The following is a 51,939-nucleotide window of genomic DNA, read 5'->3' as shown; positions in this document are numbered from 1 at the left end:
CGTCGATCTCGGCCTCGTCTGCTTCGGCGACGGGTCCAAGACCGGGCTCGCGAGCGGGACCACCTGGACGTGGAACCGGGACCGCGATCGCTATGAATATGGCACCTACAACACGACCCGGACCGAAGTGTTCGACGCGTCGCTGATGGTTCAGACCTGGGGCGGTGGCGGGCGCATCCGCCTGCCGCGGTCGCTGATTCCACCGATCAACTCGCGCGGCAACAACGGCTGGTGGGATCTCTACGACGTGTCGATCGGTCCCGACGTCATCCGTGGCACCTACCGCCTCAACGGCCTTAACAAGCCGCGCGTCATGATCGATCGGCGGAGCGGTCGAATTACCGTGCAGGGCACCGCCGACTACGGGTTCCGCGGCACCTGCGACATGATCGGTCACGAACCGCGCAGGTTCTAGGCGCGTCTCCTAAACGGAACGAGGGTCGCATCCTGGATGCGACCCTTCGACCTGCCGGGCTCGCGCTCCCGCGCCACGCGGCGGTCGCCCCGGAAACCTATGGCGCTGGCGGGAGCAGGCGCCTTAGCCCGGCTCTCCGACCACGGTCTTCACTTCCATGAAGTCTGCCAGCCCGAACTTCCCGTTCTCGCGGCCATTGCCCGATTGCTTGTAGCCGCCGAACGGCGCGTTGCCGTCGGGGCTCCACGAATTGATCGTCACCAGTCCGGCGCGCAGCCGCGGTGCGACCTTGGCGGCGGCGGCGGGGTCGCCCGAGATCGTCGCGGACAGGCCGTAGGGCGTCCCGTTGGCGATCTTCACCGCCTCGTCCTCGGTCTCGTACCGCGTGATCGTCGCCACGGGGCCGAACACTTCCTCCTGCGCGATCCGCATGTCGGGGGTCACGTCGGCGAACAGCGTCGGTTTGATGAAATAGCCGACGTTGCGGCCATCGGGACGTCCCGTGCCGCCGGTGACGAGCGTCGCGCCTTCGTCGATCGCGGACTGGATCAGCCCCTGGATCTTGTCGAACTGCGCCTTGTTGACGACCGGGCCGATGTGCGCACCCATCTGCGTCGGGTCGCCGACCTCGGTGCCTTCCATCATCGCCTTGACGATCGCGGAGGCCTCCTCGACCTGGCTGGCGTGGACCAGCAAGCGGGTCGGCGCGATGCAGCTTTGCCCCGAATTGGCGAGCACGCCCTGCACCGTCGGCGGCAGGACCGCACCCAGATCCGCGCCCTTCAGCACGAGGTTCGCGGCCTTTCCGCCGAGTTCCTGATGCACCCGTTTGACCGTCGCGGCGGCGGCCTGTGCGACCGCTATGCCTGCGCGAGTCGATCCGGTGAAGCTCACCATGTCGACGTCCTTATGGCTCGACAGCGCGTTGCCGACCCCCGCACCGTCGCCGTTGACGAGGTTGAACACGCCCTTCGGCACGTCTGCCGCGTCCAGGATCTCGGCGAGGATCATCGCGCAACCGGGCGATTCCTCGCTGGGTTTCAGGATCATCGTATCACCCGCCGCGAGCGCGGGGGCGACCTTGGCGGTGACCTGGTTGAGCGGCCAGTTCCACGGCGTGATCATCGCGACGACGCCGAGCGGTTCGTGAACGACCTTCGATCGGCCAAGCCGTTCCTCAAATTGAAAGGCGTTGAGCGCCTTCAACGTCGAGAGGAAATGCCCAAGCCCAGCGGGGACTTGCGCCGCCATCGCAAAGCCGATCGGCGCGCCCATCTCGCGGCTGACCGCCTGCGCGAGATCGGGGATGCGCTTCTTATATTCCTCGATGATCCGCTCGAGCAGCGCGGCGCGCTCGGCGACCGAGGTCTGCGAGAAGGTCTCGAACGCGGTGCGTGCGGCGGCGACCGCGGCGTCGACATCGGCGGGGGTGCCAAGCGTGATCTCGGTGCACGGCTGTTCGGTCGCCGGGTCGATCACGTCGTGGCGGTGGCCACCGATGCTGTCGACCCATGCGCCGTCGATATAGTGCTTGAGATAGCTTTGCATGTCAGCCTCCACCGCTTTTGAATATGGGGTACGTCGGCGCACTCTTGGCGCGGGCGAAGACGCGTTGCAACCTGAAACCCGTTCGGTACGTTGGCGCGACGACACAAGAAGGTACCAAGGCATGACACGCACCGCACGGATCGAACGCACCGGGGGACCGGAGGTGATCGAATGGATCGACGTCGACGTGCCCGCGCCCGGCCCCGGCGAGATCCGGATGCGCAATACCGTGGTCGGCCTCAACTTCATCGACCTCTATTTCCGCAGCGGAGTCTATCCGGCGAAGCTGCCGACCGGGCTCGGGTCCGAAGCGGTGGGCGTGGTCGAGGCGGTGGGGGAGGGCGTCACCGGCTTGTCGGTCGGCGACCGCGTCGGCACGTTCGGCCCGACCCCGGGTGCGTATGCGCAGGCCCGCAACCTGCCAGCCGCGACCGTGTTCAAGCTGCCCGACGACATTGACGACTGCACTGCGGCGGCGATCCTGCTCAAGGGTTGCACCACCGAGTTTCTCGTCGAACGGTGCGCCAAGGTGCAGGCGGGGCAGACCGTGCTGGTCCATGCCGCGGCGGGCGGGGTCGGGCATCTGCTGGTCGGGTGGCTCAAGGCGATCGGCGCGACCGTGATCGGCACGGTCGGGACCGCGGACAAGGCCGCACAGGCGCGCGCGGCGGGGGCGGATCACGTGATCGTCCACAAGCAGGAGGACGTGGTCGCGCAGGTCCGCGAGATTACCGGCGGCGCGCTGGTGCCGATCGTGCTCGACGGGGTCGGGATGGCGACGTGGGAAACGTCGCTGGCGTGCACCGCGCGGCGCGGGCTGATCGTGAGTTACGGCAATGCCGGGGGGAAGGTGACGGGAGTGGACCTCGGCACGCTCTCGACGCGCGGATCGCTGTTCGTCACGCGGCCGACGCTGTTCAGCTATTACGTCACGCCGGAGGAGCGCGCAGCCGGGATCGAGCGGCTGTACGCAATGTTGCGCTCGGGCGCGATCGCGCCCGTGATCGGGCAGACCTTCGCGCTGGAAGACGCGGTCGACGCGCATCGCGCGCTCGCGGCTGGCGAGACCACGGGGGCGACGCTGCTGACGGTGTGAACCCCGGAAAGGACCGAAGCGGGGCGAACGGAACGCGGGCAAGGCGAGGGCGTTTTTTCCGTCTCCCGAGCAAGGGAGGCGTTGATGCGTATTTCGAGAGGTGCTTCATGAAAAAGCTTCTTGCCGCCGTGTTCGCCGCCGGCATCGCCTTGACCGCGGTCGGTCCTGCCGAAGCGGCAGGCGGATGCGGTCGCGGGTTCCATCCTGGCCCGCGCGGGATCTGCCGCCCGAATGGGCCACCCGTCTATGCGCATCGTGGTCCGCCGCGGGTGGGCTATTATTACCGCGGTCGCGGCTATTGGAACCAGGGGCGCTATTGGCAGCACCGCTATCGGTATCGCAACGGCTGGCGTTATCACTGATCCTTTCAAGCCCCTCCCCTTCAGGGGAGGGGTTGGGGGTGGGGCAGTGCCTCGCAGAGAGTTCGGTTCTGCTGGACGTCCCCACCCCAACCCCTCCCCTGAAGGGGAGGGGCTAGCTCGGTCATCCGGGCTTTGCCGCCGCCGCATTTCCCGCTATCCGCGCGGACATGATCAAACGCGCACTCCCCGTCACCCGCGAGGCCGATTTCTCCGCCTGGTACCAGTCCGTCATCACCGAGGCCGACCTCGCCGAGGAGTCCGGCGTCCGCGGCTGCATGGTCATCCGGCCATGGGGCTATGGCATCTGGGAGCGGATCCAGCGTCTGCTCGACGACCGAATCAAGGCGACGGGGCATGAGAATTGCTATTTCCCGCTGTTCATCCCGCTATCCTATTTCGAAAAAGAAGCCGAGCATGTCGAAGGCTTCGCCAAGGAAATGGCGGTCGTCACGCATCACCGGCTCAAGGCGGATGGCCTCGGCAAGCTGATCCCCGATCCCGAAGCGAAGCTCGAGGAACCGCTCGTCGTGCGGCCCACGTCCGAAATGGTGATCGGCGCGGCGTTCGCGCGCTGGGTCCAGTCGTGGCGCGACTTGCCCGTCCTCATCAACCAGTGGGCGAACGTCGTCCGCTGGGAAATGCGCACCCGGATGTTCCTGCGCACCAGCGAGTTCCTGTGGCAGGAAGGCCATACCGCGCACGCCTCGGCCGACGAAGCGCGTGAGGAGACGCTCAAGATGCTCGAGGTCTACCGCGACTTCTCCGAAACCTGTCTCGCGCTGCCGGTGGTGGCGGGCGAGAAGCCCGAGAACGAGCGTTTCCCCGGTGCGGTCGCGACCTACAGCATCGAGGCGATGATGCAGGACGGCAAGGCGCTCCAGGCGGGCACCTCGCACTTCCTCGGCACCAACTTCGCGCACGCGCAGGACATCAAGTTCCAGAATGCCGAAGGTGTGTTCGAGCTTGCCAATACGACCAGCTGGGGCGTGTCGACGCGGATGATCGGCGGGGTCATCATGGTCCACGGCGACGATGACGGCCTGCGGGTTCCTCCGCGGATCGCGCCGTGGCAGATCGTGATCGTGCCGATGCTGCGCGACCAGCCGGAGGACGCCGCGATCGTCGACTATTGCAAGGCGCTGCAGGCGGAACTCGCGCAGCAGAGTGCGCTCGGCGAGCCGGTGCGTGCGCTGCTCGACCTCAAGTTCGGCAAGACCGCGACCAAGCGGTGGAGCTGGGTCAAGAAGGGCGCGCCGATCGTGATCGAAGTTGGCGGGCGTGACGTGTCCGGCGGCAACGTCTCGGTGATCCGCCGCGACCGGCTGTACCGCGAGGACGGCAAGCTCGACAGCAACGTCCTCGCGCGCGATGATTTCGTCGCGGCGGCGGCGGCGACGCTGGAGGAGATCCAGGCGTCGCTCCATAGCGAAGCGCGATCACGGCTCGATGCGAACATCGCGCGCGCCACCGATTTCGCGGCGATCGAGGCGCATTTCGCAGACGGGGCGAAAAATCCCGGCTGGCTCGAAGTGCAATGGTCGCGGCCGACCGGCAGCGCGCTCGACGCGGTGGTTGCGCGGCTGAAGGCGCTCAAGCTGACGATCCGCAATGCCCCGATGGAACAGCCTTCGATCGACGCGGCGTGCATTTTCACCGGCGATCCCGCGGTAGAGCGTGTGCTGATCGGGCGCGCCTACTGATCCTGTGGTCCGGCCGGGGGGCACCCCGGCTGGGGTTTCCGGCAATGATTCGGAAAAAGACGCTTCCGGTCGTCGCACATCCGGGGCGGCTCATCACATTTGCTCCCCATCATCGCCACCTTTGCGCCGCAGTTCGTTCATCCTGACGAAAGAAAGCGTTGCACAAATGTGACATTTCCGCGTTTCAGATTTTTAATTCTGCCGCGATGCAACAACCTGCGGACAATCTAGTTCAAGTCGCTACGGGACACCCGACGCATCCCCAGGGTGCGATCCAACTGCCAATTACGAGGCTATAACACATGCGTACTCTCAAGCTTGCAGCCGCCGCCGCCGGCGTTCTCTTCGCAGCGCCGGTTTTCGCTCAGGACATGGCACCTGCCGCTCCTGCCGACACCACGATGGCAGCCCCTGCCGACACTGGCCCGAAGGCACCCGACGGCACGCGCGCATTCGGCATTGAGCCGTATGTCGGCGTGATGGGCGGCTGGGAGCAGTTCGACAACGAGCCGAACCACGGTATCCCGCAGGCAGTCAACTCGAACGGCACGCTGCGTAACAACTACCGTCTCGCAGGCGCTCTGGTTCAGGGCGTCGTCGGCTTCAACGTTCCGCTCGGCCCGGTCTTCGTCGGTGCAGAAGGCAATGTCGCAAAGGGCATTTCCGGCAACATCGATTGGGAATATGGCGCAGCAGGCCGTTTCGGCGTTCGCGCTGGCGATAGCGGCATGTTCTACGGCAAGGTCGGCTATCAGTGGGTCAACTTCGACAACTACCCCGCCTTCGTCAGCGGCAACCGTAACGACAAGAAGGTCGACGGCATCACCTACGGCATCGGCACCGAATTCGGTCCGAAGGACATCGGCCTGAACGGCATCACCGGCAACGCAGGCTTCCGCATCCGTGCAGAAGTCAACACCTTCGGTGACTTCCACAGCTTCCGTCCGATGCTGGGCGTGATCACGCACTTCTAATATTTTCCGAATCGTCGGACAGCCTTGAGGGGGCGGGGAATGGCAACATTCCCCGCCCTTTCTTGTTGTGGCGGGGATCGACCAGCGGGTTGGCGGGCGCGCGCGGTTGCGACCAAGGATCGATTACAGCGTCAGCGCAGCCTTCAGCCCGAGGACCACGACGTCGCCCCGCGTACGAACGCCGCCCGGATGGTGGATCCATTGGACGTTGGGCTGAAGCTCCAGCCAGGCGACTGGGGTCAGGCTGTAATAGACTTCAGCGGCATATTCCGCATCGCGCACCGGTGTTCCCGGAATCAGGCGATCGCCGTCGGCGGCACGACCGTTGACGTTGGTCCGCCCGACCGCGACGCCGAGCACGTCCCCTTCGAGCCCGGGCAGTAACCCCTTGTAGAAAATGCCGAGGGTTGCCTGATTGTCGGTCACGCTGGTGGCGCGGTCTGCCTGCGTCACGTTGGCGAAGATCCCCAGCCCGGTCAGCGCCTTGCCGTCCTTCGACGTCCCGCTGAGCTGCTGCTGGATATTGGCATAGACGCCGTACCGCCCGGATCGCTGCAACGGCGCCAGGCCGGTGATGGCGATCGGGCGACGGTTCCGATCGAGCAGCACGTCGTCGCCGTTGGCGGTCGAATACCAGGCACCGACCTTGTACGATCCGACGTGACCGGTGTCGCCCAGCCGGGTCCAGCCCGCTTCCACCGGGATCAGCGCGCCGGTCGCGCCATGCCAGCGCGCGATGAAGAAATTTTTCTTCAGGTTGAGGGGGTTGACCTCATAGGCTCCCAATTGGACATAGCCGCCGCTGCCGATATCGACGTGCACTCGTCCGCCCCATTGGCTCACCGGCCAGTTGTACCAGTAATCGCCGACGAGATTGCCGGGCTGCGCGCCACAGAAGGTCAGGTTCTGGAAGTGGCAGGAGAAGCCCGCGAAATCCGATCCCGGGTTGGTCCGGCCGACCTTCACCTCGATCGTGTCGCCGATCTTCTGTTCATACCATAATTCGGTGACGCGGACGGTCTGGCCGCGTCCGAATACCTCCTGCACCTGCTGCAAGGTGCCGAGCCCAGCGTCGTCGGAGAGGTTGCGTCCGCGGCGCCACGTCAGCGTCGCCTGCACGGTGCCGCCTTCGATCCCGGCGATCTTGGCCATGTCGATCTTGGCGCCGACATCGACCTGGCCGGTTTCGGTCAGCTTCCTGCGCTCGCCGCCAGCGACATTATACCCGCTTTCCGACGCATAGCGCGCGGACACATCAAACCCACGATCCCCCAGCCACGTCCGCGCATGCCGCCAGTCCGCGAACAGACCGGGGGGCGCGCTGCTTTGCGTATCGCCGATTTGCGGCGTGAACAGGATGTTGCGCGGACGCTGAATCCGGCCCGCCCCACGCCGATTGGCGGGCGCGGTGGTTTCGGTGGGTGTATCGGGGCCGGATGGACCGGCGGGTTCGGTCGCGGGTTTCTGGCTGTCGTTGGCGGGCGGCTGGGCGACCGGGGCATCGGCGGCGGGCGGCGGGGCGGGGGCGCCGATATCGACCTGCTGCGCAATGGCGGGCTGCGCCAGGAACAGGGCGGTTGCGGACGTCGCCACGGCAAGGCGACCGAGGTTGGAATACAGCATCGAGGTTCTCACGTACACGGCGGCCGAACACTGCCGCATGCCGCTCAAGCCATGTGCGCGCGCTTTACGCTAGTCCCGAGACGGGAGAAATCGCGTCATTCCTCCGGGGTCGCTGGCGAACTCTCGCGTTTGGGAGCGACCGCACCGACATGCGCCTGCCCCCGCTGCTGCGCCAACCCCACTTGTCGATGCCGCTCGGCATAGGCCGCGCGCTTGGCCGCGTCGCGGGTTCCCGCGCAGGCGGGGCAGGCGACGCCCTCCTCGAACAGCGGCGACGCGCGCTCCTCGGGGGATACGGGCATCCGACACGCGCGGCACAAGGCATGCGTCCCGGGTGCAAGGCCATGGCCGACCGCGACGCGCTCATCGAAGACGAAGCACTCGCCCTCCCAGCGGCTGCTTTCCTGCGGCACCTCCTCTAGATATTTCAGGATGCCGCCTTCCAGGTGAAAGACGTCGGTCAGCCCCTCGGCCTTCAGGAAGGCGGTCGATTTCTCGCAGCGAATGCCGCCGGTGCAGAACATCGCGATCCGCTTCCCCTCCAGCTCGGAGCGATGCGCGCGGGCCCAGGCGGGGAAATCGCTGAAACTGTCCGTCTCGGGGTCGATCGCGCCCGCGAAGGTGCCGACCTTGATTTCATAGGCGTTACGCGTATCTATCACGACAGTATCCGGCGCTTCGATCAGCGCGTTCCAGTCGGTCGGTTTGACATAGGTTCCGGTCCCACCGAGCGGGTCGATCGCGGGTTCGCCCATCGTCACGATCTCGCGTTTGATGCGCACTTTTATGCGGTGAAACGGCATGGTTTCGGCATAACTTCGCTTGAAAGCGATGTCAGAGCAGTCCGGAAGCGTGCGAATATGCGTCAAAACGGCGTCGATTCCGCCCTCGCTCCCCGCAATCGTCCCGTTGATCCCTTCCGGCGCGAGCAGCAGAGTACCCTTGATCCCCTCCGCTTCGCACACGTCGAGCAATGGTTGGCGCAGCGCCTTCGGGTCAGGGAAACGGGCGAAACGATAGAGCGCGGCGACGTGGATCATGCGCGGGCTTTAATAGGTTTCGCGGGGGTTTGGAATGTTGGTTTGCGAATAAGGAAAGGGCGCCCGGATTGCTCCGGACGCCCTTTCTGTGTGTCCCGTCGTGGCAAAGCCACGCCCTCGGTCCTCGCATTGGCGCGGCCGGGGCTGCGTCTTAGTAGCTGTAATACATATCGAATTCGACCGGGCTCGGGGTCATTTCCCAGCGCAGCACGTCATGCATCTTCAGCTCGATGTACGATTCGATCTGGTCCTTGGAGAACACGTCGCCCTTCAACAGGAAGTCGTGATCCGCAGCCAGCGAGTCGAGTGCCTCGCGGAGCGAACCGCAGACGGTCGGAACCTCGGCGAGCTCTGCCGGGGGCAGGTCGTACAGGTTCTTGTCCATCGCCTCACCCGGGTGGATGCGGTTCTGGATCCCGTCCATGCCGGCCATGAACAGCGCCGCGTAGCAGAGGTACGGGTTCGCCATCGCATCGGGGAAGCGCACTTCGACGCGCTTCGCCTTGGGGCCGGTGCCGTACGGAATACGGCACGATGCCGAACGGTTACGCGCCGAATAGGCGAGCAGGACCGGTGCTTCATAGCCCGGAACCAAGCGCTTGTAGCTGTTGGTCGTCGGGTTGGTGAAAGCGTTGACCGCCTTGGCATGCTTGATGATGCCGCCGATGAAGAACAGGCACGTCTCCGACAGACCCGCATAGCCGTTGCCGGCGAACAGCGGGTTGCCCTTGTCCCAGATCGACAGATGCGTGTGCATCCCGGAGCCGTTATCTTCCTTGATCGGCTTGGGCATGAACGTGACCGTCTTGCCGTACGCCTGCGCGACGTTGTGGCAAACGTACTTGTAGATCTGCATGCGATCCGCGGTCAGCGTCATCGTGCCGAAGGTGAGGCCCAGCTCATGCTGACCGGCAGCGACTTCGTGGTGATGCTTGTCGCAGGGGAGACCCATTTCGAGCATGGTCGAGACCATCTCGCCACGGATGTCGACTGCGCTGTCGATCGGCGCGCACGGAAAATAGCCGCCCTTGGCGCGCGGACGGTGACCGAGGTTGCCGCCTTCATATTCGCGGCCGGTGTTGGTCGGCAGCTCGATATCGTCGATCTTGTAATAGCTTGTCGCGTAGCTGTTCTCGAACTGGACGTTGTCGAACATGAAGAACTCGGCTTCCGGCCCGATGAAGATCGTGTCGCCGATGCCCGTGGTCTTGAGATACGCCTCGGCGCGCTTGGCGGTCGAGCGCGGATCGCGCGCGTAGAGTTCGCCCGTCGACGGCTCGACGATGTCGCAGACCAGGATGAGCATCGGTGTTGCGGAGAACGGATCGGTCCACACCGCGTCCAGATCCGGCATGAGGATCATGTCGGACTCGTTGATCGCCTTCCAGCCCTCGATCGACGACCCGTCGAACATGAACCCGTCGGTCAGCTCGTCTTCGCCGACGACGCCCGCGACCATCGTCAGATGCTGCCACTTGCCCTTGGGATCGGTGAACCGCAGATCGACCCACTCGATCTCCTGGTCCTTGATCATCTTCAGCACGTCGTTTGCGCTGTTGCCTGTTTTAGCCATGTCCCCACGCCCTTTCTGGATACGAAAAAATTGCCCGTCCCGGTCAACCGGATGCGGGACTCGTGTTAAGTCCGGAGCTTTACGCTGTCACAAGATGTTGCGTTGCGTCAAACTCGCATTCCGATCGTTGCGCGATCAGATAGCGTCTTCGTTGCGTTCGCCGGTGCGGATCCGCAACACGGTTTCGACCGGAATCACAAAAATCTTGCCGTCGCCGATCCGTCCGGTCTGCGCGGCCGCGGCGATCGCCTCGACGACCCGATCCGCCAGACCGTCTTCGACGACGACTTCGAGTTTTACCTTGGGGAGGAAATCGACGACATATTCAGCGCCGCGGTACAGCTCGGTATGGCCCTTCTGGCGACCGAACCCCTTGGCCTCGGTGACCGTGATACCGCTCACTCCGACCTCGTGCAGCGCTTCCTTCACTTCATCGAGCTTGAACGGCTTGATGATCGCTTCGATTTTTTTCACGCTGAATACGCCTCCCGGAATGTCCGTTTACCTTACAATAACCATGCCAGCCGCGCGAGGGGCCGAAATGCGTGGTTTGTCTACCAATAGCACCGCAGAAAGGTGCTTAACCGGCGCGCAACTGCCTAGCGGGTGCCCGATTTTATGGCACGGTTGAGACGTCAGACAGGGAAGCGGGAGTAAAATTGCTGGGTCGCCCGATCAATAAGGCGGTCGGTCGAACCCGCCCGGGCTGAGCGTGAAGATCTCGCAACCGTCTTCGGTGATCCCGATCGAATGTTCGAACTGCGCCGACAGCGAACGGTCGCGCGTCACGGCGGTCCAACCGTCGTCGAGCAGTTTCACGTCGGCCCGTCCGGTGTTGATCATCGGTTCGATCGTGAAGATCATCCCGGGCTTGAGTTCTGGCCCGGTTCCGGCGCGTCCCGCATGGACAACTTCGGGCGCGTCATGAAACAGTCGCCCGAGTCCGTGCCCGCAGAAATCACGTACGACGCCGTAGCGGTGTTTCTCGGCATGCCGTTGAATCGCATGGCCGATATCGCCGAGGTGATTGCCCGGCTTGGCCTGCTCGATCCCGATCATCAGGCATTCATAGGTCACGTCGACCAGCCGCTTCGCCTTGATCGGCACGTCGCCGACCAGATACATCCGGCTGCTGTCGCCGTGCCAGCCATCGAAGATCGGGGTCACGTCGACATTAACGATATCGCCCGACTTGAGCGTCTTTTCGCTGGGAATCCCGTGACATACGACATGGTTGGTCGAGATGCAGCTGGAATGCGTGTAGCCGCGATACCCGAGCGTCGCGGGAATCCCACCGCGATCGACGATGAAGCGGCGGATCATGTCGTCGAGCTCGGCGGTGGCCATGCCCGGCACCATGTGCGGTACGACCATGTCGAGCGTTTCGGCAGCAAGTTGCCCGGCGGCGAGCATGCCGTCGAACGCATCGCGGCCATGGAGCTTGATCGCGCCGGTCCGGCCCATGGGTGCGTCGGCGGTTACGGTTACATATTCGGTCATGACAATCGATATAGCGCCACCGTCCGGGCTTTGCGAGGGGGCGCCGGGGGGCTATGCGGGCGGGATGACGCATCGCATCTGGACAGCCGCACTCGCGGTGATTGGCGACGAGATCCTTTCGGGTCGCACGCAGGACAAGAATGTCGCGCAAATCGCGACCTGGCTCAACGTCCAGGGGATCCGGCTCGCTGAAGTGCGGATCGTCGCGGACAAGACCGAGGCGATCGTCGAAGCCGTCAACATCCTGCGATCGCGCAACGATTACCTGTTCACCACCGGGGGGATCGGCCCGACGCACGACGACATCACGGTCGACGCGATTGCCGAGGCACTGGGAGTCCCGGTCGATTTTCATCCCCAGGCGGTAGCAGTGCTCGAATCTTATTACGCCGAGCGCGGCGGTCTCACCGAAGCTCGCAAGCGGATGGCGCGGGTGCCCGAGGGGGCGGACCTGATTGAAAATCGCATGTCGGGCGCGCCGGGGATCCGGGTCGGCAACATCTTCATCATGGCCGGCGTCCCGCACATCACCGCCGGGATGCTCGACGCGCTGACCGGCACGCTCGAAGGCGGGTTGCCGGTATTGTCGCGGACGATCGGCTGCTGGGTTGCCGAAAGCGAGGTGGCCGAGATGTTGCGCACCGCCGAGAAGACACATGAGGGCGTTGCGATCGGCAGTTACCCGTTCTTCCGCGACGGCCGGACTGGCGCCAACTTCGTCGTCCGCGCGACCGACGCGGCGCTGGCCGACCGGTGTATCGCCGATCTTACCGCGGCACTGGAGCAATCAGGCCGCACCGTCGTTAGCGACGGTATCTGAGCAGGAGAATGGTCATGAAGCACGTCTCGTCCCTGTTCGCCGTCCCCATGCTTTTGGGCCTCGCGGTTCTTTCGGCATGTGATCCCGGGGAGAAAGCGGCCACGACCGTCGCAGCGACCACCAAGCCCGATCCGATGGAAGCCAAGATCGATGCCCTGCCGCGTGCGTTGCAGGAAACGACGATGTTCCGCGCAATTCGTGATGGCGGCTACACTTGCCAGAAGATCGTCCGGTTCGAGAAGCATGCGCCGATCGATGGCCATGCCGTATGGATCGCCGAGTGCGACGATCGCGGACAATATGTCATCACGTTGCAGCCCGGCGGTGTGTTCTGGGTGAGCGGTGTGCCCCAAGCCAAGAAGCCCTGACGCCTGTGAAAATCTGGAAAGTCGCGCTCGCCCTGGGCGGCGTGCCCGTTGCAGTGTCGGCGCAAACCGTTGCCGGGCCGACGGCGACCGAAGCCGCTGCGCCGGACATCGTCGTGTTGGGATCGCCGCTACCGTTGCCGCCCGGAGTCCCCGCTTACGGATCGGTCACGATCGATCGTTCGCGCCTCACCAGCGATGCGTCGGGCCGGGTAGAGAACGTCCTGTCCGACGTCGCGGGGTTTCAGCAGTTCCGGCGCAGCGACAGCCGGTCGGCCAACCCGTCCGCGCAAGGCGTCACGCTGCGCGCGCTTGGCGGGAATGCGTCGTCGCGCGCTTTGGTGCTGCTCGACGGGGTGCCGCTGGCGGACCCGTTCTTCGGCTACATCCCGTTCAACGCTTTGTCGCCTGACCGCTTGTCGAGCGTGCGGATCACGCGCGGGGGCGGGGCGGGGGCGTTCGGCGCGGGCGCGGTCGCGGGGACGATCGAGCTCGCCAGCGCAACGCGTGCCGATCTCCCGCATGTGGCGGGAAGCGCCTTTTATGGCAGCAACAATGCCGTCGAAACCACCGCGAGCATTTCGCCGGATGTCGGCGCGGGGTATCTGACGGTGGCAGGCCGGTTCGAGCGTGGCGACGGGTTCTTTACGACCCCGGACGCGCAACGCACTGCCGCGACGGTGCGCGCACGCTATCGGGATTGGTCGGGGCAGATGCGCGGCGTGGTGCCGATCGACGCGCAGACCGAGTTGCAGGCGCGAATGGTGGTATTCCGCGACAATCGCACGTTGCGTTTCGCCGGTGCGGACAGCAGTTCTTCGGGGGAGGACGCGAGCGTCCGGGTGATTCATCGCGGCCCGTGGGCGCTCGATGTGCTCGCCTATGTCCAGGCGCGCAACTTCACCAATCGCGTGATTAGCGCGACCACATCGCGGCTGACGCTAGACCAGCGCAACACGCCCGCGACCGGGATCGGCGGCAAGATCGAACTGCGCCCACCGGTGGGGCCGGACCATGTGCTACGGATCGGCGCAGACGTGCGGTTGGGTGAGGGAACGCTGTACGAGGACGCTTACGCCGCCAGCGGTGCGGTTACGACGCGACGGACTGCGGGCGGGAACACCAGCACCGCCGGGCTTTTCGCGGAGGACGACTGGACGCTCGGGCGGCTGGTGCTGACGGCCGGGGTGCGGGGGGATCACTGGACGATCACTGACGGCTTCTTCCGCGAACGCACGCGCGCCGGGGCGATCACCACCAACCAGCGGTTCGCCGATCGCGATGGGGTAGAGGCGACCGGCCGCGCCGGTGCTTTGTTCCATGCGAGCGATGCGGTTGCGGTGCGCGCGGCGGGGTACACTGGGTTCCGTCTGCCGACTCTCAACGAATTGTATCGGCCTTTCGTGGTCTTTCCGGTCACCACGCAGGCCAACGCCGGACTCGGGCTCGAGCGGTTGCGTGGGGTCGAAGGCGGGTTTGACCTGGTCCCGCTGCGCGGTGTGTCGATCGGGGTGACGGGGTTCTACAATCGTCTGGAAGGCGCCATCGCCAACGTCACGATCGCGCCCAATTTACGCCAGCGGCAGAATGTCGACGCGATCGTCGCGCGTGGGGTGGAAGTGACTGCGCGTGCGAAGCGGGGCCACGTATCGCTCGATGCTTCCTATGCGTTCAGCGACAGCAAGGTCCGGGCATCGGGCGTTTCCGCGCAGCTCAATGGCTATCGTCCGGCGCAAAGCCCGCGGCATACCGCGAGCGCGACGCTTGGATGGCAGGACCGGCGTGGGTTCGGCCTGTCGCTGACCGGGCGACACGTCGGGAAACAGTTTGAGGACGATTTGCAGACCGACGTGCTGCCCGCCGCGACGACGCTGGACGGCGTAGTTAGCGTGCCGGTCGGCGCGCGCTGGGCGGTGATCGCGCGGGGTGAGAACCTGACCGACACCACGATCGTCACGCGGAATGCCGGCGGATCGATCGATCTCGGGACGCCGCGCCGATTGTGGATCGGGGTACGGCTTGGGGGTGACTCCGCGCATCGCTAGCGCCCCGCGCCAGCGTCACGCCGACCGGGAGGTGAGCACTTTGCCGGGGGCGATCTCGTCCACGCGGGATGCGAGATCGAGCAGATCGCGATGTAGCCGGCCTGCCGCGAACGCGAGCCCGAAGACACGGCCCGATGCTTCGAAATCGAGCGTTGCGGCCTGGGTGCTCTTGCGGAAGGCGTCGAGGGCGGCACCGAAACGGCGGTAGCAGGTGATCGCATCGGCTCGGTCGACGACGGTCCCCGCAGCGAGCGCGGCGGCACAGCGCTTCGCGAGGGATGCGTGCGCGTCGAGCATGGCGGCGGCGGGGGTTGCCAGCGCGGCGATCGCAGCGGGCGGGAGCACTTCGTCGAGCGCGCGGCCGATCAACACTAGGTCGTTGCGAATACGCCATAATGTTCGCGGGACCGAGGCGGGGATCTGATGATCGGCCAGCCGGGTGGCGCGTTCGCGGTCCGCATCCTTCATCGCGGCTTCGACGGTGGCGAGCGCCTGTCGCAGCGCGGCATGTTCGGGCGAGGAGGGGAGCGCCGACTCTGTCTCGAGCGCGCGGGCCTGCTCGCCCAACATGCGGGCGATGTGGCTCAGCACCGTCGCGGTCCGGGCGATGACAAGTCCATGAGATCGCGCCGGAAATACGAACATCGCCGCGAGCACGCCGATGACGCCACCGATCCCGATTTCGATGATCCGGTCGCGGACGAAATCCTGCACCGGGGCACCGGGCGGCGCGCTGAGCAGCATGATCGCGGCGGTGACGGGGGCGACGCGCAGCCGCGGGCGGACCGCGGCGACGAAGGCGGCGAGCCCGGTGACAATGACCAGCACCAGCCCGACTTCGAGCACGGCCGTTCGCTGCAAGGCGGCGCCTAACCCACCGAGAACTGCGCCAATTAAGGTGCCGAGCAACCGGTCCGTTGCCGCAGTGAGGGTGCCGCCGATCGATCCCTGCATCACGATCAGCACGGTGAAGACCGACCAATAGCCTTCTTGCAGCCCCAGCATCCGGTACGCGGCGAAGGCTGCCGAGGCGCCGACCATCACGCGGGCGACCTGACGCAGGTGCGCGGCGTTGGCCGTGATCGTGCGGCGAAGATGGGAAGCGACGGTCAGCGTATTGCCCTGAAACCCGTGAGAAAAGCGCGCGGAATGACGCCGGTTTCGTGCGTTTGATGTCCGGAATGCGTCAGCACACTGCCGGAAATGGTACGTCCGAGGCAGCTTTTGCTACAGTTTTACGCGCAATTCAACGGGCGCTGTCCTGATATAGTCGATGAACGCACGAAGCGGCGGGGGCACGAGCCGGCGGCTGGAGTGATACAGGAACGGGCCCGGAAAGGGCTGCCACCAATCTTCCAACACCGGCTCCAACGCGCCGCTTGTGATATATGGGCGGAGCCAGCCTTCGAACAAGTGGATCACGCCAACGCCCGCGATCGCCGCCTCCACCCCCAGTTCGATGGCACCGCTGATGCCGACGGTGAGGCGGGGCTGCGGCTCGATCAGGACGACCGCTCCGTCCTGTTCGAATTCCCACGGCGAGGTCAGGCGACCGCTGGCGAACCGGCCCAGGATACACGGGTGTTGCAGCAGGTCGCGCGGATGTTGCGGGCGGCCATGCCGGTCGAGGTGCGCCGGTGCCGCGGCGGTCGCGAAGCGCTGGATGCGTGGACCGATCGGCAGCGCGATCATGTCCTGCTCGAGCCGCTCGTCGTAGCGGATCCCGGCGTCGCAGCCCGACGCGAGGACGTCCACGAACCCGTCTTCGGCGACGATCTCGACCTTCACGCCGGGATGCGCGGCCAGGAAACCGGGGAGGATCGCGGGGAGCACCAGTTTGGCGGCGCTGACCGGGACGTTCAGCCGCAGCATCCCCGTCACGCCGTCACGCAGATCGTCGACCGCACCCAGCGCCGCATCGACCTCCTGCAGCGCCGGGCCCAGACGCTCCATCAAACGCGCGCCCGCCTCGGTCGGGGTCACGCTGCGCGTGGTGCGGTGTAGCAGGCGGACGCCGAGCGACGCCTCGAGCCGACGGACGGCTTCGCTCAGCGTGGAAGCGCTGGCCCCCGCCGTGCGCGACGCCTCGCGAAAGCCGCGCGCGCGCGCGACCGCGAGGAAAGCGTTCAAATCGGCAAGATCGGGCGTCATTGTTCGATTTTCCGCACAGCCTGTGCAGATCATGCCGGATTATCGCGGTGATCGCCAAGGTTTAAATCCGGCAGCGAAGGAGACGAACCATGCAGACCAACAAGCACGCCGGGAGTTTCAACCTTGGCGACCGCACCGTCCAGCGGATGGGCTATGGCGCAATGCAACTCGCGGGGCCGCATGTCTTCGGGCCGCCGAAAGACCGGGAAGCGGCGATTGCGGTGCTGCGCGACGCGGTGGCCGCGGGCGTGAACCATATCGACACCAGCGACTTTTACGGGCCGCACGTCGTCAACCAGCTCATCCGCGAAGCGCTATCGCCCTATACGGAGGATCTCGTTCTCGTGACCAAGGTCGGCGCGGTGCGCGGCGATGATGCCTCGTGGAACATCGCGGCATCCCCGGACGCGTTGCGGCGTGCGGTCGAGGACAATTTGCGCAACCTGGGGCTGGAAACGCTGGAGGTGGTCAACTTCCGCTGCATGCTGGGCGGTGCCGGCGGGGTGACCGAAGGGTCGATCGCCGAGCCGTTCGCCGCCTTGGCGCGAATGCGCGAGGAGGGACTGATCCGGCACCTTGGCGTGAGCAACGTCACGGCCAGGCAAGTGGCGGAAGCGCGCGCGATCGCCCCGATCGCGTGCGTCCAGAACCAGTATAACCTCGCGCATCGGGAGGACGACGCGCTGATCGATATGCTGGCGGCGGAGGGGATCGCTTATGTGCCGTTTTTCCCGCTGGGGGGCTTCAGCCCGTTGCAGTCGACCGCCCTGGACACGGTGGCGCGCGGGCTGGATGTCACGCCGATGCAGGTCGCCCTCGCGTGGTTGCTGCACCGGTCGCCCAACATCCTGCTGATCCCCGGCACGTCGTCGGTCAGCCACCTGCGCGAGAATATGGCGGCCACCTCCCTGACTTTGCCGGACGCAGCGTTGGCCGCGCTCGACGAAATCGGGAAGTAGCGCCTTAGAACGTGGCCGCCGGTAAGGTCTGGCGGGTTTCGCTGCCGAGCGTGGTTGCCGAGCTTCCGAGCGCGAAGCGATAGGTGCCCGCGTCACGGTGCCACTTGCCCGCGCGCCATTCGCTCAACAGGCGCGCGTCGATCGGCACCTCGACCGTGCGACGCTCGCCGGGTTTCAGATCCAGTTTGGCAAATCCGACGAGCCGCCGCACGTCGCCCTTCGGCGTGCCGACGAGATAGATCTGACCGACATCGGCGCCCGCGCGTTTGCCGGTGTTGGTGATGGTGACTTTCGCGGTGGGACGGGGGCCGCCGGTGACCACCAGCGGGGCATGCTCGAACTGCGTGTAGCTGAGTCCGAAGCCGAACGGGAACAACGGCTTGGCCCCGGTTCGTGCGAACCAGCGATAGCCGACGTCGGCGCCTTCGATGTCGTAATTGATCGTCAGCGTCTGGCCGGGCTTGCCCTTGCCCATGAAGTCCGGCTCCACCGTGCCGCTGCCCGGCAACGCCGGACGCGGAAGCTGCGCGACCGAGGCGGGGAAGGTCACCGGCAGGCGGCCCGAGGGATTGACGTCCCCGAACAGGATATTGGCGATCGCCTCTCCGCCGCGCGCGCCGGGATACCATGCCTCGATCACTGCGGCGGTCTGGTCGAGCCACGGCATCGCCACCTGGCTTCCGGTTTCCAGCACGACGATCGTGTTGGGGTTGGCGGCGGCGACGGCGGCGATCAACGCATCCTGTCCTTCCGGCAGCGACAGGTCGGGGGCGTCGAGCCCCTCGGTCATCCACTGCGTCGCGAACACGATCGCGACGTCCGCCTGCCGCGCCGCCTGCACGGCGTCGGCGATGTAGCGGCCGTTGCGAAACACCACGTCGGCCTTTGGCGCGTGTGCCTTGATCGCCGCGAGCGGGGAGGAGGCGTGATAGGATTGCGCGAGCAACGCGGCGAAGGGGCCGCCGATCGTCGGGATCGCGACTGCCGGTCCCCCCGGCCCCTGGGTTTGCGACGATCCGCCGCCCGAAAGGACGCCGCTGTCGGCATAGCCGCCGATCACCGCGATCCGGCTGGCCTTCGCGCTCAACGGCAGCGCATCGCCACGGTTGCGCAACAGCACGATCCCCTGTTCGGCGACATCCTGCGCGACCCGCGCGCCGGCGGCGAAATCGATCGCGGTCTTGACCGGCGGGTTGGTGTCCACGCCGACCGCGAACATCGTCCGCAGGATCCGCCGGTTCATGTCCGCAAGCCGCGTTGCGTAGCGCGGGTCGCGCGCTGCCGCCGCGCGCAGATCCTCCGCGAAATAGAGTTTGTCGTCGAGCTGCGACCCGGATTGCTGGTCGAGCCCGTTGAGCGCGAAATCGAGCCCGTGGACGGCGCCCCAGTCCGACATCACGAACCCCTTATAGCCCCAGTCCCGCTTGAGCACGCCGTTGAGCAGCGCATCGTTGCCACAGGCGGATTGCCCGTTGACTCGGTTGTAGGCGCACATCACCGACCCCGGATTGCCGCGTTCGATCGCGATCTGGAAAGCGAGCAGGTCGCTCATCCGCAGCGCCGCGTCGCCGATCACCGCGTCGTGGAACTGGCGACCGGTTTCGACCGCGTTGATCGCGAAATGCTTGACGGTGGAAATGACGTGGCGGGACTGGATGCCCGCGATGGCGGCGCCGCCGAGCAGGCCCGAGTGGAGCGGATCCTCGCCGAGATATTCGAAGTTGCGCCCCCCGCGCGGATCGCGGACGAGGTTGATCCCTCCGGCGAGCAGGACGTTGAACCCCTTGGCATGCGCTTCGTTCGCGATCGTCTCGCCGCCATGCGCCATCAGCGCGGGATCCCAGGTTGCGCCCATCGCCAGACCCGATGGCAGCGCCGTCGCGCCGTCCTTGCGGATACCACCGACATAGGCGACCCCCAGGCTTGCATCGGTTTCGCTGAGCGCAGGGACATTGAGCCGCGGGATACCCGAGACATAGCCAGCCCCGAGCACGACACCCTGCGGGATCGTGATGGGACCGAACGGGAGCGCCATGATGCCGTGCGAGAGGATGACGTGTTCGGCGGCGGTCATTTGCCGTTCGATCGCCGCGGCGCGGGTGTCCGGATCGCTCGCGCGCGCCGTTTGCGCGGCGAGCGGCGATCCCGCCGTCAGGAGCGTCGCCGCGAGCATGATGCCGCCGACTCGTCCGTGTGCTGCGCGGTTCTTCATGCTGCTCTCCCCCGTTTCGCAACAGTATCGATCGTGGCGGCGGGGAAGAAAAGTAAAGTCTTTGCATCGATCGATCAGCGTAGCGTATCGATCCGAGGCAAGGAGAGAAACGATGCCGCGGACCCCAAGCCTTTCCAGTTTGCGGCTGTTCCTGCAGGTCGCGCAAACGTGCAGTTTCAGCGAGACCGCGCGGCTCGCCAACCTCTCCCAGCCGGCGCTCAGCCGGACGATCAAGTTGCTGGAGGAAGACCTGGGCGTGCGGTTGTTCGACCGCAATTCGCGCAACGTCGCGCTGACCGCGGCGGGTGCGGCGTTGATGCCGACGGTGGAGCGGCTTGCGGGGGACTTTGACCTTGCGTTCCAGGCATTGCGGCAGACGTTCGCGGGGCAGCGCGGGCGCGTGATCGTCGGCGCGCTGCCGTCGGCCGCCGCGCACGTGCTGCCCGCGATCATCGCCGGGTTCCGGCAGAGCCATCCGCACGTCGAGATCATCCTGCGCGACAATCTGTCGGGGGCGCTGTACCAGCAGATGATCGACCGGATGATCGACTTCGCGATCACCACGCCCCCCGATATCGACAACGGGTTCCGGTTCGATCCGCTGATGGACGACGAATGCGTTCTGGTGTGCCGGCACGAAGATGCCGCCGCCATGCCCGCGCCCGTCGCGTGGAGCGTGTTCGGCGAGCATCCCTTCATCGCGATGGCACCGCGCAGCAGCGTGCGGCTGCTGACGGACACCGCCTTCGCCAAGACCGATCTGGCGGTGCGCCCGCTGTACGAATGCGCGCAGCTCGCCACCGTCGGCGGGCTGGTATCGGCGGGATTGGGGATCACGCTGCTGCCCAAGTCGACCTTGCCGCTTCTGGGCGTGGCGGGCGACGTTGCCTGGCGGACGATGGCGCCGCCGCGGATTTCTCGCGCGATCGGGGTTGCGCGGTTGGACAAGCGCACGCCGTCCCCGGCGGCGGCGGCGTTCCTCGAGGCGGTGATGGCGCATGCGGCGACCGATGCGCGTAGCTGATCGATCTATCAGATAAGTCTAATTGCTGGATAAATCTTCTGCGGGCATGGTGCCGGCAAGATTGAACAGAAGTGCGGACAGGAGGGGATCATGCTGGCTATCGTCGCCGCCGCGACCATTCTGTCGTTGCTTGCCGTCATCCTGTCCAACCGCGTGTCGCCGCTTGCCGCGCTGATCCTCATTCCCATTCTGGGGGCGGTCGCGGCGGGGATGGCGCCGGGCATTCCCGGCTATATCGTCGCGGGACTGACCAAGATCGCGCCCGTTGCGGGGATGTTCGTGTTCGCGATCCTGTTCTTCGGGATCATGACCGACGCGGGGCTGCTCGCGCCGCTGGTCAACGGCGTGTTGCGGCTGGTCGGCGAGCGTCCGTCGCGGATCACGGTTGGTACGGCAGCGCTGGCGTTGCTGATCCATCTCGACGGCTCGGGCGCGGTTTGTTTTCTGGTGACGATCCCGGCGCTGCGCCCGCTGTACGACCGGCTCGGCATGGACCGGCGCGTGCTGGCGTGCACCGCGTCGATGGCGGCGGGCGTGAACTTCCTGCCGTGGACTGGGCCGACACTCCGCGCAGGCGCTGCGTTGAAGCTCCCGGTTGCGACGATCTTTACCCCGATGATCGGCGTGCAGCTGGTCGGCCTTGGATTCGTCTTCGCTGCTTCGTGGTGGCTGGGTATTCGGGAGGAACGGCGGCTCGCGGTGGAACGGCGGGGTCCGGTTTCCGGTGATCGCCTTGCCGTCACGACGGCCGTGCCGAGCGCCGCCGAGCAGGCATTGCGGCGCCCGCGGCTGTACTGGGTCAACGTGCTGATCACGCTGGTCGTCGTCGTGACGATGGTGGCGGGGCTGATGGAGCCGGTGGTGGTGTTCATGGCGGGCACCGCGCTGGCGCTGATCCTCAATTATCCGACCGCGGCGGAGCAGCGCGAGCGGATCGACGCGCATGCCCGCGCTGCGCTCATGATGGCGGGGATCTTGTTCGCGGCGGGGGCCTTTACCGGGATCATGGCGGGGTCGGGGATGATCAAGGCGCTGGCGCAGGCGTCGGTCGCGCATGTCCCCGATGCGATCGGTCCGCGCATTCCGGTGCTGCTCGGGTTGCTGTCGATGCCGCTCAGCCTGCTGTTCGATCCGGACAGCTTCTATTTTGGCGTACTGCCGGTCATCGCCGAAGTGGCGGGGCATTTCGGTGTTCCGGCGGTGCAGGTCGCGCAGGCGGCGCTGCTCGGGCAGATGACGACCGGCTTTCCGGTCAGTCCGCTGACGCCTGCGACCTTCCTGGTGGCGGGGCTGAGCGGGATCGAGCTCGGCGCGCATCAGCGGTTTTCCATTCCCTGGCTGTTTGCCGCTTCGGTGGTGATGACGATCGCCGCTCTTCTGTTCGGAATCTTTGCCTTATGACCGGCCGAACCATCCGTATCGGGGCGGGCGCAGGATTTTCGGGCGACCGGATCGAACCGGCGCTCGAACTGGTCGAGCACGGTGCGCTCGATTACCTCGCGTTCGAATGCCTCGCCGAACGGACGATCGCGCTGGCGCAGGCGGCGCGGCGGGTCGATCCCGCGGTCGGGTTTGACCCGCTGCTGGAAAGCCGGATGCGCGCGGTGCTGCCGGCGGCGCGCTCGCGTGGGGTGAAGATCGTCACCAACATGGGGGCGGCCAACCCGCTGGGCGCGGCGCGGCTCGTCACGCGGATTGCGCGCGCGCTGGGGCTGCACGGGGTACGGATCGCGGCGGTGCTGGGGGACGACGTGCTCGATATCGTCCGGTCGGATCGCTTCCCGCTGGTCGACCGCGCGGGGACGAGCCGCGACATCGAGCCGGGGATGGTCTCGGCCAACGCCTATCTCGGCGCGGAGGGGATCGTCGCCGCGCTGGCCGGACAGGCGGACGTGGTGATCACGGGGCGGGTCGGCGATCCGGCGTTGTTCCTCGGTCCGCTGATCCACGGCTTCGGCTGGGCGATGGACGATTGGGACCGGCTCGGGCGCGGGACGGTGGTCGGGCATCTGCTCGAATGTGCGGGGCAGGTGACGGGGGGCTATTTCGCCGATCCGGGCGTCAAGGACGTGCCGGGGCTGGCGCGGCTGGGCTTCCCCTTCGCCGACGTGCGCGAAGACGGGACGGCGGTGCTGGGCAAGGTCGCTGGATCGGGCGGGTGCCTGTCGGTGGCGACATGCAAGGAGCAGTTGCTGTACGAGATCCTCGACCCGGCCGCTTATCTGCAGGCCGATGTCGTCGCCGATTTCCGGACTGTAGCGTTCGAACAACTTGGCGCGGACCGCGTCGCGGTGCGCGGGGGGACCGGTCGTGCGCGGCCGGATACGCTCAAGGTGTCGATCGGCTATGAGGATGGCTTCGTCGGGGAGGGGCAGATTTCCTATGCCGGTCCGGGTGCGGTGGCGCGGGGTCGGCTGGCGCTGGCGATCGTCGAAGAGCGGTTGCGGCTGACCGGGGTGCCGGTGACCGACTTGCGGACCGAATTGATCGGGGTCGACTCGATCGACCGGACCGGTCGGCAGGCCGGGACCGAACCGCGCGAGGTGCGCGCGCGGGTCGCCGGGCGCGCACCGACCCGCGCCGCCGCCGAACGGATCGGCGCCGAGGTCGAGGCCCTGTACACCAACGGGCCGTTTGGCGGTGGTGGCGCGGTCGCGGCGGTGCGCGACGTGCTCGCGGTCGCGTCCACGCTGATCGACCGGACGCGCGTGTCGCCCAGCGTTCACTACGAGGTGGCGTGACATGATCCTTCGCGACATTGCGCATTTAAGGACCGGCGACAAAGGCGACATTTCGCAGATCGCGATCTTCGTGCATGCCGCCGAAGACTATGAGCTGCTCGTGCGCTGCGTGACGGCGGAGCGGATCGTCGCGCATTTCGCCGATCTGCCGATCCGCGCCATCCGCCGCTATGAGTTGCCCGGAATCGGCGCGCTCAATTTCGTACTGGAAGGCGCGCTGCGCGGCGGCGTCACGCGCTCGCTCGCGCTGGATGCGCACGGCAAGACGCTGGGCGCGCAACTGCTCGATCTGGTGATCGACCCATTTTGAAAGGTTCGCTCATGCGACGGTCCGTGCTTCTTGCCGCCGGTTCCCTGCTGTCCGCCGTGTTGGTCGATCCCGCGCTCGCGCGGCTCGAACGCGTCCGGATCGACAGCGTCACGCCCGCGCCGCCGCCCGCGAAAGCCGGGGCGCTGCGCTACGAGATCGTGCGCGGCCAGTTCTTCGGGTCGCTCGATCCGGCGGACCCGCATAACGGGATCATCACCGATATCGCGGCCGCGACCCGCGATGCGCGGGGTCGCGTCGGCTATTCGGCGACCTTCGCGATCGCACGACCGATCGACCGGGCCAAGGCGAGCGGCGTGCTGTTCTACGACGTTCCCAACCGGGGCGGCTGGCCGATCGCCGCCGATCCGGATGGGCATGTCCGGGTCATCAGCGGGTGGCAGGGCGACTTGCCCGCCGGACCGGACGTCCAGCGCGCGACCGTACCGGTGGCGCATGGGCCGGGCGGCAGCCCGTTGACCGGGCCCGTCCTCGCGCGGTTCATCGACATGCCGGCGGGGGCGCGGACGATCGCGATTACCGGCAGTATCGGCAAGCCGACCGCGCGGCCCGTGCCGGTGTCGCTCGATACCAGGCAAGCGCGGCTGTTCCGACAAAGCGCGGACACCGCCGCCCCGGTCGACATCGCGCCGGGCGACTGGGCGTTTGCGGATTGCAACGCGCAGCCTTTCCCCGGACGGCCCGATCCGGCCAAGCTGTGCGTGCGCGGCGGGTTCGATCCGGCGTTCGCCTACACGCTGGTGTATCAGGGCAAGGATCCGCTGGTGCAGGGGGTAGGGTTCGCCGCGACGCGCGATCTGGTCGCGTATCTGCGCGGCGGCAAACCCGATGACGTCGGCACGCCCAACCCGGCGGGGGCGATCCGCTGGACGGTTGCCAGCGGGACGTCGCAATCGGGCAATTTCCTCAAGAGCTTCATCAATTTGGGGTTCAATGCGGATGAGCGCGGGCACCGCGTGTTCGATGGGGTCAATCCCAACATCGCCGCACGACAAGTTCCGCTCAACCTGCGCTTCGCGGTCCCGGGCGGCGCGGCGACGCTGTACGAACCCGGCAGCGAAGGAACGCTGTGGTGGGGGCGGTATGACGACGTCGCGCGCGGGCGGGGAACGAGCAGCCTGCTCGACCGGTGCGGCGCGAGCAACACTTGCCCCAAGGTGATCGAGACGTTCGGATCGGCCGAATTCTGGGGTTTGCGGATGTCGCCCGGGCTGATTGGCACCGACGCAAAGGCGGACTTGCCGCTGCCGGGCAACGTCCGCCGTTACTATTTCCCGAGCGTCACGCACGGCGGATCGTACACCGGGGGCTTCCCGACGGCAGGGGACAAGGGGCTGGCGATTTGTGCATTGCCGGGTAATCCCAACCCGTCGATCGACAGCTTGCGCGCGGCGCAGGCGATGCTCGTTTCGTGGGTCCGTTCCGGCAAGGCGCCACCGCCGAGCCGCTATCCGACACTGAAGGCGGGGGATCTGGTGGAAGCCAATGCCGCGGCGATGGGGTTCCCATCCTGGCCCGGTGCGCCGTCACCCGACGGCAAGCTCAACGTCTTTCTCGATTACGACATGGGCAACGCCTTTCGCTATCACGACATCAGCGGCATGATTACGCCCCAGCCGCCGACGGTGCGCGGGACGATTCCGTCGCGCGTCCCGCGGGTCAACGCGGATGGCAATGAAACGTCGGGCGTCCCATCGGTCCAGTTGCAGGTTCCGCTCGGCAGCTATCTCGGCTGGAACGGGCAGGCGACGGGTTTTGGAAAAGGCGGCGGCTGCGGCTTTTTCGGCGGCTTCGTGCCGTTCGCACGAACCAAGGCCGAGCGTCTGGCGGCGCACGATCCGCGACCCTCGCTCGAGGAACGCTATCGCGACCATGCGGGCTTCGTCACGCAGGTCCGCAGCGTCGTTGCCCGCCAACAGGCCGCGGGCTGGCTGCGCGACGAGGATGCCGCGCGGCTGGTCGAGCAGGCGCAGGCGAGCAAGGTTCTGACGGACTAGAGGATTGATCAGTCAAACGGATCGATCAATCAGAAGATTGTATTTCCGTTCTGAAACCCGGTGGGTCATTCCATCACCAACAAGAACGTTCCGGTCGCGGAGACGTCGAGAGGATGCAAGGCACCGTCGCTTGCGACCAGCCTGATACACCCGTCACCTTCAGGCTGGCGGCATGATCCTTCACGTCCTTCGCTGTCAGGAACGGCAAGAAGGGGAAAGTCTCATGTCGCGACCAATATCGACCGCCGCTGCGAACCGCCTGCTCGGCGGGCTTTCGATCACCGCGCTGGCGATGATGCTCGTCCCTGCCGCCTCCGCGCAGGTTGCGCCGGGTGCAGCGCCCGAGGGGCAGGTGGTACCGGCAGACGCGCCGCCGCCCGTGGCCGCGCCGGAAGACAATGGTCCCGATATCGTCGTCACCGGATCCTATCTGGGCAATGTCCGGCAGGAGGACCGCGCTTCGCCGATCCTGTCGATCGACTCGCAGAGCCTCGCGCGGACCGGCGTCACCTCGCTCGGCGACATCACGCGCTTCATTCCGCAGAACGTCGGCAGCGCGGGTGGCATTCAGGATCTGGCCAAGGGCGGCGGCGCCGATTCCCGCGATACGCGCTCGGCCAATCTGCGCGGGCTCGGTGCCGGCGCGACGCTGGTGCTGCTCAACGGACGCCGGGTCGTCCCCGCCGACGGGTTCGTCAACCTCAACAGCCTGACGCCCGAGATCGCGATCGAGCGGGTCGAGACGGTGCTCGACGGTGCCTCGTCGACCTACGGCGCGGATGCGGTCGCAGGCGTATTCAACGTCCTGACCAACACGCGGTTCAAGGGGCTGAAACTCTCCGCGCAATATACCAATATCGCGGATTCCCCGGCGGCGACGGTCCAGGCGATGTGGGGCGTCGGCGATGGCCGGTTCCACACCGTCACTTCGGTCGCCTATCGCTATCAGGACGGGTTGCAGAACAGCGAGCGCGACGTCACCAATTTCTTCAACCCATCCTCGGGGGCTGGCGCGAACCCGGGTGCCTTCACGCTCTACTCGCGGCCGCGCACCGCGGCGGGTGGCGACGTGGTCATCAACGGCAACAATTATTCGGCCTTGTACGACCGCTTCCGCTCGGCGGCGGGGACGGTGACGGTGGTCGATCCGAATTGCGGATCGGCGGCGAGCCAGAGCCGCTATGTGCCGTCTGCGAACAGTCCGGGGTTCGGGCTTGGGTCGTGCCAGTTCAGCTTCCAGGCGCAGAACCCGATCCGGCCGGAAGCCAAGAGCTATCTGGTCCATAACGACACCACGTTCGAGATCGCGCCGGGGCAGACGCTGTTCGCCGAAATCGGCCTGTATCATCAGGATTCCAAGCGGTTCAGCGTGCCGTCCTACGCGCAGAACCGGGTCGGTGCGCGTCCGCCGATCGTACCGGGCAGCAACCCCTATAATCCGTTCGGGGTCGATGTCGGCTTCATCGGCCGCGCGATCGGCTCGCAGGGGTTCCCCGGTTACCAATATCGCCTGATTCAGGACAAGGTCGACCAGGGCCAGTTCGTGGTGGGGGCGCGCGGGCGGATCGACGGGAACTGGAAATATACCGCGAACGCAACCTATTCGCGCGCGGACGTCGCCTCGACCGATCGCGACACCGACATGAACCTGTTCCAGGCCGCGCTCAACGGATACGGCGGCCCGAACTGCAACATCCGCTACAGCGGACCCGGCGCGGGCGCACAGCCGGGCGCGGGCAACTGCCTGTACCTCAGCCCGTTCACCGCCGACGTGTCGAAAATGGACCCGTCGCTGATCTACAATCTCCAGAGCAACGTCGTCACCCAGTCGCGGATCGAATATATGATCGGCGAGGCGGTGGTGAACGGCACGCTGGCGACGATCAACGGTCATGCGCTGGCGGTCGCGGTCGGCGCGCAATATCGCAAGGAAAAGCAGTCCACCCAATATTCGGATCTGCTGCTGAGCGGTTTCGGCGGGTTCCTCGGGCCAAACCGCAACACCGCGTTCGAGCGCGAAGTGAAGAGCGTCTTTGCCGAAGCGAATTACGAGGTGATCGACGGGCTCAACGTCAATGCTGCCGCCCGTTATGAAGATTACGGCAATTTCAACACGACGGCGCCCAAGCTCGCGGTAAACTGGCGGATCATCCCGCAGTTGTCGCTCCGGGCATCGGCGAGCAAGGCATTCCAGGCGCCGTCGATCGCCAATTCGGCGGCGGTGCTGATCGCGACCAACATCGCCAACATCATCGATCCGCGCGACGGCACGACGACGTTCCGGTCGATCCAGCAATATGGCAATCCGGGGCTGCAACCGCAGAAGGCGGACGTCTTCAACATCGGCGCGACCGTGCTGCCGGTTTCCAACCTGACCCTGTCGCTCGATTACTGGCACTATAAGTACAAGAACCAGATCCAGCTGCAGAACGGGCAGGCGGTGATCAACGCCGACCCCAACGGTCCGAACGTCATCCGGGACGGCAGCGGCGTCGTTCAGTCGATCGTCATCTCCTCGTACAACGCACCGAGCGGGACCGGAACGTCCGGGATCGATGCGGCGGCCAGCTATCGCTTCGACATCGGCGCGGCGCGGATCACGCTGCGCGACAACCTCAGCTATCTCGCGACGTATGACGTGGATACGGGGTCGGTCGTCTACGACGGCGTCGGGCATCGCAACAATTACCAGACCTCGCCGCTGACGTCCGCCGCGGCACCGCGCTGGCGCAATATCGCCGGGATCGACCTCTCGCTCGGCGATCATTTCCTGTCGGGGACGTGGCGCTATGTTTCGAGCGTGATCGACGATTATCAGCAGGTCGTCGGTGCGCCCACCGTCGCGCGGGTCGGCGCATGGTCGGTGTTCGACGTGCAATATGGCCTGCAGTTCGGGTCGGACAAGCAGTATGAGCTGACGCTCGGCATGATCAACGCGTTCGACAAGGCGCCCGCCAAGGCCTTGTATACCGGGTATCTTTCGACGCTCGGCGATCCGTATGGGCGGCAGGCGTATGTCCGGATCGGCGCGAAGTTCTAGTGGTGCGCCGGGGTGGATGGTGTCTTCGGTGGTGACGCGGTCGCCGCAACGCCGAGGTTCAGGGTGCCCGCATAGGGTCCATCCCCGCCGTCCATGACCACCCCGTGCGCGACGGTTACCGGAGACGATGGAGCGGACGACTGTCGGCCGCAGGTCGTAGCCGAGGTACATGCCCAATACGATCCGCCGTTCCATCTGGCATCGAGCGTGACGGTGGAATGGGCAGGCAGATAGCCAGCCATCGGGAGATAGGCTGGCTTCGCCCAGGCCGCGGGTGTCCGCATTGCGTGAACGTTGCCTACCAGAACGAGCACCCGGCCTTGGCTCGCCACCCGGCCGATCAAGGATGCCGCGAGCGCTTTCTCATAGTCTCCCGCGTTGAACCCGGGATCGTACAAGGGTTGGAAGGCAACCACGCTCGTTATCTGCCCTGCTGCTCGCAGCGCGCGCAGGCGCCGGAAAAGCTCGAAATACGCCTCACTGGAGAGACCGGCCTTGAAGGGTTCAGTCCATATCCTGCTCGCAAGAAAGCGGGATGTCGCTGCGGCATCCCCATTGGACCCGATGTAGTCATCGATCGCGGGCTGTTCGGTAGTCGCTTGCTCGACCGCGACCACCACCGGCTGGGCTGTCGCTGCCAGACAAACGAGGTCGCCAAAGGCTTTGGGTGTTTCGGTCGTTCCATGGATCTCGCCGACGACGATCCAGCGCAGCGACGACCGCCCGAGAAGCTGTTCCGAACCAGGGATCGCGGCGCAAACGGACGGTTGTAGCTTTGCCGCGAAGATCCTCGCCGGGGGCGCCGGGACGGGAGGCCGCGGCGGCGACTTCGAGACGCTGGCGGGAGCGCGGCGTGCCGACGTTTCAGCCGCAGCGCGTCGCTCTTCTTGCGCCGCAAGCGTCGGCACACCGAGCGCGCCCCGCAGCGCGTCCGAAACGAGGGAGCGATCGAACGGCTCCTGTGTTATCCGACCGTCCGCACCGGTCAGAAATTGCGTGCCAAGAACCTGCGGCTTGCCCGTGGTCTGGAGATACCGATCGAGCGTGGCAGCCGCGATCCAGGTAGCGCCGACCTTGCCCTTCGCGACGGCGATCGTCGCGAGCAGGTGCGCTTTCAAATAGGCGTCGGACGATCCGCCGTGTTGAAACACGAAGGCGGCGTTGAAGAAGTCGTCCCCGCTCTTCAAGGTACCGGCATCAAGTAATGCTTGTGTACGCTTAAGACGCGCCTCGTCCTGTGGTCCGACGATTGCCCAGTCGATATCGAGGCTTTGTCGGTCCTTTTGGTCCGCCTCGAAAATCGCCGTCATCTCGGGGTTCGATGCCGCATCAGGGACGGGCGCAATCGAAACCGACGACGGGGAAATTGCCAGCAAGGAAAGGACAATCATTGGATTGGACATTGCTGGACCTCTCGCGATCGATCGTATCGGAAAGGAAGCTGACGGTGTTTGGCGCCTCCAAGCAAGCCAAAAGCGCGAGCGCGTGGCTCGAAGCTGGAGCGTCTGCCGTGCATGCCCATCAATCAGCGCGGGCGCGGCGAGGAACCGTTGTTTGGGAATGGAGCGGGTGAAGGGAATCGAACCCTCGTCGTAAGCTTGGGAAGCTTCTGCTCTACCATTGAGCTACACCCGCAACGCCGCGTATTTCCGTCGTTTCCTGTCTTATGTCAACGGGCATTCCGTCTTTCCGACACTCGGAATTCCGACTTTGAGAACAAACAGGAATGCGGCGTGGTTCGTTCCCGACCACGCATCCGACCGGCCTATCGGAAATTCTATCCCGTTGAATGAGGCCGTTACGTTCTTTCGACATCGTAAAGGCTCACGGCATCAGCCGCTTTCGGCCCTCCGACAAATGCCAGCGCATCGCCAGGGCGGCGCCGTCTGCATCCTGCGCGCGAATGGCCGCGACGATCATCTCATGTTCGCGCAGCATCGCGCCGATCACTTCAGGTGGACGCGAGCGGGAGATGTCGACGCCCGCCCGCATGATCCGGTCGACGTCGGCGAACAGCGCTTCGAACGTCACGAGGAACGCGGGGTTGGCGGTCGCGAGCATGACTCGGCGGTGGAACTCCATATCCTCGTCATGCGCGGGTGCGCTCGACAACAAGGCGGTGCGGAGCTGGTGCAGGCCGTCCTCGATCTGCGCCATTTCATCGGTCGACCGCCGTGTCGCGGCGAGCCGGGCCGCTTCCGCTTCGAGCACGAACCGTACCTCATAGGTGCCAAGCGTTGCGGACATGTGGTCCATCGGCATGAAGGCGATCAGCTGGTTCGACGGGCGGCTCTTGACGAACGACCCCGCACCGCGCCGCGCTTCCGTAATGCCATCCGATGCAAGCCGCACCAGCGCTTCGCGGACGATCGTTCGGGACATGCCAAAGATTTCGGCAAGCCGCGCTTCCGACGGCAAGCGATCCCCGACCGAAAGATTGTCGGTGTCGATGATCTCAACGATGCCGGCATAGGCCCGGTCCGCCAGCCGCCCCTCCCTCATCGCTTGCTTTCTCTCTGCATGTGGGACGCAGGGTAGCGCAGGCACTGGATGGCGAGCAACGCTCTTGCAGTCGCACATTCTGATGACCGACCTGTACGACAACGTTTGCGTTAAATCGGCAACAATTGCGACTATTCTGGCGTCAGGCTGCAATAGACGGTTGAGTCTGTCCAACCAATTTGCCTAGACTGACGAACGAAGGATCCGAAAACGGGACTCGAACGGGCGGTTGGGGCCAGCCGTGCACTGCTTGCATCGTCAGGTGGATCAACAGGGAGAGGTTGTGTGAAGACCAATCGTCAAGAAGCGCCGGCAATTGAGGCGACCGCGGCGTTGCCGCCGCTTGCGTTACTGACCCCGACGCAACGCAAGGTGCTCGACGGGGTCTATTCGGGCCAGCTCAACAAACAGATCGCGTTCGATCTCGGCATCGCCGAGGCGACGGTCAAGGCGCACATGACGGCCCTGATGCGCAAGCTGAAGGTGCGCAACCGCACGCAACTCGCGATCACCGCGCAGTCGCTCGGCTGGAACGGGCGTACGCTCGCGCACTGAGTGCGCTTTCGTCATTGAGGAAGGATCGTCATGGAAATCGGGCGTCGCGATATTCTGCTCGGCTCGGCCGCGCTGCTGCTTGCTCCTGGAGGCTCGGCCTGTGCCGCGACGGATCGTCCGCTTGGCTATGCGATCGTCGGGCTGGGGTATTACGGGCTCAACGTCATCATCCCGCAATTCGTCAACTGCACGCATAGCCGCCTCGCAGCGGTCGTCAGCGGCGATCGCGCAAAGGCGCAACGTGTCGCGCGCGAACACGGTCTGTCGGACAAGGCGATCTACTCTTATGCCGATTTCGACACGATCCGCGACAATCCCGACGTCGACATCGTCTATGTCTGTCTGCCCAACGGGATGCATGCCGAATATACCATCCGCGCCGCGCGGGCGGGCAAGCACGTGCTGTGCGAGAAGCCGATGGCGATCTCGGTCGCCGAATGCGAGGCGATGATCGCCGCGTGCCGCAAGGCGGATCGCAAGCTGATGATCGGCTATCGCTGCCATTTCGAAGCGCATAATCTGGAGGCGATGCGGCTCGCGCGGAGCGGCGCGGCGGGCAAGATCCGCTATGTCCGGTCGGAACACGGGTTCGTTCAGCGGGATCCCACGAAATGGCGGCTCAAGCGCGCCTTGTCGGGGGGCGGGTCGCTGATGGACATGGGCATCTACAGCCTTCAGGCCGCGCGGTACATGACCGGCGAGGAGCCGGTCGCGGTGACCGCGCGTGAATCCACGGATCGTCGAGACCCGCGCTTCACCGAGGTCGAGGACATGATCGACTGGACGCTCGAATTCCCGTCTGGCGCGATGGCGGGCTGCCTGTCGATGTATAGCGCGAACCAGAACCGCATCCTACTGATGGGGGACACCGGGCGGATCGAGCTCGAACCGGCGACGCGCTATGACGGGAACGAAATGTGGACCGGCAAGGATGGCCGGGAGCGCAAGATCGTCCCGCCGCCTGGCCCGGCGAAGACACAGTTCGCGGGACAACTCGACCACATGGCGCAAAGCGTGCGGCGCGGGCAGGAACCGATCGTGTCGGGCGAGGAAGGCCTGCGCGACATGCGGATCGTCGAGGCGATCTATCGATCCGCGCGCGAGGGGCGGACGATCCGGCTCTGAAGGGCGCAGTCGTGTCGGGGGTAGCGGAAGGGGAAACGCTCTCCCCCCTCGCATGCCGCCCTTTTTCGTGGCAGCACCGCCGGCATGTCCAGCGTGCCACCTCCCGGTCCATCCACTCCCGCCGCCCTCCAAGGCATCAAGGTCCTCGATCTCTCGCGGGTCCTGGCAGGGCCGTGGGCGACGCAGATGCTGGGGGATCTCGGCGCCGAAGTCCTCAAGATCGAGCAGCCGGGGCAGGGGGATGATACGCGCCGTTGGGGTGGCCCGGCGCTTGATGACGGATCGGGCGATTCCGCTTATTTCCTGTGCGCCAATCGCAACAAACGGTCGCTCGCGATCGATCTCGCCAAGCCGGAAGGCGCCGCACTGATCCGTCGATTGGTGCAGCAGAGCGACGTGCTGGTGGAGAATTTTCGCGTCGGCGGGCTGGCGAAATACGGGCTCGATTATGCCACGCTGTCCGCGCTCAACCCGCGACTGGTCTATTGCTCGATCACCGGGTTCGGCCAGACCGGGCGCTATGCGGACAAAGGCGGCTACGACTTCCTGATCCAGGCGATGGGCGGGCTGATGAGCATCACCGGCTTGCCGGATGGCGTCCCGGGTGGTGGGCCGATGAAGGTCGGCGTGCCGATCATCGACCTGTTCACCGGCACCTATGCGACGGTCGCGATCCTGGCGGCGTTGCGCCACCGCGATGCGACCGGGGAGGGCCAGCATATCGATTGCGCGCTGCTCGACACGCAACTCAGCCTGTTGTCGAACCAGGCGTCGCGCTATCTCAACGGGGGTGCGGTGCCCGGGCGATTGGGCAACGATCATCCCGATATCGTGCCGTATCGCGACTATGCCTGCGCCGATGGCGACATCGTCGTCGCGTTGGGGAACGACCGGCAGTTCCGCGATTTCGCCGCGATCCTCGGGCTGGCGTTTTTGGTTGAGGACCCTCGCTTCGCAAGCGTTGCGTTGCGCAGCCTAAACCGCGCGGCGCTGCACGCGGTGATCGGCCCGGCCGTCGCGCGGTGGCGGGTCGCTGATCTGGTCGACGCGATGGAAGCCGCCAAACTTCCGGCGGGCAAGGTGCAGACCGTGCCGGAAGTCTTCGACGACCCGCATGTCGCGGATCGGTCGAGCGTGCAGACGATGTACCGTGACGACGGCACGCCGCTCCGGGTCGTCGGCTTTCCCGTCAAGCTTTCCGAAACGCCCGCCCGCTACGACCGCGCGCCGCCGCGCGCCGGGGCCGATACGCGGCAAGCCTTGAGCGCGGCACTGGGCCTGACGGCGCGCGATCTGGACGATCTTGCGGCGGATGGCGTCATTCCGGCGTAGCGGCGCAACGGCGGTCTCCCTCTTGCGGAACCGCGCCTGCACGAACAAGGGAGCGGACTTGCACGGTGACAGCGGAGAACGGTTTTTGAACAGCGAGACGACGCCAACCCTGTCCCCTGCGCGCTGGTATGTCGTGACGATCCTCGCGCTGGTCTATGCGCTCAACATCGCGGACCGCTATATCGTATCGACGGTGCTCGAGCCGATCCGCAAGGAATTCGCTCTGAGCGATACCGGGGTCGGCTGGCTGACGGGGGTGTCGCTGGCGTTCTTCTACATCATCGCGGGTCTGCCGATCGCGCGCTATGCCGATCGCGGCAACCGCCGCAACATCGTCGCGGTCGCGCTGGTGACCTGGTCGGGAATGACCGCGCTGCTCGGGCTGACGCACAATTTCTGGCAGTTCCTGCTGGCGCGGATCGGGGTCGGGATCGGCGAGGCGGGGTGCACGCCACCCTCGACGTCGATCATCGCGGACAACTTTCCACGGGGTCGGCGCGCGTTTGCGCTGACCCTGTGGGCGCTGGGGTTGCCGCTTGGCGCGTGGCTGGGTTCGAGCGTCGCTGGTGCGATCGTCGATCATTTCCATAGCTGGCGGGCAGCGTTCATCGCGCTCGGCGTGCCGGGCGTGCTGTTCGGCGCGGTCATCCTTTTCACGGTGCGCGAACCGGTGCGCGGACGGTTCGAACTCCGCGGGCGTACGGACGACGCCGCCACCTTCGTCGAGACGTGCCGCTTCCTGTGGACCCAGCGATCGGCGTGGCACATCAATGCGGCGGGCGCGGTGATCTGCCTGTGGGGCTGGGGGATGCTGTTCTGGATGCAGACGTATTTCGAGCGCGCTTACGGCCTGTCGACCTCGGAAGCGGGCGCGCGGTTGGGGACGATCTATTTCTGGGCAGGCACACTGGCGACGATCGCGACGGGCGCGCTGCTGGCGTTGCCGCAGATGCAGGACGTCAAGCGGATCGCGTGGTTCCTCGCTGCAATCGTGATCGTGTCGACGATCCCGTCCTTCCTGATTTTCTGGACGCATTCGCTGAGCGTGGCGACCGCGATGCTGTGGATCGTGATCCCGTGCGTCTATCTCTACATGGGGCCGACGATGGCGCTGCTGCTCAACTTCCTGCCGCCGACGATGCGCGCGCAGGGGATGGCGATCAGCCTGCTCGCCGCCAACGTGTGCAATCTGATCGTCGCGCCGACGGTCGTCGGCTGGATCAGCGACACGCTCGCACCGCGGCTGGGGAGCAATGCGGAGTCGCTGCGCTATGCTTTGCTCGCACTGTCGCTGACCGGCTTCTGGGCGGGCTATCACTATCTGACGAGCGTTCGGACGTTCGACAGCGACGACGTGCGCCTCGGGCATCCGGGCAAGCTGGCGTAGCCTAGGGACCATTTGGGGGGACCGTTCGGCCACTCTGCGCTTTATGCAATGGAAGGCCGGCCTATAAGCGCCAGGCCCAGACACCGGAGTATGCCATGAAGACCCGTGCCGCCGTCGCGTTCGAAGCGAAGAAGCCCCTCGAGATCGTCGAACTCGACCTGGAAGGCCCGAAGGCGGGTGAAGTGCTGGTCGAGATCATGGCGACGGGCATCTGCCATACCGACGCCTATACGCTCGACGGGCTCGACAGCGAGGGGCTGTTCCCGAGCGTGCTGGGGCATGAAGGCGCCGGGATCGTCCGCGAAGTCGGGCCGGGCGTCACCTCGGTCAAGCCGGGCGATCATGTCATCCCGCTCTACACGCCGGAATGCCGCCAGTGTAAGTCGTGCCTCAGCGGCAAGACCAACCTGTGCACCGCGATCCGCGCGACGCAAGGGAAGGGGCTGATGCCCGACGGCACGACGCGCTTCAGCTACAAGGGCCAGCCGATCTACCATTATATGGGCTGCTCGACCTTCTCCAACTTCACCGTCCTCCCCGAGATCGCGGTCGCGAAAATCCGCGAGGACGCTCCGTTCAAGACGAGCTGCTACATCGGCTGCGGCGTGACGACGGGCGTCGGCGCGGTGGTCAACACCGCCAAGGTCGAAGTCGGCGATACGGTGATCGTGTTCGGGCTCGGCGGGATCGGGCTCAACGTGTTGCAGGGCGCACGGCTCGCAGGCGCGGCGAAAATCGTCGGCGTTGACATCAACCCGGACCGCGAGGAATGGGGCCGGCGCTTCGGCATGACCGACTTCGTCAATCCGAAGGATGTGAGCGGCGATCTCGTCGCGCATCTGGTCAAGCTGACCGATGGCGGCGCGGACTATACGTTCGATTGCACCGGCAACACGACCGTGATGCGGCAGGCGCTGGAGGCATGCCATCGCGGCTGGGGCACGTCGATCGTCATTGGCGTCGCGGAAGCGGGCAAGGAAATCAGCACGCGGCCGTTCCAGCTCGTGACCGGGCGCAACTGGCGCGGGACCGCGTTCGGCGGCGCGAAGGGGCGGACCGACGTTCCCAAGATCGTCGACTGGTACATGAACGGGATGATCGAGATCGACCCGATGATCACGCACGTGCTGACGCTCGACGAGATCAACAAGGGCTTCGACCTGATGCATTCGGGCGAGAGCATCCGCAGCGTGGTGCTGTTCTGATGGCGGCGGTGAAGACCGTGTCCGAGGTCAAGGCGCATGGCGGGGTGCAGGGCGTCTACAGCCACGCCTCGACCGCGACCGGCACCGAGATGACCTTCTCGGTGTTCGTGCCGGAGCATGCCGAGGGCGAGACGCTGCCGGTCTTGTGGTTCCTCTCGGGGCTGACCTGTACGCAGGCGAACGTGACCGAAAAGGGCGAATTCCGCGCGGCCTGCGCCGCGCACCGCGTGATCCTCATCGCACCCGATACCAGCCCGCGCGGGGAGGGCGTGGCGGACGATCCGGACGGGGCGTATGACTTCGGGCTGGGCGCGGGGTTTTACGTCGATGCGACCGAGGCACCGTTTGCCGAGCATTACCGGATGTGGAGCTATGTCACCGAGGAACTCCCGGCGCTGATCGGCGAGACGTTCGCGGCGGACATGGGCCGGCAGGGGATCATGGGGCATTCGATGGGCGGGCATGGCGCGTTGACGATCGGACTGACCTTCCCGGATCGCTTTGCGGGCGTCTCGGCGTTGGCGCCGATCGTCGCGCCGTCGCAGGTGCCGTGGGGGCAGAAGGCGCTCGGCGGGTATCTTGGGGAGGATCGTGCGGCGTGGCGCGCGCATGATGCGGTTGCGCTGATCGAGGATGGTGCGCGGGTGTCCGCGTTGCTGGTCGACCAGGGGGATGCGGACAATTTTCTGGCGGAGCAGCTTCGTCCGGAACTGCTGCGCGCTGCGTGTGAGGAGGGAGGGATCGACCTGACGCTGCGGATGCAGCCTGGGTATGACCACAGCTACTATTTCATCTCGACCTTCATGGCGGAGCATGTCGCCTGGCATGCGGAGCGGCTGCGCTCCGGTTCTCCCGCGTAGGCGGGAGCCCAGGGTTGTCGGGCGTTGCATTCGTAACTCTGGATCTTCGCCTTCGCGGGGAAACCGCACGAGGTTCAAACGAGTAGTTCATGGCCAAGAAACGCACGTACCTCACCGCAACGCTCCCCGATGGGTACGTCAAGACGATCGGGCCGACCACGACCGCGTTCACGCATTATTGGCGGATCGTCGCGACGCTCGAGAATGGCAAGAGCGAGGTTTTCTGGGGCCACACCAAATCGCTTGCCGAAGCGAAGCGCAAGACCGCGGCGGCGGGGGAGGCATCGAAGATGCGCGGCTGGCGGAGCTATGCGCTCGATATCGTCGCGGTCGTACCGACCGACGGTTGAGCGCAACAAGGTGTCGTATCACCGCGCGACGGCAACCCTTCGGGCGGCGGAACATTGGGCGATCGAAGGCAACGGCCGTGACGTGGCGCCGGACAGGGAGATTGCTGATGACACTGTGTGAAAACGGCTCGCAAGGCTTCGGACGACCTGTTCGCAAGTATCTGAAATTGGACGACAATCAATGACCGCGCTGGCATCGGGCAACCTTGCCGTCGTGACCGGCGGCGCGAGCGGGATCGGGCTTGCCGCCGCGAAAGCGTTCGTCGGCCTTGGATTGCGCGTCGTGATCGTCGATCGACCGGGCGAAGCGCTCGAGGCGGCGGTCGCGCTGCTCCGGGGCGAGGTGGTCGGCATGGCGGTCGACGTTGCGGATCGGGTCGCGGTCGAGGCGCTCGCGGCTACGATCGCCGACCAATATGGCGCGGTTTCGGTCCTGATGAACAATGCGGGCGTAGGCGCCGGGGGCGACGTGCTGGCGGATCCTTCGGCATGGGAACATGTGCTCGGCGTGAACCTCATGGGTGTCGTGCACGGGGTCCAGAGCTTCGTCCCTGCCATGATCGATAGCGAGCGGCCGGGAATCATAATCAACACCGGGTCGAAGCAGGGGATCACCCAACCACCGGGCAACACGGCGTACAACGTCAGCAAGGCAGGGGTGAAGGCGTTGACGGAAGGTCTGGCGCACACGCTTCGGCAGCGGTCCGGGGACCGCGTTACCGCACATCTGCTGATTCCAGGCTTCACCTTTACCGGGATGACGGCGGCCAGCACACCGGACAAGCCCGCCGGGGCGTGGTCCGCGGATGAGGTCGTTGCCTTCATGCTCGACGGAATTGCGGCGGGCGATTTCTATCTGCTCTGTCCCGACAACGAAACCAGCCCGGAGCAGGATCGCAAGCGCATCCTGTGGGCGGCGGGCGATCTCGTCGAAAACCGACCAGCCCTGTCGCGGTGGCACCCCGACTGGATGGATCGCTTCGCAGCGTTCATGCGGGGTTAGTCCGAAGACGGGCAAATGAACTTTCGCAAGGGTCGTTGGTTGTTCGGCCACAGGGTTCAAAGTCAAAGGACAAGACGATGAAGAAGTTTATGATGGCGCTGATGGTGGCTGCGGTGACGCTTCCTGGTCCGGTCCTCGCGGCGCAGGATCGCGATCGCGACGGATATCGCGATGGCTATCGTGACCGCGACTATCGTGACCGCGGACGGAACTATCGCGGCCGTGACTCGCGTCGTTACCAGGATTGCAAGCGCAGCAGCGGCACGACCGGCACGATCGCCGGTGGCGCAGGTGGCGCAATTCTCGGCAACGTTCTTGGCGGCGGTACGCTCGGCACGGTTGCTGGCGGTGTCGGCGGTGCGTTGCTCGGTCGTAGCATGGACAAGAAGCATGATGCTGCCCAGAACCGGAAGAACGGTTGCTGATCTGATCCGCTAACGCCGCTCCTCAGGCAGGGGCGTCGTCGGAATGTCCCGATTACCCCGCTCCCTTTCCAGGGGGCGGGGTTTTTTGTTGCCGGAACAACCAGAAGCGCCGTTTTCCGTCTACCGTTCCGCGGCGTGTCAACGGGTCGTTTACGATATCGCCCTACATCGACGTCATGACCTTCGCGTCCGCGGCGGACGTGTTTGGGGGAGACGAAGGTGCCACACGACGACAAAAGCCTGATCGATTGGGTCGTGTTTGCCCGCGCACGTAGCGAACTTGGCGGCGGTTTCGTGCGGATTCTCGGCTATTTTCGCGAGGATGGCGTCAAGTCCGTGCTCGCCATCGAGGCCGCGATGCGCGCGCAGAACGCGGCTGCCATCGTGATCCCCGCCCACACGCTGAAAGGCGAAGCCCGCCAGTTCGGTGCGGAGCCGCTGGGCGCGCTGGCCGAGAAGATCGAAACCGTCGCGCGGGACTGCGTGGAGAGCCGCGACACGCCCGACGAGGCGATGGCCGATGTCGCCGCACTTCGGCAGATGTTCGAGCGGAGCCTCGCCATTCTCGAGGCCGAAGCCAACCCCGTCACCCCGCGGCGGCAAGGGTTCGGCAGACGGATCGGATGATCTAGGCGACCCGCACGGCGGCGGGCCTCGGACCGTCTCAGGTCCGCAGTCGCTCGATCGCTTGCGCCAGCGCGACGTAAAGCTTGCCCATGTCGGACGACAACAGCGTCACCCCGAGCGGCGACCCGTCGGGACCGGACAGGATCGCGCGAAGCATCGCTTCGAAATCGTGGATATAGCGGTTCACATGCTCGCGGAACGCATCGTCCTCGTCGTACAGATAGGCGATCTCGCGCGCATCGGTCGTATCCAGCAACCGCACCGCGCGGCGCGTGAAGACACCGCGGTCGCCCTTCAGATAGGCTGACCACGCGCTGTCGGAGACGTCCGCCGAAAACGTCTTGGCGATGTCGATCGACGCGGAATTGAGTGCCTCGACGAGCAGCGATACGCGCCGCGTCATCGAATTCTGGTCGGCTTCGGCTCGCTGCAGACGATCGTCCTCGAACCGCGTTTCGAGGACTGCGGAGGCGTTGGCCAGCGCGGTGACGCGCTCGGTCAGGCGTTCGGACGCCCGCGCTGCCGAATCCGCTGCGGCATCGGCCGCTGCCGCGATCGCGGCGAGCTGTTGCTGGACGGCATGGGTCGCACCGCGCTCGACGGCGGCGGCGCTATGCTGTTCGATCGCGAGCGCGGCGTCGGGGATGACGCTGGCGAGCGTCTCACGCGCGCGATCCGCGGCGGCATTGGCGGTATCGCGGACCCGCAGCAGCGCTTCCACCAGTCGCGGCGCGGCTTCGTCGGCGAAGCGGTTGGTCTGGCCGATCGTGTCGTCGACCATCTGCCCGAGGGCATCCGCCTTGAGCTTGCCGTCGCTGAGCGTGTCGATCAACGTGCCCGCAAGCTTCTCGACCGTGTCGTGCTGCGTGGCGACGACGTGCGCGATCGCTTCGATCGCGTCGTGCGTGCTTTCCGCGGCGGTGACGAGCGCGAGCAGTTCGGGCTTGGTCGCGCCGACGTGGCGGCGGGTGTCGCCGACCTTGGTATCAAGGCGGGTCAGGGCGTCCGGCAAGGTCTCGTCAATTTCACGCGCGGCGGCGTCGAGCGCGAGCAACAGACGCTCGGTCGTCTCGATCGCGGTGCTGGCGACGGTATCGCCCATCCGCAACGCTTCGGTCATCGCATGCGCGGAGCCGCCGAGCGCGCTGATCGACGCAGCGAGCGCCTGGCTGCGGTCGATCCCCTGCGCATGCAACGCGTCGAAGCGGCCAGACACGTGGACAATGTGGTGGTCGAGTTCGGCGAAGATCTCGCCACCCGTGCCGCGCTGTTCGTTCAGTCGGGCGGCAACATGCTCGATCAATCCCTCGATCTCGACGATGCGCGCGGCGAGGCCATCGGCACTGTCATGCGCGACGCGTTCGAGCGCGGCCTGGTTGGTGCCGAGCATCGCGAGCAACGCATCGCCCTGTGCCGCGATCCCGCGGCGTGCTTCGTCGATCGCGTCGGCCGTACGCCCGAGCAGTCCGTCGACCGCGACCGACATGTCGCCGGTAACCCGCTCGAGCCGGGCGCCGGCCGTTTCGCTGGTCGCTTCCATCCGCGTGATGTGCGCGGCGAGCTTCTGGGCGGCACCGTTGGCGACGGCATCCGCTTCGCGGCCGCGTTCAGCGAGCGCCGCCAGTTGCGCGTCGAGCGCGGCGGCATGCTCGGTCGCCGTCACCCCGGTCGCCTTGAGCAATTGCGCGAGCGCATCGGTCTCGCCGTGCGCGCGCGGCAACAGCGCCAGCAGGACATCGAGCCGGGTCTGCGCATTCTCGGCAGCCTTGGCGAGCGTGGTCGCGTGCGACTCCGCCGAGGCAATATGGTCGCGCATGCCACCGCCGACTCCCGCGAGCCTTGCGACGGCGGTATTGCCGAGCGTGTCGAGCCGTTCACTCTGTTCGCTAAGCTGGATCCGGTGATCGTCGATCCGGGTGGAAAGGCGATCGATCGTGCGCTCCAGATTGGCGGCCTCTGCGCGCATCGCCTGTGCGGTGCGCCCGAAGCGGCGTGCCTCGGCTGTGCTGGTGCGCAGCGCAAGCAGGAGCAGAATTCCGATGAAGGCCGGGGGCACGCACAGGCCAGCGACGAAGCTGACCAGTTCGGGGGCGCCCATCCGCGGCAGGGACGGCGCCGACAGTAGCAGCATCGTAACCAGCCATGCCAGCGACAGAACCAAACCAGTGACCATCAGCCACGGGAAGGGCTTGCCGGGAACATCGACCTCGACGTTGTCGGGGTCGGCGTCGGGTTCGGCGTCGACGAACGTGGCGGAATCGGACAGATTTTGCATGGGCACGGTTTCCGCGTCGGACGACAGGGCTTGCGGGTTGGGCAGCAGATCGCCGTGCGGCGGGTAGCCGGGTTTCGGACGATGATTGGGCCGAAGATCGATGATGCGAGAACCCCCGTTCATAAGGCTCGTTTATCATGAAAAGCGCAGACGCAAAGCGAATAGCGAAACCCAACATTAAGTCCTTCGTCCATACGGTCCGAATCATGGCGTATGAACCTGGTGCAATCGATGCGACGCTGGCGGCGGCGGTGGGCGACGAACCCCTGCTGATCGCGGAATTGCGGATCGCGTTTCTCGAAAGCGTTCGACGTGGGCTCCACGGGTTGGAGTGTGCGGTGGACGAAGCGGAATGGAAAGGTGCCGCATGGCGGTTACGCGGCCTCGCGGCGAGCTTCGGTGCGGTTCGGCTGATGACGATCGCGACCGAGGCGGCGGCGTGCGAGGTACAGGACCCGGCACTGATGCGGCGTTTGCGTCGCGCGGTCGAGCAGCTGTAACGCGCCGTTCTGCAGGTCGTGTGGGTCCCTCCCGGGCTGCCTGGCGATCTTTCGATCCCTTGCCTTTCGGCCGCTCGCCGTTCGGCAGGGGGCTTGCGGCCTTTGCCAAGCTGTTCCGAACGCCGTAACAGCGCGTCCATGCTGGCAGGACTGATTTTCACGACCGAAGACGCCGACGATCGGCCAGGGACGCTTGCGGCCACCTTGCCGTTCGGCGGATTGACGCTGGTGGAATTCCAGGCGCGGTTGCTCGCTGCGGCGGGGGCGACGCAGATCATCCTCGTCGTCTCGCGGATGACGCCCGAATTGCTCGGCGTGATCGGTCGGATCGGGCGGCGCGGTGGGCTGGTCGATGCAGTGCGTACCGCGCAGGATGCGGTCGCCAAGCTCCACCCGCTGGCGCGCGTGCTTGTCGTTGCTGACGGCGTGGTGACGAGCGGCGATATCATCCAGAGCCTCGCGTCCGCGGGCCACGACACGCTGGTGATCTGCGATCCCGACGATCACCGTTACGAACGCGTCAGTGCCAAGGCGGCGTGGGCCGGACTTGCGCTGCTCGATTGCAAGCGCGTCAGCGAAGTCGCCGCGATGCCGCGGGATTATGATTTCCAATCGACGCTGTTGCGCGTGGCGGCGCAGGCGGGCGCGGAGCAGGTGCGGCTCGATCCCCGCGATGCGCCCAAGCATGCGATCGAACGCAGCGCCGACGCGCTGATCCGGCGCGGGACCGCGACCGTTGCGGCGCTGGTGGCGAAACCGGTGCGCTGGGCCGAACGGTTCCTGCTGGCACCGCTCGTCCGGGTCGCGTTGCCGCCGCTGATGGCGCGGCTGATATCCACGATCGTGCCGCTCGCGGTTGCCGGGGCGCTGAGTGTCGGGGCCTTGATCGGCATTCTTGGAAAACACCCCGTGATCGGGCTGCTGCTTGCCTTTGCGGCGCTGGTCGGGGTGAGCATCGCCGCGGCGCTGGGGTGGGTCCGGGAGGAGAACCGGATCGCGGCGATCGCGACGCACGCCCGCTCCGCGATCGTCGCCGGCGCGGTGCTGGCGATCGGGGTGCGCGCCGATCCGGTCGCCGGCACGGCGCTGGCCGGGGCGCTGGTCGTTGCAGGGGCTTTGCTCGAACGTGCCGCATTGCCCGCGTTGCTGCGGCGGTGGTGGGCGAGTCCGACTGCCTATCTCGTGATCCTGCTGCCGCTGGTGATCCTCGGATGGCCGCTCGTCGGCCTGGCGGGGGCCGCACTGTACGGCGCTGGGACACTTGCGGCCGCGATCGAGGCTTTTCGGCAAAAGCCGTAGTCTCGCCGTCCGAGCAAACGGCGTAAGTCGCTCCCATGTGGAGCGATGGACGCAGCATGGATAGGGGAGCTGAGGATGGGGTCGCGACGCTGCTTGCCCGTGCCGTCCACGCCGCGGCGACCGCGGAGGAGCGGCTGGGCGGCGCGATTGCCGACGTGTTCCTCGACGATGCCGTCCGGCTGGATGATCGCACCCGTCTCCGTGTGCGGGCGGTGCTCGCCCAACTTGCCGGCGAGGTCGAAACGGTCTTGCGCGTGCAGGCCGCGCGCTTGCTCACGCTGCGCGACGCAGCGTCCCTGGCGGAACGCCTCATCACGAACGGCACGCCCGTCTTTGCACGGCTGAACGCCAGCGGGTTGCTTCGCGACCCGGCGTTGATCCGTGAAGTGATCGGGCGAGTCCAGCAGGACGCCATCGCCGACGCCTTACCGCCCCACGCTCCGGAGGATCGCGATCGGCCAAGCCTCCTGCCGCGACTGTTGTATCATGCGGACTCGTCGGTAAGCGCAGCAGCGGCAGCGCTGCTCGCCGCGGAAAGCCGCCGCCGCGGCGTCGCGCCGGTCGGCGCGCGTGGGTCGAGTGACTTGCCGGCGGACCTGCACCGCCACCTGGTCTGGTGGAGCGCGGCAGCGCTGCGCATGGGCATTGGCCAGGTCGGCGCGGGGGCCGTACCGGCGCTGGACCGGGCGCTGGCCGAGGCGGCGCTCCACGCGATCGATGCTCATGTCGACGGAGACAGGCTCGACGCAGTGGCGATGCGGTTGGCCCGGGCACTCGACCCCAGTTCGAGCGAACGGGCTCGCTGGCTGATCGAGGCGTTGCGCGACCGGCGCCTGTCGCTGTTCATCGCCTTGCTGGCGGACGGACTCGGGCTGTCGTACGCCGACATGCGCGCGATCGTGCTCGATCCGAGCGGTGTGCGCCTGTGGCTCGTGCTGCGCGCGCTCGGCCTCGATCGGGCGGCGATTGCGCGGGTCGGTCTGGCGCTCGCCGAGGCAGACCCGCGGCGCGACATCGACGGGTTCGTCGCGGTGCTCGACGCCATTATGGCGACCGACGGCGCCGTGGCGCGACAAGCGCTGGCGCCCCTGCTGCTCCATCGCGATTATCGCGCGGCGCTGACCGCACTCGCTCGGGGTATGGACGGGGCGTGGCCATCGTGGGATTTGCCCGGGTGAGCCTGGACGACCCGGTACCGCCAACCACCGTACGCGCCACACTCGATCGCGCAGGACGGCTGATCGCGGCGGACCGCCGGCTGCTTTCGCTCAACGCGCGGGCGGGCGGGGAGACCGGCATGCCGTTGGCGATCCCGGGGCTGGACACGGTGGTGCGGCTCGCGCTGCAGTTGGCGATTCCGGTCGCGCGGACGGTGGTCGTCGCGGATGGTGCCGAGGATCTGGACCTGTGGGTCCGCGCCGATCCGATCACCGATCCGGCTGGTGTGCGTGGCGGGGTCGATCTTATTCTGGTCGGGTGGCGTACCCGCTCCCCGTGGCAATCGGATGCTTTGCACGAAACACGCGAGGCCGACTTCCTGCGCAGTGCCGCGCAGTGGGAATGGGAAACCGATGCGATCCTGTCGCTGACCGCCTTGTCGGGCAGAGCAAGCGCAGCGATGGGCGTGGACGGGCAGGCCGCCCTTGGACGCCCGCTGACACAGCTGTTCGTGCTGGCGGAAGACGACGCCGGAGTGTTTCCGATCCTGCGCGGTCTCGCGGCGCGCGAACGCTTCGTTCGGCAACGCGCGATCGTGCGCCAAACCGGCCAGACGGTCCTGCTCTCGGCAGTGCCGCGGCTCGACGCAGGCGGCGAGTTTGCCGGGTTCGCCGGATACGCCGAGGATGTGGACCCGTCGGGTGCGGCCCGGACCGGTGCGCTGTCGACGTCGGATGTCAGGAGCGATCTGGACGCGCTGACGGACGGGATCGCGGCGCGGCTCGATCGGACGCTACGGGGACCGCTCGACCGGATCATCGCTTCGGCGGAAACGATCCGAGCGCAATCCGATGGGCCGCTGCGCCAGGATTATGCGGATTATGCCGCTGACATTGCGAACGCGGGGCGGCATTTGATCGGGCTGGTCGACGATCTGATCGACCTGCGCGCGATCGAACAGCCCGGTTTCACGGTCGTGCGCCAGCCGATCGACTTTGCCCATGTCGCACGCCAGGCGGCCGGGTTGTTGCGGCTCCGGGCGTCGTCGGCGCGAGTGCAGATCGATGTGCCTGCTGCCGCGGAAAGCCTGATGGCGACGGGCGATGCGCGGCGGGCGTTGCAAGTTCTGGTCAACCTTCTTGCCAATGCGGTCCGTTACTCACCGCTCGACGGGACGATCTGGATCCGGGCGGAGCGCGACGCGCATCTCGCCGCCATCATCGTCGGGGATCAGGGCAAGGGCATCGCACTCGACGATCAGGCGCGGATCTTCGCGAAGTTCGAACGCGTCGACCCCGGCGAGGCGGGAGGATCAGGGCTGGGCCTCTACATCGCACGACGGCTGGCGCGCGCGATGGGTGGGGACGTGCGAGTCGACAGTGGGCCAGGGCTGGGCGCGCGGTTCGTCTTTACCCTCCCACTGAACGGCTGACGGATGACATAATCGTCAATTGACGTTGCGCGCATGCGGCGTAGGTTCGCGCCTGGCTCGTGTACGGGCCGTGAGCGTGTTGGAGAGTCTGTATGCGTAAGCTTATTCTGGCGGCGTCCGTTCTGGCGTTTGCAGCCGGCACCGCGCCCGCCGTGGCGGCACCGTGCAAGGACGCCAAGGGACGGTTCATGAAGTGCCCTACCGTCGCGCCAAAGGCAACGAAGTGCCGCCTCAACGGCAAGTTCGCGAAATGCGGTACCCCCGGGGCCAAGCCAGCCTGACCTGGCGGCGCGGTCTTCGGGCCGCGTTTCCGTCGCGAGGACGCCCCCGGCCCGAGTGTTATCGCGCCGGAACGATCTCGACGACGTTCAATAGCGATTCGAACCGCGGCCACGGGAGCACCATACGCCAGCGTTGCGGTTCGATCCGCTCGACGTACCCGGCAAGGTCGTGGTTGGCGTCCTTGCCATAGGCCAGCGGGCGGTGCTCGTCCCCCAGCACCATCGTGCCGAGAAACACCGCGCGCGACGATGAGTCTTCGTACAGCGTCCCGAAAGGGCGCTGCGCGCCGTCGATCTTGTACAGGCGCACGATCCCCTCCGCGCTTTCGACCCGGCAATCGACTGCGGGGTAGCGCGTCAGATCGCGCATCGCGGTGCCGTTGGCGCCCAGTTTGACGACCTGGCAGCGATAGAGCCCGGCGGGCGGCACCGGGTTGGGCAGGGCGCGGTCCGGATCGAACAGCGTCGGGTCGGCTTCGATCGAGGCGATCAGCCCGGCGGCGCGGATCTTTGCCATGGCGTCGATCCAGGCCCCACGCCAGGATCGCAGGCGTGCGCGGTCGGCCGGCGTGGCCACGCGGCGCCAGTCCGTCTGACGATCCGTCTGGGTATCCGCCGCTGGAACGGGCAGCGGCCGGGCCGACGCCGTTCCCCCGCATCCGGCGGACACCCCCGCCATCGTACATGCGATCAGACCCGAGAGGCGGGCGGGGCCGTTCACCGGCAGGACGTCATAATGTGCAGTTCCACAGAGAGATGACCGGACCGCCCATCAACCACGCAATTCCCGCAATGCCAAGGACTTCCGTGCGGGCGCCGGGACCCAGGCAGGTCAGGCGGCGGTCCATCCCCCATCGACCGACAAGTTCGCGCCGGTAATCGCCTTTGCCTCGTCCCGGCACAGGAACAGCGCGAGCGCGGCGACCTGATCGACCGTCACGAATTCCTTGGTCGGTTGCGCCGCAAGCAGGACGTCTTCCATCACTTGCTCGCGCGTCATCCCGCGCGCCTTCATCGTGTCGGGGATCTGCGCTTCGACCAGCGGGGTCCAGACATAGCCGGGCGAGATGCAGTTGACGGTCACGCCATGCGTCGCGGTTTCCAGCGCGATCGTCTTGGTCAAGCCGGCGAGGCCGTGTTTCGCCATGACATAAGCGGACTTGTTCGGACTCGCGACGAGCGAATGCGCCGAGGCGGTCGAGATGATCCGGCCCCAGCCTGCCGCCTTCATGTACGGCACCGCAGCCTGCATCATGTACCAAGCCGAATGCAGGTTGATCTGCAGGATCGCTTCGAACTTATCGGCCGGAAAATCCTCGATCGGCGCGACGTGCTGGATGCCGGCGTTGTTGACGATGATATCCGGGCCACCCAGTTCTTCATGACACCGCTTCACCATTGCCGCGATCTGGTCGGGGCGAGTCATGTCGGCGGGGTCGTAGAGCGCCTTCGCGCCGCTCGCGGCCTCCAGCTTGGCGCGCGCGTCCTCGATCGCTTCGGGCGCGCCGAAGCCGTTGATCACGACGTTTGCGCCCTCTTGTGCGAAGACCTTCGCATATTCCAGCCCGATGCCCGAGGTGGACCCGGTGACGATCGCGGTTTTGCCCTTGAGGAACATGGCCTTGGTCTCCGTCATTGATAGCAGGATGTCTTGAATGCGGGCGTCAGAAGGGGTGCGTCGGAGCCGGTTGCGTCAGGTCGAACGCCGCGCTCTTGCCCGTTTCGATGTTGTGCGCGATCAGGCGTGCGTTCTCCATCGTCTTGGCGACGTCCGCCATTCCGGCGTTCCAATGCTCGCGCATCGTCCGCGCCGAAAACTCGAAGTCGCGGCTGCCGCCCTCCCAGGCGTTGGCGCGGTGGATGAGATGGACGAGGTTGACCGGATCCTCGCGCGCGCTCGCTGCGAGCGCGATCACGTCCGGGTCGTCCAGTAATTCCTTGGGAAGCTTGTCGAGCACGCGTCGCGCAAGTTCGCGGTCCTTGCGGACCCGCATCATCTGGTCGGAGACCTGACGCGTCCGGCTCGAAAAGCGGATTTCCTTCTCGCGTGCCATAACGTCCATGATCGTGCGGGGACGCTCGGTCGCGGCGGGGAACAGGTCGATCTGGAAAGCCAGCAATTCCCCGCTCTGATGTTCGAGGACGTGAGTCAGCGGGGTGTTCGAGACGAGCCCGCCATCCCACCATAGGCGTCCGTCGATCTCGACCGCGGGCAAGCCGGGCGGCAGCGCGCCCGATGCCATGATGTGCCGCGCGTCGATCCGCATTTCGGTCGTATCGAAATAAGCGAAATTGCCGCTCTCCACATCGACCGCGCCGACCGAGAGGCGGACGCGGCCGCTGTTGAGCAGATCCCAGTCGATCAGGCTGTCGAGCGTCGCGCGCAGCGGGGCGCTGTCGTAAAAGCTCGTCGCTTCGGGGGTGCCGGGAAGCGCGAAGGTCGGGGGAATGAGCCGGGGCGAGAAGAACCCGGGAACGCCGCCGGCGAGGACGGTCGCCGCCGACCATTCATGCAGGAACTCGCGGATCCGGTCGTCGGGAAAGATCGGGAAGCTCGGCAACGCCCCGGTCATCACGTCCCAGAATTTCGCGAGTTTCTCGACGCGGTGCTCGGGCAGATTGCCGGCGAAGATCGCCGCGTTGATCGCGCCGATCGAGATGCCCGAGACCCAGTCGATCTCGATCCCGCTCGACGCCAGGCCCTCGATCACGCCGGCCTGGTAACTTCCCAGCGCGCCGCCGCCCTGCAACACCAGCGCCACGCACTCGGGCAGGGGCAGCGCTTTCGCACGCCGTTTCGGTTTGATCGATTCGCTTTTCGACATGGCGCCGCCATGCGCGCGTTGCGGTGCGCGATCAACGCTTGGCGCACAAAAGAACGAACCCGCCAACCCGACTTGCAACAAGCCGGGCCGCCGCGCATTCATGCCGCAACGGCAACGACTTTCGGAATACTCCCGCCATGCGTCTCGATGATTTCGATCCCAACATCAACGTCGAGGACCAGCGCGGCCAGGGCGGCGGCAGCGGCTTCGGCGGTTTCGGCGGCGGCGGTGGCGGCGGGCTGTTGTTCGGCCTGCTGCCGATGGTGTTCAGCCGGTTCGGCTGCGGCGGCGTCGCGATCCTGCTGGCGGTGCTGTTCTTCTTCGGCGGTGGCCTGGGGATGCTCGGCGGCGGCGGTCAGGTCGGTGCGCCGACCCAGCAGGTCAGCCGCGAGAAGGCCGGTAGCGACGTCGCGTCGAGCTGTTCGCTCAACGCGGAGAGCAAGGCGGCGTGCAACGCGTTCAGCTCGGCCGACAAGACTTGGGCGGCGATTTTCCAGCGTGAGGGCAAGCAGTTCCAGCAGCCCAAGCTCGTGTTCTACGGCGGCAACGGTCAGTCCGGCTGCGGCGCGGCGCAGAGCGCGATGGGGCCGTTCTATTGCCCGCGCGACCAAGGCGTCTATCTCGACACGAGCTTCTTCGCGGAGCTGGCCGACCGGTTCGGCGCTAAGGGCGATTTCGCGCAATATTATGTGATCGCGCATGAGTTCGGCCATCACATCCAGAACCTGCTGGGCACGTCCGACCAGGTTTCGCGTATCCAGCGCAGCGGGGACGAAGTCGCCGGGAACCAGGCATCGGTGAAGCTCGAGCTACAGGCCGATTGCTATGCGGGCGTATGGGCAGCGCAGAACCGTGACCGTTTGGAACCCGGCGATATCGAGGAAGGAATGACCGCCGCGCGCGCGATCGGCGACGACACGTTGCAGAAGCAGTCGCAGGGACGGGTAGTGCCCGACAGCTTCACGCACGGCACGTCGGCCCAGCGGATGAAGTGGCTTCGTGTCGGCATGGAAAGCGGTGATCCGAATGCCTGCAACACGTTTTCGGGCGCGCTCTGAGGAGGTTTGAGACCCGGGGCGTCGCCATTCGGCAACGCCCCGGGACGTAGAGGGTGTTTTAGAGGCGGACGAGCATCTTGCCGGTGTTGCCGCCGCTGAACAGGCCGAGGAACGCGTCAGGCGTCGCGTCCAGCCCGTCGTGCACGGTATCCTGGCTCGTCAACGCGCCCGACTTCACCATCGCGGCCATGTCCTCGTAGAATTCCGTCGCGCGCGCGAAGTACGGC

46 protein-coding genes, 1 tRNA gene and 1 pseudogene (1 of these 48 only partly in view) are annotated in these 51,939 nt (G+C 66.1%); 31 read left to right on the top strand and 17 right to left on the bottom strand.

Annotation, left to right across the window (positions count from 1 at the left end; translation table 11 throughout):
• Nucleotides 1-415 (top strand): annotated as a pseudogene (locus QBJ92_RS05165) (hypothetical protein); the annotation flags it as partial.
• A 123-nt stretch (nt 416-538) separates the two neighbouring features.
• Here the strand turns inward: QBJ92_RS05165 and QBJ92_RS05160 are convergent.
• Nucleotides 539-1,963, bottom strand: coding sequence for an aldehyde dehydrogenase family protein (locus QBJ92_RS05160; RefSeq protein WP_277968614.1), 1,425 nt, complete (start codon nt 1,961-1,963; stop codon nt 539-541).
• A 121-nt stretch (nt 1,964-2,084) separates the two neighbouring features.
• On the opposite strand from QBJ92_RS05160, the gene QBJ92_RS05155 reads away from it, so the two are divergent.
• From QBJ92_RS05155 to QBJ92_RS05140, 4 genes are all read left to right on the top strand, one after another.
• Complete coding sequence (locus QBJ92_RS05155) at nt 2,085-3,059, top strand: quinone oxidoreductase family protein (protein WP_277968613.1); 975 nt, start codon at nt 2,085-2,087, stop codon at nt 3,057-3,059.
• Nucleotides 3,060-3,166: 107 nt separating this feature from the next.
• Nucleotides 3,167-3,421 (top strand): GCG_CRPN prefix-to-repeats domain-containing protein, encoded by a 255-nt coding sequence (locus QBJ92_RS05150; RefSeq protein ID WP_277968612.1) that lies wholly within the window; start codon nt 3,167-3,169, stop codon nt 3,419-3,421.
• Nucleotides 3,422-3,588: 167 nt separating this feature from the next.
• Entirely contained in the window at nt 3,589-5,121 is a 1,533-nt protein-coding gene (locus QBJ92_RS05145; RefSeq protein WP_277968611.1) for an aminoacyl--tRNA ligase-related protein, read from the top strand.
• A gap of 302 nt (nt 5,122-5,423) precedes the next feature.
• Nucleotides 5,424-6,095 carry an outer membrane protein gene (locus QBJ92_RS05140; protein WP_277968610.1) on the top strand — a complete coding sequence of 224 codons (672 nt, stop codon included), beginning with the start codon at nt 5,424-5,426 and terminating at the stop codon, nt 6,093-6,095.
• Nucleotides 6,096-6,218: 123 nt separating this feature from the next.
• Here the strand turns inward: QBJ92_RS05140 and QBJ92_RS05135 are convergent, their stop codons facing one another.
• From QBJ92_RS05135 to map, 5 genes are all read right to left on the bottom strand, one after another.
• Nucleotides 6,219-7,718 (bottom strand): carbohydrate porin, encoded by a 1,500-nt coding sequence (locus QBJ92_RS05135; protein WP_277968609.1) that lies wholly within the window; start codon nt 7,716-7,718, stop codon nt 6,219-6,221.
• 95 nt (nt 7,719-7,813) lie between these two features.
• Complete coding sequence (locus tag QBJ92_RS05130; RefSeq protein ID WP_277968608.1) at nt 7,814-8,758, bottom strand: rhodanese-related sulfurtransferase; 945 nt, start codon at nt 8,756-8,758, stop codon at nt 7,814-7,816.
• A gap of 151 nt (nt 8,759-8,909) precedes the next feature.
• Nucleotides 8,910-10,331 carry a type I glutamate--ammonia ligase gene (glnA, locus tag QBJ92_RS05125; protein WP_277968607.1) on the bottom strand — a complete coding sequence of 474 codons (1,422 nt, stop codon included), beginning with the start codon at nt 10,329-10,331 and terminating at the stop codon, nt 8,910-8,912.
• A 135-nt stretch (nt 10,332-10,466) separates the two neighbouring features.
• Nucleotides 10,467-10,805, bottom strand: coding sequence for a P-II family nitrogen regulator (locus QBJ92_RS05120; RefSeq protein WP_277968606.1), 339 nt, complete (start codon nt 10,803-10,805; stop codon nt 10,467-10,469).
• Nucleotides 10,806-11,006: 201 nt separating this feature from the next.
• Complete coding sequence (map, locus tag QBJ92_RS05115; RefSeq protein ID WP_277968605.1) at nt 11,007-11,831, bottom strand: type I methionyl aminopeptidase; 825 nt, start codon at nt 11,829-11,831, stop codon at nt 11,007-11,009.
• A gap of 64 nt (nt 11,832-11,895) precedes the next feature.
• Between map and QBJ92_RS05110 the strand changes: the two genes are divergently transcribed.
• The 3 genes from QBJ92_RS05110 to QBJ92_RS05100 are packed head-to-tail and all read left to right on the top strand — an operon-like array spanning nt 11,896 to nt 15,061.
• Nucleotides 11,896-12,651 (top strand): competence/damage-inducible protein A, encoded by a 756-nt coding sequence (locus QBJ92_RS05110; protein WP_277968624.1) that lies wholly within the window; start codon nt 11,896-11,898, stop codon nt 12,649-12,651.
• A 14-nt stretch (nt 12,652-12,665) separates the two neighbouring features.
• Nucleotides 12,666-13,019, top strand: a complete 354-nt coding sequence (locus QBJ92_RS05105; protein ID WP_277968604.1) for a hypothetical protein — start codon at nt 12,666-12,668, stop codon at nt 13,017-13,019.
• Nucleotides 13,020-13,024: 5 nt separating this feature from the next.
• The gene (locus QBJ92_RS05100) at nt 13,025-15,061 is read left to right on the top strand and encodes a TonB-dependent receptor (RefSeq protein WP_431358369.1); all 2,037 of its coding nucleotides are present in this window, start codon (nt 13,025-13,027) and stop codon (nt 15,059-15,061) included.
• 15 nt (nt 15,062-15,076) lie between these two features.
• Here the strand turns inward: QBJ92_RS05100 and QBJ92_RS05095 are convergent, their stop codons facing one another.
• The gene (locus tag QBJ92_RS05095; protein WP_277968622.1) at nt 15,077-16,102 is read right to left on the bottom strand and encodes an FUSC family protein; all 1,026 of its coding nucleotides are present in this window, start codon (nt 16,100-16,102) and stop codon (nt 15,077-15,079) included.
• A gap of 186 nt (nt 16,103-16,288) precedes the next feature.
• The gene (locus QBJ92_RS05090; RefSeq protein WP_277968603.1) at nt 16,289-17,212 is read right to left on the bottom strand and encodes a LysR family transcriptional regulator; all 924 of its coding nucleotides are present in this window, start codon (nt 17,210-17,212) and stop codon (nt 16,289-16,291) included.
• Between the two features lie 89 nt (nt 17,213-17,301).
• Between QBJ92_RS05090 and QBJ92_RS05085 the strand changes: the two genes are divergently transcribed.
• Nucleotides 17,302-18,171, top strand: coding sequence for an aldo/keto reductase family oxidoreductase (locus QBJ92_RS05085; RefSeq protein WP_277968602.1), 870 nt, complete (start codon nt 17,302-17,304; stop codon nt 18,169-18,171).
• A 4-nt stretch (nt 18,172-18,175) separates the two neighbouring features.
• Here the strand turns inward: QBJ92_RS05085 and QBJ92_RS05080 are convergent, their stop codons facing one another.
• The gene (locus QBJ92_RS05080; protein ID WP_277968601.1) at nt 18,176-20,383 is read right to left on the bottom strand and encodes a glycoside hydrolase family 3 C-terminal domain-containing protein; all 2,208 of its coding nucleotides are present in this window, start codon (nt 20,381-20,383) and stop codon (nt 18,176-18,178) included.
• 112 nt (nt 20,384-20,495) lie between these two features.
• On the opposite strand from QBJ92_RS05080, the gene QBJ92_RS05075 reads away from it, so the two are divergent.
• From QBJ92_RS05075 to QBJ92_RS05050, 6 genes are all read left to right on the top strand, one after another.
• On the top strand, nt 20,496-21,407 hold the full coding sequence (locus QBJ92_RS05075; protein WP_277968600.1) for a LysR family transcriptional regulator: 912 nt from the start codon (nt 20,496-20,498) through the stop codon (nt 21,405-21,407).
• A gap of 90 nt (nt 21,408-21,497) precedes the next feature.
• Nucleotides 21,498-22,808 carry a CitMHS family transporter gene (locus QBJ92_RS05070; RefSeq protein WP_277968599.1) on the top strand — a complete coding sequence of 437 codons (1,311 nt, stop codon included), beginning with the start codon at nt 21,498-21,500 and terminating at the stop codon, nt 22,806-22,808.
• Entirely contained in the window at nt 22,805-24,148 is a 1,344-nt protein-coding gene (locus tag QBJ92_RS05065) for an acyclic terpene utilization AtuA family protein (RefSeq protein ID WP_277968598.1), read from the top strand. The genes QBJ92_RS05070 and QBJ92_RS05065 overlap by 4 nt, the downstream gene beginning before the upstream one ends.
• Nucleotide 24,149: 1 nt before the next feature.
• A complete protein-coding gene (locus tag QBJ92_RS05060; protein WP_277968597.1) occupies nt 24,150-24,458 on the top strand; it encodes an AtuA-related protein in 309 nt (102 codons plus the stop codon).
• An 11-nt stretch (nt 24,459-24,469) separates the two neighbouring features.
• Entirely contained in the window at nt 24,470-26,473 is a 2,004-nt protein-coding gene (locus QBJ92_RS05055; protein ID WP_277968596.1) for an alpha/beta hydrolase domain-containing protein, read from the top strand.
• Between the two features lie 223 nt (nt 26,474-26,696).
• The gene (locus tag QBJ92_RS05050; protein ID WP_277968595.1) at nt 26,697-29,513 is read left to right on the top strand and encodes a TonB-dependent receptor domain-containing protein; all 2,817 of its coding nucleotides are present in this window, start codon (nt 26,697-26,699) and stop codon (nt 29,511-29,513) included.
• Here the strand turns inward: QBJ92_RS05050 and QBJ92_RS05045 are convergent.
• The 3 genes from QBJ92_RS05045 to QBJ92_RS05035 all read right to left on the bottom strand — a co-directional run bounded on the left by QBJ92_RS05045 (nt 29,510) and on the right by QBJ92_RS05035 (nt 32,015).
• Nucleotides 29,510-30,823 carry a hypothetical protein gene (locus QBJ92_RS05045; protein ID WP_277968594.1) on the bottom strand — a complete coding sequence of 438 codons (1,314 nt, stop codon included), beginning with the start codon at nt 30,821-30,823 and terminating at the stop codon, nt 29,510-29,512. The two genes, QBJ92_RS05050 and QBJ92_RS05045, sit on opposite strands and share 4 nt — an antisense overlap.
• A gap of 251 nt (nt 30,824-31,074) precedes the next feature.
• Nucleotides 31,075-31,148: transfer RNA gene (locus QBJ92_RS05040), tRNA-Gly, on the bottom strand.
• Nucleotides 31,149-31,337: 189 nt separating this feature from the next.
• Entirely contained in the window at nt 31,338-32,015 is a 678-nt protein-coding gene (locus QBJ92_RS05035; RefSeq protein ID WP_277968593.1) for a FadR/GntR family transcriptional regulator, read from the bottom strand.
• Between the two features lie 285 nt (nt 32,016-32,300).
• On the opposite strand from QBJ92_RS05035, the gene QBJ92_RS05030 reads away from it, so the two are divergent.
• The 10 genes from QBJ92_RS05030 to QBJ92_RS04985 all read left to right on the top strand — a co-directional run bounded on the left by QBJ92_RS05030 (nt 32,301) and on the right by QBJ92_RS04985 (nt 40,884).
• Nucleotides 32,301-32,570 (top strand): response regulator transcription factor, encoded by a 270-nt coding sequence (locus QBJ92_RS05030; protein WP_431358368.1) that lies wholly within the window; start codon nt 32,301-32,303, stop codon nt 32,568-32,570.
• Nucleotides 32,571-32,600: 30 nt separating this feature from the next.
• The gene (locus tag QBJ92_RS05025; RefSeq protein ID WP_277968592.1) at nt 32,601-33,695 is read left to right on the top strand and encodes a Gfo/Idh/MocA family protein; all 1,095 of its coding nucleotides are present in this window, start codon (nt 32,601-32,603) and stop codon (nt 33,693-33,695) included.
• Between the two features lie 84 nt (nt 33,696-33,779).
• Nucleotides 33,780-35,027 carry a CaiB/BaiF CoA transferase family protein gene (locus tag QBJ92_RS05020; protein WP_277968591.1) on the top strand — a complete coding sequence of 416 codons (1,248 nt, stop codon included), beginning with the start codon at nt 33,780-33,782 and terminating at the stop codon, nt 35,025-35,027.
• A gap of 85 nt (nt 35,028-35,112) precedes the next feature.
• Nucleotides 35,113-36,414, top strand: a complete 1,302-nt coding sequence (locus tag QBJ92_RS05015) for a spinster family MFS transporter (protein ID WP_277968590.1) — start codon at nt 35,113-35,115, stop codon at nt 36,412-36,414.
• A gap of 95 nt (nt 36,415-36,509) precedes the next feature.
• On the top strand, nt 36,510-37,619 hold the full coding sequence (locus QBJ92_RS05010) for an S-(hydroxymethyl)glutathione dehydrogenase/class III alcohol dehydrogenase (protein ID WP_277968589.1): 1,110 nt from the start codon (nt 36,510-36,512) through the stop codon (nt 37,617-37,619).
• Entirely contained in the window at nt 37,619-38,479 is an 861-nt protein-coding gene (gene fghA / locus QBJ92_RS05005) for an S-formylglutathione hydrolase (protein ID WP_277968588.1), read from the top strand. The genes QBJ92_RS05010 and fghA overlap by 1 nt, the downstream gene beginning before the upstream one ends.
• Nucleotides 38,480-38,568: 89 nt before the next feature.
• On the top strand, nt 38,569-38,829 hold the full coding sequence (locus QBJ92_RS05000) for a hypothetical protein (protein WP_277968587.1): 261 nt from the start codon (nt 38,569-38,571) through the stop codon (nt 38,827-38,829).
• 181 nt (nt 38,830-39,010) lie between these two features.
• On the top strand, nt 39,011-39,832 hold the full coding sequence (locus tag QBJ92_RS04995; RefSeq protein WP_277968586.1) for an SDR family NAD(P)-dependent oxidoreductase: 822 nt from the start codon (nt 39,011-39,013) through the stop codon (nt 39,830-39,832).
• A gap of 77 nt (nt 39,833-39,909) precedes the next feature.
• Nucleotides 39,910-40,257: a glycine zipper 2TM domain-containing protein gene (locus QBJ92_RS04990; RefSeq protein WP_277968585.1), complete on the top strand. Its 348-nt coding sequence runs from the start codon at nt 39,910-39,912 to the stop codon at nt 40,255-40,257.
• A 219-nt stretch (nt 40,258-40,476) separates the two neighbouring features.
• Nucleotides 40,477-40,884: an Hpt domain-containing protein gene (locus QBJ92_RS04985; protein ID WP_431358367.1), complete on the top strand. Its 408-nt coding sequence runs from the start codon at nt 40,477-40,479 to the stop codon at nt 40,882-40,884.
• Nucleotides 40,885-40,921: 37 nt separating this feature from the next.
• Here the strand turns inward: QBJ92_RS04985 and QBJ92_RS04980 are convergent, their stop codons facing one another.
• Nucleotides 40,922-43,282: a hypothetical protein gene (locus tag QBJ92_RS04980; protein ID WP_277968584.1), complete on the bottom strand. Its 2,361-nt coding sequence runs from the start codon at nt 43,280-43,282 to the stop codon at nt 40,922-40,924.
• Between the two features lie 83 nt (nt 43,283-43,365).
• Between QBJ92_RS04980 and QBJ92_RS04975 the strand changes: the two genes are divergently transcribed.
• The 5 genes from QBJ92_RS04975 (at nt 43,366) to QBJ92_RS04955 (ending at nt 47,829) form a co-directional block, all read left to right on the top strand.
• Nucleotides 43,366-43,659, top strand: coding sequence for an Hpt domain-containing protein (locus tag QBJ92_RS04975; RefSeq protein WP_277968583.1), 294 nt, complete (start codon nt 43,366-43,368; stop codon nt 43,657-43,659).
• A gap of 138 nt (nt 43,660-43,797) precedes the next feature.
• Nucleotides 43,798-44,958 carry a hypothetical protein gene (locus QBJ92_RS04970; RefSeq protein ID WP_277968582.1) on the top strand — a complete coding sequence of 387 codons (1,161 nt, stop codon included), beginning with the start codon at nt 43,798-43,800 and terminating at the stop codon, nt 44,956-44,958.
• 56 nt (nt 44,959-45,014) lie between these two features.
• Nucleotides 45,015-46,136, top strand: a complete 1,122-nt coding sequence (locus QBJ92_RS04965) for a DUF2336 domain-containing protein (protein ID WP_277968581.1) — start codon at nt 45,015-45,017, stop codon at nt 46,134-46,136.
• A complete protein-coding gene (locus QBJ92_RS04960; protein WP_277968580.1) occupies nt 46,133-47,548 on the top strand; it encodes a sensor histidine kinase in 1,416 nt (471 codons plus the stop codon). Before QBJ92_RS04965 ends, QBJ92_RS04960 begins: the two co-directional genes overlap by 4 nt.
• 92 nt (nt 47,549-47,640) lie before the next feature.
• A complete protein-coding gene (locus QBJ92_RS04955) occupies nt 47,641-47,829 on the top strand; it encodes a hypothetical protein (protein ID WP_277968579.1) in 189 nt (62 codons plus the stop codon).
• Between the two features lie 58 nt (nt 47,830-47,887).
• Here QBJ92_RS04955 and QBJ92_RS04950 read toward each other — a convergent pair whose 3' ends face one another.
• The 3 genes from QBJ92_RS04950 to QBJ92_RS04940 all read right to left on the bottom strand — a co-directional run bounded on the left by QBJ92_RS04950 (nt 47,888) and on the right by QBJ92_RS04940 (nt 50,654).
• A complete protein-coding gene (locus QBJ92_RS04950) occupies nt 47,888-48,406 on the bottom strand; it encodes a DUF4893 domain-containing protein (protein ID WP_431358366.1) in 519 nt (172 codons plus the stop codon).
• 255 nt (nt 48,407-48,661) lie between these two features.
• Complete coding sequence (locus QBJ92_RS04945; RefSeq protein WP_277968618.1) at nt 48,662-49,447, bottom strand: 3-hydroxybutyrate dehydrogenase; 786 nt, start codon at nt 49,445-49,447, stop codon at nt 48,662-48,664.
• 46 nt (nt 49,448-49,493) lie between these two features.
• A complete protein-coding gene (locus tag QBJ92_RS04940) occupies nt 49,494-50,654 on the bottom strand; it encodes a patatin-like phospholipase family protein (protein WP_277968578.1) in 1,161 nt (386 codons plus the stop codon).
• 137 nt (nt 50,655-50,791) lie between these two features.
• Here QBJ92_RS04940 and ypfJ point away from each other — a divergent pair, with 137 nt between their 5' ends.
• A complete protein-coding gene (ypfJ, locus tag QBJ92_RS04935) occupies nt 50,792-51,712 on the top strand; it encodes a KPN_02809 family neutral zinc metallopeptidase (RefSeq protein WP_277968577.1) in 921 nt (306 codons plus the stop codon).
• Nucleotides 51,713-51,770: 58 nt separating this feature from the next.
• Here the strand turns inward: ypfJ and QBJ92_RS04930 are convergent, their stop codons facing one another.
• A protein-coding gene (locus QBJ92_RS04930; RefSeq protein ID WP_277968576.1) for an NADP-dependent oxidoreductase crosses the window boundary here: on the bottom strand, nt 51,771-51,939 show its final stretch. It continues 821 nt past the right edge of the window; only the last 169 of its 990 coding nucleotides appear in the window; the start codon falls outside the window, past its right edge; the stop codon is at nt 51,771-51,773.

The organism is Sphingomonas echinoides, from assembly GCF_029623395.1.
Lineage (GTDB): Bacteria > Pseudomonadota > Alphaproteobacteria > Sphingomonadales > Sphingomonadaceae > Sphingomonas > Sphingomonas echinoides_A.
Note: the sequence above shows the minus strand (reverse complement) of the source record. Positions and strands in the feature narration are given on the sequence as shown.

Coding starts and splice junctions, on each gene's coding strand:
- QBJ92_RS05160 (WP_277968614.1), bottom strand. CDS start 1,963: ATGCAAAGCTATCTCAAGCACTATATCGACGGCGCATGGGTCGACAGC.
- QBJ92_RS05155 (WP_277968613.1), top strand. CDS start 2,085: ATGACACGCACCGCACGGATCGAACGCACCGGGGGACCGGAGGTGATC.
- QBJ92_RS05150 (WP_277968612.1), top strand. CDS start 3,167: ATGAAAAAGCTTCTTGCCGCCGTGTTCGCCGCCGGCATCGCCTTGACC.
- QBJ92_RS05145 (WP_277968611.1), top strand. CDS start 3,589: ATGATCAAACGCGCACTCCCCGTCACCCGCGAGGCCGATTTCTCCGCC.
- QBJ92_RS05140 (WP_277968610.1), top strand. CDS start 5,424: ATGCGTACTCTCAAGCTTGCAGCCGCCGCCGCCGGCGTTCTCTTCGCA.
- QBJ92_RS05135 (WP_277968609.1), bottom strand. CDS start 7,718: ATGCTGTATTCCAACCTCGGTCGCCTTGCCGTGGCGACGTCCGCAACC.
- QBJ92_RS05130 (WP_277968608.1), bottom strand. CDS start 8,758: ATGATCCACGTCGCCGCGCTCTATCGTTTCGCCCGTTTCCCTGACCCG.
- glnA (WP_277968607.1), bottom strand. CDS start 10,331: ATGGCTAAAACAGGCAACAGCGCAAACGACGTGCTGAAGATGATCAAG.
- map (WP_277968605.1), bottom strand. CDS start 11,831: ATGACCGAATATGTAACCGTAACCGCCGACGCACCCATGGGCCGGACC.
- QBJ92_RS05110 (WP_277968624.1), top strand. CDS start 11,896: ATGACGCATCGCATCTGGACAGCCGCACTCGCGGTGATTGGCGACGAG.
- QBJ92_RS05105 (WP_277968604.1), top strand. CDS start 12,666: ATGAAGCACGTCTCGTCCCTGTTCGCCGTCCCCATGCTTTTGGGCCTC.
- QBJ92_RS05095 (WP_277968622.1), bottom strand. CDS start 16,102: ATGGTCGGCGCCTCGGCAGCCTTCGCCGCGTACCGGATGCTGGGGCTG.
- QBJ92_RS05090 (WP_277968603.1), bottom strand. CDS start 17,212: ATGACGCCCGATCTTGCCGATTTGAACGCTTTCCTCGCGGTCGCGCGC.
- QBJ92_RS05085 (WP_277968602.1), top strand. CDS start 17,302: ATGCAGACCAACAAGCACGCCGGGAGTTTCAACCTTGGCGACCGCACC.
- QBJ92_RS05080 (WP_277968601.1), bottom strand. CDS start 20,383: ATGAAGAACCGCGCAGCACACGGACGAGTCGGCGGCATCATGCTCGCG.
- QBJ92_RS05075 (WP_277968600.1), top strand. CDS start 20,496: ATGCCGCGGACCCCAAGCCTTTCCAGTTTGCGGCTGTTCCTGCAGGTC.
- QBJ92_RS05070 (WP_277968599.1), top strand. CDS start 21,498: ATGCTGGCTATCGTCGCCGCCGCGACCATTCTGTCGTTGCTTGCCGTC.
- QBJ92_RS05065 (WP_277968598.1), top strand. CDS start 22,805: ATGACCGGCCGAACCATCCGTATCGGGGCGGGCGCAGGATTTTCGGGC.
- QBJ92_RS05060 (WP_277968597.1), top strand. CDS start 24,150: ATGATCCTTCGCGACATTGCGCATTTAAGGACCGGCGACAAAGGCGAC.
- QBJ92_RS05055 (WP_277968596.1), top strand. CDS start 24,470: ATGCGACGGTCCGTGCTTCTTGCCGCCGGTTCCCTGCTGTCCGCCGTG.
- QBJ92_RS05050 (WP_277968595.1), top strand. CDS start 26,697: ATGTCGCGACCAATATCGACCGCCGCTGCGAACCGCCTGCTCGGCGGG.
- QBJ92_RS05045 (WP_277968594.1), bottom strand. CDS start 30,823: ATGACGGCGATTTTCGAGGCGGACCAAAAGGACCGACAAAGCCTCGAT.
- QBJ92_RS05035 (WP_277968593.1), bottom strand. CDS start 32,015: ATGAGGGAGGGGCGGCTGGCGGACCGGGCCTATGCCGGCATCGTTGAG.
- QBJ92_RS05025 (WP_277968592.1), top strand. CDS start 32,601: ATGGAAATCGGGCGTCGCGATATTCTGCTCGGCTCGGCCGCGCTGCTG.
- QBJ92_RS05020 (WP_277968591.1), top strand. CDS start 33,780: ATGTCCAGCGTGCCACCTCCCGGTCCATCCACTCCCGCCGCCCTCCAA.
- QBJ92_RS05010 (WP_277968589.1), top strand. CDS start 36,510: ATGAAGACCCGTGCCGCCGTCGCGTTCGAAGCGAAGAAGCCCCTCGAG.
- fghA (WP_277968588.1), top strand. CDS start 37,619: ATGGCGGCGGTGAAGACCGTGTCCGAGGTCAAGGCGCATGGCGGGGTG.
- QBJ92_RS05000 (WP_277968587.1), top strand. CDS start 38,569: ATGGCCAAGAAACGCACGTACCTCACCGCAACGCTCCCCGATGGGTAC.
- QBJ92_RS04995 (WP_277968586.1), top strand. CDS start 39,011: ATGACCGCGCTGGCATCGGGCAACCTTGCCGTCGTGACCGGCGGCGCG.
- QBJ92_RS04990 (WP_277968585.1), top strand. CDS start 39,910: ATGAAGAAGTTTATGATGGCGCTGATGGTGGCTGCGGTGACGCTTCCT.
- QBJ92_RS04980 (WP_277968584.1), bottom strand. CDS start 43,282: ATGAACGGGGGTTCTCGCATCATCGATCTTCGGCCCAATCATCGTCCG.
- QBJ92_RS04975 (WP_277968583.1), top strand. CDS start 43,366: ATGGCGTATGAACCTGGTGCAATCGATGCGACGCTGGCGGCGGCGGTG.
- QBJ92_RS04970 (WP_277968582.1), top strand. CDS start 43,798: ATGCTGGCAGGACTGATTTTCACGACCGAAGACGCCGACGATCGGCCA.
- QBJ92_RS04965 (WP_277968581.1), top strand. CDS start 45,015: ATGGATAGGGGAGCTGAGGATGGGGTCGCGACGCTGCTTGCCCGTGCC.
- QBJ92_RS04955 (WP_277968579.1), top strand. CDS start 47,641: ATGCGTAAGCTTATTCTGGCGGCGTCCGTTCTGGCGTTTGCAGCCGGC.
- QBJ92_RS04945 (WP_277968618.1), bottom strand. CDS start 49,447: ATGTTCCTCAAGGGCAAAACCGCGATCGTCACCGGGTCCACCTCGGGC.
- QBJ92_RS04940 (WP_277968578.1), bottom strand. CDS start 50,654: ATGTCGAAAAGCGAATCGATCAAACCGAAACGGCGTGCGAAAGCGCTG.
- ypfJ (WP_277968577.1), top strand. CDS start 50,792: ATGCGTCTCGATGATTTCGATCCCAACATCAACGTCGAGGACCAGCGC.